Origin of the sequence: Paenibacillus tritici, assembly GCF_013204885.1 — a bacterium.
Lineage (GTDB): Bacteria > Bacillota > Bacilli > Paenibacillales > Paenibacillaceae > Paenibacillus_AQ > Paenibacillus_AQ tritici.
In genome coordinates this window covers 57,672-115,342 of record NZ_JABMKX010000016.1, presented here as the reverse complement: position 1 = coordinate 115,342, position 57,671 = coordinate 57,672, and the positions used below count along the sequence as shown (strand labels likewise).

Genomic DNA, 57,671 nt, shown 5'->3' with positions numbered 1-57,671 from the left:
GTGAATTATTTGGCTGTACGCAAAATCGGGGCATTAATCGTATTTGAACGGGCCACGGGGCTTAATGAATATACGGAATCCGGAATAGCGATGCGGTCAGATGTCAGTTCAGAGCTGCTGATCAATATTTTCATCCCCAATACCCCGCTGCATGACGGAGCGCTCATCATGCAGGGGAATCAGATCGCTGCGGCTGCCTGTTACTTGCCTTTGTCAGAGAATCCGTTCATCAGCAAGGAACTGGGAACAAGGCACCGGGCTGCCATCGGCATCAGTGAAGTGGCGGATTCAGTATCTGTCGTCGTCTCCGAGGAGACCGGCCTGATCTCCCTTGCCATTAATGGACAAATTGTCCGGGATATCAAGGAAGAGTCGCTGATCTCGAAGCTGCACCAAGAGCTGAGCTCAACGCTCAAAGAAAAGAGTTCCGCTTTCTGGAAATGGAGGGGGAACAAGAATAATGGATAAATGGATGAAGAATAACAACTTCAACAAAATCCTTGCCCTTGCCCTGGGGATTATCCTGTGGACCATTGTGCATGTAGATACAGCACCGACGTATCAGACTACCGTAAACACCGAATCGAAGACGATTGAGAATGTCAAAGTGGAGATTGAAGGCTTCGACAGTGATAACTATGTATTAACCAAGGATGTAGATAGCGTCAGGATGGAGGTAAGAGGGAAAAGGTCAGATCTTACCTACAAGTTCTCCGACGCATACCGGGTATGGCTGGATCTTAAGGATGTGAAGCCCGGCGATAATACGCTTCCGCTGATGTATTCGACGCCGAGCGGTGTAACCCTGGACGATATGGTCCCGAATCAGGTGAATGTGCATATCGAGCTGCGGACGACCAAATCTTTTCCCGTCTCGCTGAATATTACAGGGGAGCCGGCGTCAGGCTATGAAGTAGGGACTCCGGTGATCGACCCGGCCTCTGTGGAGGTTACTCTTCCGGCAAGTGATCTTGGACGGGTAGCGAAGGTGCAGGGGAAGATTGAGCTGGATGGGGAGAATGAGGCTTTTAGCGAGAAGAAGCTGAGGCTCTACGCGCTGGATAACAAGGGGAACGAGCTTGAGGATGCGGTGATTGAACCGTCCACAGCAGCGGTAGAAGTACCTATTACCCTTCCGTCCAAAACCCTGCCGCTGGACATCAGCTTTACCGGCAGTCTGCCCGGTTCATTAGTTCTGTCCAGGGTGACGCCCGAACAGGATATGGTAACGGTATACGGCAGCGCAGAGACGCTGAAGAACTTGTCCTCTTATGAGGCCGTACTTGATTTAAGCACGGTTAAGAATGCAGGCACAGAGCAAATGAAGCTGGAGCTGAAGCCGCCCGAGGGAACCGGCAAGATTGAACCTGCTGTAATGAATGTATCCGTCTCTGCAGCGGAGATTACCCAGCGGACGCTCTCTGCTATGCCTATTAAGCTGGAGGGCGTTAGCAACGGGCTGACAGCCCTTATATTAGACCCTGTAAGCACCTCTATTGATCTGACGATCTCAGGTGCACCTACACTGCTGGACCAGCTTGACCAGGACAGTATCAGCGTGGTTGCAGATGTCGGGGGGCTTACGGCAGGTATTCACGATGTCACGCTACAGGTATCGCTCCCACGGTTCATCACGCTGCAGAACACCCCTTCGCAGCTTATAGCGAAGATCGAGCTATTGGCTCCTGCAACGCCGGAGGCTACTGTGGGGGCTGACAGCAGTACGCCCGCTCCTAGTCCGGAGCCGAGCGCTGAGCCTGTTACCGGTGAGGAGACGATTGTAGAGCCTACACCAGCCCATACCAGCGACATCGTGGAGGAGACCCCGTCTCCCACGCCTACTCCGCCGGAGAATGAAGTTACCCCGCCAGCGGGCGGCAATAATGCCGGCAGTACGGGCGGAACGTAGCTTGCCCGGGCACGGATTAACAAATCGTTCATACTATAATTTATTAAGCTGAAGCAGCGTATTCAAAAGGAGAAAAAAAGATGGGTAAGTATTTCGGAACAGATGGCGTACGCGGGGTGGCTAACCGTGAATTAACAGCAGAATTGGCCTACAGTATTGGACGCTGCGGCGGATATGTGCTGGCGGGAAATGTGGAAAAGCCTAAAGTCGTAATCGGTATGGACACTCGGATCTCTGGTCCGATGCTGGAATCGGCACTGATTGCCGGGTTATTGTCTATTGGTGCGGATGTAATCCGACTGGGTGTAGTATCTACACCGGCTGTTGCTTATATTACAAGATTGCTTCAGGCGGATGCCGGAGTCATGATCTCTGCTTCGCATAATCCGGTGGAGGATAACGGGATTAAGTTCTTTGGCGGAGACGGCTTCAAGCTGACTGACGAGACGGAGCTGCGGATTGAAGAGCTGATGGATGCGGAGCAGGATGAACTGCCGCGTCCCGTAGGGTCAGGTCTTGGCACGCTCCGGACAGATGATGAAGCGAAGTATCTGTACCTGGACTATCTGAAGACCACCATCGACCAGAGCTTCAAGGGCATGAAGGTTGTACTGGACTGTGCACATGGCGCAGCGTATGAGCTGGCACCTCGGCTGTTCAGAGAACTGGGCGCAGAAGTCATCTGCATCGGGGCTGAGCCGGACGGGCTGAATATTAATGACGGATTCGGCTCAACACATCCGGAGACCTTGCGTGCAGAAGTGCTACGGCATGGTGCGGATCTGGGACTTGCTTTTGATGGGGATGCCGACCGCCTGATTGCGATTGATGAGAAGGGCGACGAGGTGGACGGCGACTTCATTCTCTGCATTTGCGGAGATGCCATGAACCGTGCAGGGAAGCTGAAGGACGGTACTATTGTATCGACTGTAATGAGCAATATCGGATTCTACAAGGCTACAGAGAAGCTGTCACTGAATACGGCGAAGACTGCTGTCGGTGACCGTTATGTCATGGAAGAAATGCGCCGCGGCGGCTATAATCTGGGCGGGGAGCAGTCCGGTCATGTAATTTTCCTGGATTATAATACAACAGGCGACGGGATTCTGACGGCTATTCAACTGGTGAATACCATGAAATCTTCGGGCAAGAAGCTTAGTACGCTGAAGTCCATGATGACCAAATATCCGCAGGTGCTGGTGAATGTGCGCGTGCAGGACAAAACCAATTACCCGAACAATCCGGCGATTGAGGCCGCGATCATAGAAGTAGAAGGCAAGCTGGGCGACAATGGGCGTGTTCTGGTGCGTCCTTCGGGAACCGAGCCGCTGATCCGTGTGATGGCGGAAGGGCCGGATAAGGCCGAGCTTGATCTTTTTGTAGGACAGATTGTGGAAGTGGTTCAGCGCGAGCTGGTGTAATCACTCCTTCTCCATATCGCTTGCACAGACAGCCGGTGATCCGTTATATAGGAGGGTTCACCGGCTGAATGATTAGAGTGGGCGCGGCTTTGTAAGCTGTTGTGAAATGGTTAAGAAAGGTTTTCTTCACTGTGCCGTTGCCAAAATGGTATCAGGTGCATATAATAGACTAAGTGTCATTCCAGAAGGAAAGCGGGGATAGTAAGGTTCATGCAATACAAGCGCCAGAGCTTGATCTTGCGCGGGCGAGAAGGGAAGAACGGAGTCTGCCGAATAGGGCAGGACGGTCTGAACGGATCACGGCAGATGTAAGCTGACGAGGTGGAGGTGTTCGAAATGTTCGGCGGGGACCTCCCGGTGATGCACCAGAGCCGTAAATGGAAGCGGAAAATGCGAGGGCGACCTTGCACACAACGCTTCTGTGGGTGCCAAAAATGGAGAAGTACAAATCATGGGCAAGCGTACATGCAGGAAACGCAGATGGTTCTGCTGCGGCAGAAGAGAAGACTGTGCATTTTATTACTGTAAGTGACAGGTTATTTTGTTGCGTATCATGGACAACATCATATTTGCTTTTCTTCAAAACATGCCGCACGGCACGTTTCTTTCCTCATGCGCCCCTAATTACGATAAATTGGACGGAGGAAAATATAATGTGTGGTATTGTGGGATATATTGGGAATCAGAATTCGCAGGGGATCTTGGTAGAGGGTTTGAAAAAGCTGGAGTATCGCGGGTATGATTCCGCAGGTATTGCTGTGTTCACCACGGAAGGTCTGCAGATTGTGAAGGCACAGGGACGTATGGCGAATCTTGAATCCCGTCTGGACGCGACTCCGCTGACAGGCAGCGCTGGCATTGGCCATACCCGCTGGGCTACACACGGCAAGCCATCCGATGAGAACTCTCATCCGCACACAGATAACACTCACAAATTCTCGGTTGTTCATAACGGGATTGTTGAGAACTATCTGGACCTGAAGGAAGAGCTGATTGCCGGAGGAGCCATCTTTACTTCCGAAACAGATACAGAAGTAATCTCCCACCTGATTGCCCGTGAATATAATGGGGATATCGTTAAGGCTGTACAAAAAGCGATCACTTACATGCGCGGAGCGTTCGCCCTGGGTGTGCTGACTGAATATGAACCGGATAAACTGGTAGCTGTACGTCAAGCCAGTCCGCTGATTATCGGTCTTGGAGAAGGCGAGAACTTTATCGGGTCAGATATTCCTGCACTGCTGGAATATACCCGCAACGTATATATTTTGAACGACGGCGAAATGGCTGTATTGACACGGGATGCTGTCGAATTAATGACGATTGAAGGCAACTTTATTTCTCGGGAAATGATTACTGTCGATTGGGATGCGGTTACCGCAGAAAAAGGCGGTTATGAGCACTTCATGCTGAAGGAAATTCACGAGCAGCCAAAGGCTTACCGCGATACCATGCGCGGACGTATGAATGCTGAAGGCAACAAGGTCATTCTGCCGGAGCTTAACCTGACGGAAGAACAGATCAAGAACATCCGCAATATCCAGATCGTTGCTTGTGGTACTGCATATAATGCCGGTCTTGTTGGACGTAACCTGATTGAGTCCCTGGTGCGGATTCCGGTAGAGAATGACATTGCTTCCGAATACCGCTACCGTGCGCCAATCGTGACTCCAGAAACACTGGTTATCGTAGTCAGCCAATCCGGTGAAACTGCGGACACATTGGCCGCTCTCCGTGAAGGTCAGGCCAACGGAGCACATGTGCTGGCGATCACTAACGTAGTAGGCAGCTCTATTGCCCGGGAAGCGAACAGTGTACTGGTAACGCTGGCCGGACCGGAAATCGCCGTAGCCTCTACCAAAGCGTACACCTCCCAGCTGATTGCGTTCACTTTACTGGGTCTGTATCTGGCTGAAGTACGCAGCACCCAGTCTGAGCCTGAGGTTGCCAAGATTCTGGCGGCTATGCAGTCTCTGCCGGAGCAGGTAGAAGTGATTCTGGCGCAAAAAGATGTCCTCAAAGCCTATGCCGAGCAAATTGCTGTGCACAAGCATCTCTTCTTCATCGGCCGCGGCGTAGATTACGCAGTAGCTCAGGAAGGCTCGCTGAAGCTCAAAGAAATCTCCTACATTCACTCCGAAGCCTATGCTGCGGGTGAACTGAAGCATGGTACACTAGCGCTGATCGAAGAAGGCGTTCCTGTCATTGCCCTGGCTACCCAGGAATCCGTGCTGGAGAAGACCGTCAGCAACATCAAAGAAGTGAAAGCCCGCGGCGCCCATGTCCTGGCCGTCACACATGAAGAACACAAAGACGACCTGCTCCGCTCCGTTGACCAGGTATTCGTGATTCCTCAGACCCTGCCGCTGCTGACCGCAGCCCTGTCTGTAGTATCCCTGCAGTTGCTGGCTTACTACGCGTCTCTGGCCTTGGGTCATGATGTGGATAAACCAAGAAACCTGGCTAAGAGCGTTACTGTGGAGTAAGGGTGGAATCAGTAAAGGAAGTCTTGATTGATTACATTAAAGTATTGTTCTGATTTAAAAAAATTCATTATAGTATTGTTTTGAAAAAGTATTCAACGATTAAATTAATCAACATAAGCCGTCCTAATAATTTAGGGCGGCTTTTTTGCTGGGAAATTACTCGAAAAAATGAATATCAGAGGATGGACGCTTCACTAAGCTAATGGGAAGGATATGTTAATCAATTAGCGAATACTTCAAATAAGTATAAGTAAAGAATCTGCATGAACCATAAAAAATTCAAAAAAGTGAAGGAGCAGCATAGCCTTATGAAACTAGGACATATAATGATTTTCGTTAATGACATGACAAAGACGAAATGGTTTTATTCTGAATTGCTGGGTTTGCAAACTCTGTTAGAGCAAGAAAATAAGCTTATATTTGCCCTTGACGGCTGTCAGCTTATAGCTTTTAAGTGTGAAAAGACCAAAGAAATTGGGGATTATTCAAACGAAGCTAGAACAGTTTTGGTGTTTGAGGTCGTATCTGTTGAGCAAACTTATAAAGAAATGAAGGAAAAGGGTATTCAATTTTTGCATGAGAAACCTACTGAGGGGCGATATGCTGCTTTCGTTGATCCATTTGGTAACGTACATGAAATCGCTGAATCGTTCGACACTTAGTAAGTATGAGAGAAATTTAATCCAAAGGAGTATAAGTTTATGAGCTATGATATTCATATTACGAGAGCAGATCATTGGACAGAGAGCACGGAAAGTCCCATTTCACTTGATGAGTTAAAGGTTTTATTTTCGGCTAAAAATGATTTTGAGTATTCTAATACATTTTCAATATCTGGTCCAATTCAAATATCAATAAACGGTGATTTTTTTATATGGAAAGTTGATGATGTAATGGATAAGATGAAGGAGATTGCTAAGGAACTTAATGCGAAAGTACAAGGGGATGAAGGAGAATTATACTAAATCATTCTGATATTATCTTAAGCTAATTGATTATAAGGAAGCACCTTAACCTGCTATTCTTGGTGGGGCAAATAGACGAAGCGCGTAATAAGGAGGATATATGATGATGAAAAAATGGACGATTTCTTTGCTTTCATCAGCACTTTTTTTGCTGCCTTTAACAACAGAATCTGGTTATGCATCAGAGGCTTCTACATCTACTACGATTAACAATGGCCAAATAAACAATGGTCGAGTACTAGTTCCATTACGCGCAGTCTCCGAGAATCTTGGTGCAAGTCTGGAATGGTTTCAAACGGACAAAGTTGTTAAAATCAAAAATGGGGATTCAACCCTATGGCTTGCCGCAAATTTCAAACGTGTCATTATTGAAGCTGCTCCATCGAGTGAAACTCCGGACACACCGTCCCGGGAATATGTGGATTTGGATACTGCCACACAGGTCATCCAAGGAACAACGTATGTCCCTCTACGTTTTGTTAGTCAGTCGTTAGGAGCAACTGTAGTATGGAACCAACTGTCTAAACAAGCAAAAGTGACGTTAGGCAACAAGGGACTTGTTGTCAATATGAAGACCCCGTCTATTCAAATTCCGGAGAAAAGCAAAATTACTGACTCACGCTTGAAACTACTATCGGATAAATTAAACCAAGCATCCAATATATCTTCCATTAAAAATGTAAATTCAACCCTCCAACCCTATTTCACGGATAGGTTAATTAAGTCTATTGTTCAGAACAAAGGTTTGAACACAGCAGGTACTTATGAAATGCCTGTCACTTCACCTGTTTATACTAGCAAGAATTCGGCCACACTTTCGCAATCTGTAATACTGGCGAATGGTCTTACAGGAGAAGATCAATATGCTGAAGATCGGACGGTCACTCTTATATTCACTAACGGCACTTGGAAGGTGGATAGCGTGAATAAGGCGGCTAGAGTTCTAATATCAGGATTCTCTGATTATCACCCTCAGTAAAGAAAATGGTATAGTAGGGTTAGAATTTCTATTTCTTAAGCTGATGGGCAGGTGTGGAATTTGGAAGGGAATAATGGAAAAGGAAAAACTCACCTTAGGGAATTTATGACTTGGGCTGGGGAAAAAGGCTGGGACATAATGAGTAAATCCGGTTCTCAGCTACATTTAAATAGTGGCATTACTTCAAGATATAAAGGACTTCCAGATGAATATTCCGAATTTCTAAATGTAGTTGAAAAATGCGTTGCACCGGATGAGCAAACCTGGTTTATTTGTGAGGCGGAGTTCAACAATAGCACGGAGGCCGCATTCCAATGGAATGAATTTGAAATGCTTAGTCTGGAGGCCGCAGAGGGTGATTCTATTTGGCGCTCAGAGATAACGGCCTGGTGGGATCATCACTTGCCGATTGTAATGTCTGTGGAGGATGGATATTCCTTCTATGCCATTGACTTAACAACCGACGGTGGGGCTATTGTCCGTGGATGTGAGCCTGAATTTGAAGAGGTTGAAAAAGTAGCCGATTCGTTTGGAGAATTTCTGGCACGGTTAATGTCAAATTGAGATTAACGTAGCTAGGAGAGGTTGCTGCTCTTATGAAGATGCCACCTCCAGTCCAGAAAAGAGGAATGTACAGTGAAACGGGCAGATCCGGTTAAAATATATAATACTTCTGTGGAAGCCACGCTTGAAGTGATTGGAGGAAAGTGGAAACCTGCTATTCTTTTTCATTTAACCTTTGGGAAGAAACGGAATAATGAATTCAAAACGCTGATACCAAAAATCACTCAAAAGGTATTAACGGAACAACTTCGGGAGCTTGAAGTGGCAGGGATCGTTCTACGTACTTCCTATAATCAGGTTCCTCCAAAGGTTGAATATGAGTTAACGGAGTATGGGAGTAGTCTAAAAGAGATTCTTCACCTGATGTGTAGATGGGGCGAAACTTATATTGAGCGAACCTACGGGGAGAATGCAGTTGTTCTGGATAACCCGCCAAGTGAATCTGAACCTGAAAACTAACAAGCTGACCTTATGGAAGGTCAGCTTGTTAGTTTTCCATCGTCTGTTAAGGAATGACTTTGCGTTTCCGGAAATCATCAAAGATATCTTTAAACATCACTTCCGTGTCCACGTATTCATGAAAGCCTAATCGGCGGGCCTTTGATCCGTCGGAGAAGAAATCGTAGTTCCAGGAAAACACAAAATCTCCAAACTGCCAAGACGAGACAGCTTTATAGGAATGTGGTGCAAGACCATGCTTTTTAACCATGGTGTCCCATAGCTCCTCCTTATCAGCCATGATCATATCCAGTGACATGGGCAATGGAGGTGCTGTCTCCAACTCGAAGTAACGGGCAATTTTGGGCCAAAGTTCATTCCAGCGAAACAAATCTCCGTTTGTAATGTTAAATGCCTGATTCGCACAGTTCTCTTCTGTCGCTGCCCATACGGTTGCTTTGGCGAGTAGTCCAGCATCCGTCATCTCCAGGAGGCTATCATAAGCCCCCGGCTTTCCCGGGAACCGTAGAGGAAGCCCAAGTTCCTTCGACATAGACGCGTATATGCCAATGACCATGGCCAGGTTCATCGGGTTCCCGAGCGCGAATCCGCACACGACTGAAGGACGAAGGGCTGACCAAGTCCAGGATTTCCCTAATTGTCTTTGTTCTAAAAAATCTTGCTGGGCAATATTGAATTCTGGAGGCATATGATTCGCGTCAGTCTCACGTGCAGGTGTCTTGAAAGGACCGAGATGTGCACCGTATACCTTGTATCCCTGCATCAGACTGACATGCTTCAATCCCGGCGCTATCGGTTCCATAACTTCTACAACGTTCACTAACATAGCCAGGTTGGGTGGAACGAGTTCGGCCCAAGTTGGCCGGTCTTGATACGCAGCATAGAAGATGTGGGTTACCTCAGTTAGCCCTTTCAATTGTTCACGGGTTTCATTTATATTGAGTAAATCGGCCGCCACATAACGTACACGATCGGTAGATTCTCCACCTCGACGTGAAACGCCAATAACGTCCCAGTCGGGTAAAGTAATAAGGTGATGGATTAGGTTGCGACCGATCACACCATTTGCGCCAATGACCAGAGCGATTTTACGTCTTTCAGTAGATTCATTCATCATCGTGTCTCAACTCCTTAAGTGCAGTGATTTGTTCAACGTTAGTTTGTAACAAATATCAACACTTGAGAAGTACGCACTTTGAAGTAACTAAAGTACTTCATTGTAATCTAACCAGTCCCGCTGGTGTCAAAAGAAAGGTATGTGATGGAGTACCCTGTACCTAATTTTCCTTATTCGATTCAAAGTGCTTGACTATGACGTTAGGTCATAGTGCATAATTCTCACTATCAACTACTTGGAGTGAGAGATATGAATATAAAAACATTGCGTTCAGACCGAATTTATCAAAAAGTTGCCCAAGCTTCGCCCGAGGAAAAGCTTGAATTATTCAGAAACGAAATGATGGCTCCCTTTATGAAACAATGGAAAATTCAACAAATGCCTTTTAGAGCTGAAGAAGCGAATGGTTTTGACGTTGTTACGTTCAATAGTATAATGCACCGCTCCCCTGATCAGATTACCGGGCAGATTTCATCAGAGATCGAGTTGATTTCATCGGATTCTTTTTGGTTAGAGTGTGAGCATGCTGTGAAGAAAAGCCTCCATCTATTTATAGAACATGAAATAAATCTCCCTGTATCCGAATATTTGTTTACCATTCAACTAGGAAATCCGGAAAGCCGTGCCTTATTAATAAATGAAGGATATAGCGGCTTCGGGGGCATCCCCGGGTTTATCTGGGGTACACTCTTGCCAAATGAATACACGCTTCCTCGAATGAAGGCTTCGCTGGCGCACGAATGCAATCATAACGTGCGGTATCAATTTATTCAATGGGATCACACCGTTAATTTGGGCGAGCTTATTGTAAGTGAAGGATTAGCTGAGAACTTTGCTACGCTCATGTTTGGAGAAGAGTTGCTTGGCCCTTGGGTAACGAAAACAAATGCAGAAACACTTAACAGGCGCATTAAGCCCGTGCTAAGAGAGCAATTGCAATTAACGGGGTTTGATCAATTTGCCCCGTATCTTTATGGTGATGAGATCGCAGAACTTCAGAGCTTCAAACCGGTCAATATGCCTTACAGCGCCGGCTACGCTTGCGGATATTATTTAATCCAGTATTACCTAAGAAAAACAGGAAGAACGATCTTTGAGGCAACAATCACGCCTGCTGCTCAAATACTAGACGAAGTAAAGGGATTTTGGGATGAAGAAACCATTATTAGCGGTTAAAGATATTGTTCAGATAACAGGCATTACAGCTCGTACCTTGCACTATTACGATAGAATCGATCTATTTAAACCGACACATCTGACGGAAAAAGGGTATCGCCTATATGATCGAAGCAGTTTGGAAAAACTTCAAACCATTTTATTCTTAAAGGAATTGGATTTTTCCTTGAAAGAAATTGCGGACATTTTAAAGCTGACCAGGCAAGAACAGAAACAAATATTAAAGAAGCAGAGACAAACTTTATTATTGAGAAAACAAAGACTGGACAACATCATGACTGCTCTTGATGAATACGTTTCGGGGAATGATATTAGTAATTTACACATTTTTAACCATTCTTCCGTTTTGCCATTGAAAGAACAGTATGCCAATGAGGCAAGGTTCATTTATGGCGAAACAGAGGCGTACAAAGTGTATATTGAGACGATGGAAAAACTATCTGTCGATGAAAAAGAGAAACGTTTTTCCGATACTGAGGAAATATATAAAAAAATTGCGTCTTGTATCCATCAGGATCCTTCCTCCGATGAAGTGCAGCGATTAATCGAAGAGTGGAAAGGAAATCTAATGCAATTCATGACCTGCGATGCAGAGTTACTGGCTTGCATTGCCCATACCTACAAATTCGATGCACGCTTCAAAAGCTACTTTAATCAATATGGCAATGAGGATTTAGCAGATTTTCTTTACAGCGCAATTATGCAAAATATCAACCGGTAATCATCTGCAGAAGCCATTCTACCGGCAGTTGAATATTGCGCAAGTGATCATTCAACCACCGCTTGATAGGATTGCGTTTGCGAAAATGCTATGCTGTTTTTGACAGTGCGCACTGTACATTTTGTACGACTTGGAGGTATACCAATGCTCGACTTGCGTAAGATTGGAGCTTATATTTCGAAGCTTCGCAAAGACCAGGATCTGACCCAATTGGAACTTGCCGATCAACTGAATGTAAGTCATCAGGCGGTATCGAAATGGGAGCGCGGCGAATCGCTACCGGATATCGGAACGCTTCCGCGGTTTGCGAGGTTATTCGGCAAGACGGTTGATGACATTTTAAATGCAGGAGACCACGCAGAACATCGGGAGCACCAGCACCTGGGAACGATCGTTGAGGAGATCTCCGAGAACAGACCGGACCAAGTGGCAGAGAGGGTCAATACCGGTGAGGTGGAGGTGGAAGATCTGCTAGAAGTAGCACCGTTACTAAAAGCAAGCTCTCTGCATAAGGTTACAGAACGATTAGACAGCAGCGTGCTTAAGTTGGACTTCATCATGCGGCTGGCTCCGTTCCTTGGAGCGGGTACATTGGATGAACTGGTTAGTCAGGCTGAAGAAGACGAAATGGAGTGGGACATCATTACAGGACTCGCTCCGTTCGTCAGCGGCGACACCTTAAACCGACTGGTAGATAAATGGAATGAGGGTTCCTTGGAGTTCCACAATCTTGTTGAAATTGCCCCGTTTCTTGGAAGAGAACATATAGATCGGTTGGTACAACTAGCAGAAGAGGGCAGCTTAAGCTGGGATACCGTTCAAGGGTTGGCTCCCTTTATTAGCAGAGATACGTTAAGCCGCCTGGTAGACCGGGTTACAGAAGGCACACTCGATGCGGACCGGATCATAAGTCTCGCACCCTTTCTGGACAGGGGAAGTCTTGAGAAGCTGATTAATGGAGTGGCAGCTAACGGGAAAAGATAGTTCAACAACTACAGCGGCAGAATAAGACTTTACTTATCAAGTCTTGTTCTGCCGCTGCTTTTTTTTACGGGCAAATATTTGTCAGGACGGAATGTCCATAGCCGTCTGAATGTTTTTGAGATTGAGCTGGACCAATTACATCGGCAGGCCAGATTTCATTATGGAAAAGACCTGCGCCTACGTTTTGACTCGATTTTAGGTTATGGTAACCTGTAACTAAAGTAGTTAGTACATATTCAAAAAATTGGTTGAGATGCGAGGTGCCTTGAATGATAAGAGAAGTAGAGATGCTGGCCCAGTCCATTGCAGAATTGAAGGAGTTTTACGTGGATTCACTCGGGTTAACATTAATTACAGAAAATTCGACTTCATTTAGTGTGAAGGTTGGGGAGTCCAGCCTATCCTTTACAGAGTCTGGACAGAGCGCCCAACCTTTTTATCATTTTGCCTTTAATATACCGGAGAACCAAATCGGCGAGGCGGTGCGGTGGATCACCCCGAAAGCCGCTATAATCCCGGATCAAGACAAGCAAGTCGTATACTTCGAAGCATGGAATTGGTTCATGTCAGATCAGGAAGCGTACCCGCATACACTGACTGTACAGACCGATGTCTGCGAAGTGACGCTTGATCCTTGGAATGAAATGAAGGTCAGCGCCAAAAGGTGATTTTATCACTAGGTAAGCGCACCGATTCATGGCCTTCTTGCTTGGCTTTGCCGATGGACAGGATCATGACAGGGACATAACGTTCGTCGTCCAGATCAAAGGCGCTAACTACCTTATCACGCTCAAAACCTGCCATAGGATTGGTGTCATACCCGTGTGCACGGGCTACCAGCATCAGTTGCATCGCAAATAAACTGGCATCGACTTTGGCGATCTCTATCTTCATATCCCGGGGGAGTAGCGGGAACATACCAAGAATTTGGGAGACCTGCTTATCCCGCACCTCCTGCGGCATTTTCCCCTGCTCGACAGCCATATTATAAATCTCTTCTACATACTGTTCACTCTGCGTATCACCCAGAATAATAAGCATAGCGGCTGAGGAATCATTTTGTTGCGTATTGAATTGTACGAGAGGACGGAGTTTGTCTTTCCCTTCAGGGGTATGAACCACGATAACACGCCATGGCTGGATATTGGCAGAAGAAGGCGCTAAGCTTGCTTCATTAATGATGTCTTGCATTTCTTTTGTAGTAATCTTGACCTGCTCATCATAATGGCGGACGGAACGGCGGCCCGTAATAATACTCACAAAATCGTTGTTTTGGATATGCTCCAGCATGTAATCTCTCCTTTTGAGGTAACCCGTTTTTTTGACATTGTTGGTGCCAGTGGTTATCCTATTGTCATTATGAACTATAAACCGTGGTTTACAGCAAATCTAATTATTACGGTGTTCAGAAGGGAATGGGTTATGAAAGCGAGTGAAGTGTCCAGGCTGATGGGGCTGCCAGTATCCACCTTGCGATTCTATGAACGCAAACAGCTGATTCCGGAGCAGTATATATCAAGGGATGACAATAATTATCGCGTATATCATGAAGATGTGATTGCTTTTCTGGAGGATATAAAAACCCTGCTCAGTGTAAATTTCACTATTCAGGAAATAATTCTGCTTATCAACGAGAACGAGAATTCCTATGTAGAAAAGAATGCTTTGGTGAAGGGAAAAATTCAATATATCCAGGAGTTAGAAGAGAAGTTGAAGGCATCCAAAACATTCTTAGCGGATGTGTTAGAGGGCAATGCAAGATTTCAGACTCCGTGCAAATCTGTGGATACAATTAAATAGGAGTTGACGTATGGTACTTGTAATTAAGGTGATTCGAGTTCTGTTATTCGGAATTGTAGTTCTATTATTGGCCTCATCCATGCCAGTTTTTGCTGGAGTAACGTTGCTTTGTATTGTTGGAATTTCCATGCTTCTTAAAAGGATTGGTAGAAAATAAGAGTGTTAAGCAAAGACAACCGCTCAGGAAAGATCGACGGTTGTCTTTGCTCTGATATAAATTTGGAAGAATTCAAACAAAACAGTGGCCCTATTCCCGTCCCATAGACTCAAAATGTATAAGCATGACCCCCGACATCCGCCCACGCCAGCGTGCCGTCCGGCATCCATCCCAGCAGAGTACCTGCAGCCACGAACTCGAAGGATCGCTTTTGCTTGTCGTAGACCTGAATGGCGCCAGTCCCGGATGTATATGCCGCGAACCTGCCGTCCGGCGACCAATGGAGCCCCGATAACAGGGAGTAATCCTTCTCCCGGCGCTCATGCTCCCAGATATCTTTTGTCACCTGATCCGTAATTCGTTCATCCTGCATAACCGAAGAGGTCCCGCTTCCGATATCGTAACGGATTGTCCCGAGCGGGTTATCCTCTCCGCTGTCTGCGGGAAGCAGCAGGATCGAATCATCCTCCCAGGTCAGCGGATATACGAACAGGAAGCCGTCACTGTGGGAGAGGTAAACCGCGTTCTCCCGCGACAACAGCGTATTTCCCTTCTCATCCAGAACCAGCAAGTCCGCTCCAGAACCGATGTAATCGTCATGGGCGGTTAATACAGCGATGCGGGTACCGTCCGGCGATGAGGACATTCCGTAGACAGGCTTGTTGAACGTATGGAGCTGCTTACGGGTGAAGTCCTTCAGGTCTACCCGGTACAGCGTCTTATTGCCCGAGACCATATAAGTGAAGCCCGAATAGAAACGGTCGGCGTACATCTCATGGTAACCGTAGTCATTACCGTAGGCATCCTTTTCCTGGGGAAAAGCCGGAATCTCCAGCGCCTCGCCCTTCAGGGCGTGCACCAGATGGTGCTTCTCCTGCCCATAGAACAGGTAGGAGGGAGCCACCGATTCCCGGGTCTGGACCGGCTTGATCCAGCCCGTGTTCCAGGCAGGAACTACGCGCCTGGTACCAGAAGTGACGCCCTGGAACAGCAGGCTGCCTTCACCGTCCCCAGCTCTGATTACTACCGTGTTACGGTAGGGCAGTTCCGTGCTGGCATACTTGCGCCCGTCTGCAGTAACGGCTTCATCCAGGTTGAATGACCCGGACCAGACGCTGTCCTCATCCAAATGCAGGCGGATTTGGACAAAGCGTGGAGACTCCCATTCCAGCGTGTAACGGAATTCGGTCTCGGGATCACTGGTCTGTAGACTATTTTTCAGTGCTTGCTCCAATGATCGCTGGTCAATATCAAAGTTGGATTTCACCTGCACCAATTGTCCGCCGCCGATAATTCGCAATTGCTCAATGTAGAGAAGTGGCTCCTCTGTGTTTGAAGGTGCTGAGGGGGAAGGTGTGGCTGACATAGCCGTGGGTGATACTTCGGTCTGTGAGGATGGGGACTGGGAAGAGCCGTTCACACCGGCCTTGTCTGCCCCCTGACACCCTGAGAGGAGAGCCGCCGCCAGCACAATTGCTGCCATATAGCGCATACATAAACCTCCTGTTGTGTTCAATTGTCCTATTGTTTTCAGAGAATAGATAGATTTTCCATATTGTTATGGACGCGGATGCTGCACAGAAGTTGCAGATGCGGGTTTGACTTCAAAACGTTGCTTGGCTACCATGGAAGCAAAGGTCTGGCTGTTATGCCGACAAATAGAGGTGATTCTAAATGATAAAAGCAGTAGAGATGCAGACCCCTGCCCTAGAAGAAATGAAAAACTTTTATGTGAATACTCTTGGGTTGACGCTAGTTCAGGAACAATCAACATCTTTCAGTGTACAAGTGGGAGTGTCCAGCCTAACCTTCAAAAAGTCTGATCCAAACGGACAACCAAAGTATCATTTTGCATTCAATATTCCTGAGAATAAGATAGATGAGGCGTTGCGCTGGATCACTCCGAAGGTCCAGATTATTCTGAGCCAAGGACATGAGATTGTGCACTTCGAGTCTTGGAATGCAGACTCCATCTATTTCTATGATCCGGCAGGTAATATTGTAGAGCTGATTGCCCGGCACAATCTGGACAATTCCGCCAATGAGGCATTTTCCCCAGCGAGTCTGTTATGTGTAAGTGAGATCGGACTGCCTGTACCCGATGTAGAGGAGGCGCTGCTCAAGCTATCCCGGGTAGGGATTGTTCCTTGGCAGGATTCTAGTAGCCAGTTCGCCGCTGCAGGTGACGAGTGTGGACTGATTATTGCTGTGAAGCAAGGCCGGATCTGGTTCATGTCTGATCAGGAGGAAGCCTATCCGCATCCGCTAACTATTAAGACGGACGTCTGTGAGATTACGCTGGATTATACAGAAGGGATGCAGGTCAAGGAGCTTCGTTAAGGCTAACTGTATAGAATGAGTAAAACGGTTCTTTCTTTTGACTTCCCGGCTCCGAATGTCTACCCTGAAGTTACATAATAAGGAAAGCGAGTGAACTTATGAATAGAAGCGCTGACAGAATGAATGTTGTCATTCGGGACACGGAAGGGGTTAAGCTGTCACGCCAATTCACTTCCGTGTAGGCACACAGATACGGAGGGATAATTTTGAAGAATATGCAATCAGGCTTTGAGTACAATGGGGATTATTATGAAGCAATCGGGGATTTCATGCGGGAGCAGTATTTAACATTCGGTTTCGCCCAGGGAACGATGCAGGAAGTAGACTTTTTAATAGAGTTAATGAATTTGAAGCAGGGTACTCACATCCTGGATATAGGCTGTGGTCCGGGTCGGCATAGTCTTGAATTGGCCCGGCGCGGAATTAGAACAGTGGGCGTGGATATTTCTGCGGAATTTATCAGACACGCTAATCGGGAAGCTGTGAAGGAAGAGTTACAGGCAGCATTTCTGGTGGCGGATGCCCGCGAGTTAACGTTTGATCAGGAATTCGATGGCGCAATTTGTCTGTATGAAGGAGCTTTTGGACTGGCGGGCAGTGAAGAGAATCACCGGAAGGTCCTTAGAGGGGTGCAGAAGGCGCTGAAGCCGGGTTCCTTATTCGTGCTTACGGCAATTAATGTACTTAACTTAGCCCGGCGTATACAGGATGAGTCGTTATTTGATCCGTATTCCTGCACCGTAATCGATAAAGAAGAGGTTCACAGCCCCGAGGGTGAATCCAAAGAGGTGTTGATCTATACCACAGCTTTTACCTTCCGGGAATTACAGATGCTTCTGGTTAGTGAAGGTTTCGAAGTGGAGGCTGCGTATGACTGTAGCCCAGGACAATTCGGGAAACACTCCTTACAGCTCGGGAGCATGGAGATTATGATGGTTGCACGCCGTAAGTAAATAGTAGTGTGGTGAATGAGCAGCGGTAGCCGGGACTCTTAAGGGAGCAGGGCACCGCTTTATTTTTATCAGCACCCGTTTGATTTAGTTTACTGGACCTCAAAAAAGCTTCAAAAAAGAAACTGAGTTGAGAAGATTATGCAACTTTTGGAAGAGCGGTTCAGTCTATTATGGTGAGGTGACAAAACAACAAGTGGAGGATATTCCATGAACTACACAGGGAAAGTCGTGATTATCGGCCTGCTGTTTGGTGTTTTATTAGCAGGATGCAGCCAGAATGAAGATTCGCCTTCAAATTCTTCACCCACTCCTGCAACTGAACAAAATCAGAATGTAAATTCCACCAATAATGAAGGTGAAGGAATGGCAGAAGCAGAGCCCCTATCTTATACAGCAGAACAAAAAAATGAAATTAGTGAAGCTGCTAAGAAAGCCGGATTAGATGAAGTCTACATCCCTACAGTAGGTTTAGGTAGCGATGATTACATGGATCGTGTTGAAGCTAAAGAAAATCAAGTCCGTATTGTATTTATTCGTGGTTCAATCACTCAATCCAAAGAAGAACTTAAACCCACTAACGAGATTGCTTCGACTAAAAAAGTTGAGCTTTCTAAAGATGTATCTGGGGAGTGGATTACTGAAGAGAACGGAGCAACGTATTTATATTTTGAAATAGACGGGCTGCATTTCAGTATGCAGTCAGCTAAAGACATTTCTCAGGGTGATTATGAGAGAGCAGCTGCTTCGCTTAAACCATTACTCTGAACAAAGAAGATGTGGACGGATTGGTTACTGACCATCGCAAATCATCCAAATTTGTACTGAGTTTAAGTGAGCTTTGTATAGCAAATGAACCTTTTCCCCGCTCCATTTGTTTATAAATTGCCAGACTCTGAGCAGTGAAGCTTAACAAACAAAGCGGAGGGGATTACAGGTGTCTATGATATTAGCTATGCATATTGCTACACATCTGCTTACGGGCAGTTTCATTGTATCGATGGTGCTCATGCGCTATGAGATTTCTTTCAGGGAAAAGATTGTTCTGCTCGGACTGAACTCGTTCCTGGGAATTGTGCCGGATCTGTTGGGGAACAGGTATGTATCTCCTTGGTCGCATTCCATTATAGTCATGGGGCTGGTTATGGTTCCGATTGTGTTCCTGTTCAGGCTGCTGCTGAAAAAATATTCGTATACCCATTTGTACCTATGTCTTGCGGGGAGTGTGCTGGGTCATATTCTGGTGGATTATTTGGGACATGGGGTGCATTTGGTCTATCCGCTGTCCAGCGAAGCTTATACCCTTCCTTTGATCTATCTCGGTGATCCTACGGTTTGGGTGCCTCTGTTACTAGGTGTAATGGGTTTTGTGCTTCCGGTGTCGTTGGGCAGGAGACGGGTGCTTAATACGGGCTGTGCTGTGTTTATTGTCCTGTATCTCAGTCTTAAGCTTGCCATGCTAATGCAACTGGAACAAGGGCTTCCGCGTAAATTCACTCTCACTCCACAGGCAGCCGTTCAGGTGTATCCGCTCGGGGATTATCAGGTTCACAAGCTGAGTGATTTTTGGAAAATGAGGTTTGATGTCATCGACTCCCAGCGAAGGGTGCTTGGGGTGTTGCCTGTCTTGGGCGGAGAAGTCCAGTTGGACGTGAATATGCTCTTTGCCGCGAAGGGTGATATTGTCCGAAGTAATACGGGAAAAGACGGACTGGAGTACGTATACCGGATGCTCCCTGCTGAGGATGAGGTTTTTTTTGAAGTGATGGAGGAGAGCAGCGAAGGGCGCGCCGGAGAGATTGTTGCACGCGACCAGGAGGAGAATCCCCGTTATTTTATCTATAAGGATGGAGAGTGGCAGGAAAACGCGAAGAAGTAGACTGTTGCAGAGAAGGGGACAGCACGTGGAGGATATCAATGCACTTATTCAAAAGCTAGACTGGGACACACCTGAAGCCGAACAAGCGGAGGCTATTCAGAAGCTTCAGAACATCCAGGATGAGGAGCTTCATCTATTGTTGCAGCCGCTAGGCAAAGAGTATTGGGGCGGAGCGGCGGAGGTTATTGTTAAGCTGGGCTATCCCCGCGTGAAGCCTATCTTGCCCGGACTGCTGGAGTGGATTCAGGACATGAATTGGCCGGGATCACGCCGGATTGCTCCTTTGTTGAGAGAGATCGGTGATCCGGTGATCCCCTATATTCAAGATGTTTTCAGGAATCAGAGTCAAGATGAGGAATGGATGTACTGGATCTTCGAAATGATCATCGATTACTGGAACAAGGAGCAGATCGTTCAGATTCAGGAGGAGCTAATCCGGCTAACTGCAGGAGGAACGATAGGTCTGAAGGCACTGCGGATTCTATGGGTCCACCAGATCTATCCGGGAGAAGCCGTTCTACTACTGTTAGAGGACAAGAAACAGAGGGCCCTTGCAGAGATCGCTCAGCTGGAGAATACGTATCCCGGCATCGATTGTGAAGCGCTGAAAAGAGGATTCAGTGAAGGGATCTTCAAACCGGGATTATGCAAATCTTATTTGGAGCAGCATCGGGAAGAATTCAGCTTCTGTAACCGGAAATCCAGTCTTCATGACTTCGTAAGTGAAATCGAGGAGCTTGTAAGTAAGGTGTCAGGCACCGAGTAACACCACGCGCTGAAGGATCAGTCCGGTAATGCTCCGGCCTGTGAATGATCTTAATGCAATCTTAATGTCTTGGCGTAATTCTTAACGCTATATTAATGCCGGACATGATATGTTGAAGATCACGGAATAGTCTTCTGTGGTCTTTTTGTTGTGTCAGGGGAACAGGTGCAGATGGGGTACAACCAAGATCCTACAAATAACAAGCGAGTGGTGAAACCAAAGTGATTTCATTCTTAAAACGATTTTTAATTGGCAGGCCCTTAAAGTCCAGTGAATTGGGAGAGCAAAAGTTAAATAAAAAGAAGGCGCTGGCTATACTGTCTTCAGATGCGCTGTCATCCGTGGCCTACGGGCCGGAGCAAATCCTGATTGTTCTGGTTACGATTGGGGCAGCCGCCTTCTGGTATTCGATCCCGATTGCGCTGGGTGTGTTGATCCTGCTGACCGCGCTCATTCTGTCCTACCGGCAGATTATTTTTGCTTATTCCCACGGCGGGGGCGCCTATGTGGTGTCCAAAGAGAACCTGGGCAAGTATCCGGGGTTAATTGCCGGCGGTTCGCTGCTGGTTGACTATATTTTAACGGTGGCTGTAAGTATATCGGCGGGTACAGATGCCATCACCTCAGCGTTTCCCAGCCTGCATGAGCATAAAGTGGTGATTGCCATTGTGTTTGTGCTTCTGATCACGATTTTGAACTTAAGAGGGGTCACGGAATCTGCCTCCGTCCTCGCTTATCCGGTCTATTTATTCGTCCTGGCCTTATTCATCCTGATTGGTACAGGTCTGTACAACATCTTGTCAGGTAACGTTCCGGCGGAACTGCATACCTCACTGGGTACTCCGGTAGCGGGGATTAGCCTGTTTCTATTATTGCGCGCCTTTTCTTCCGGGAGCTCTGCGTTAACGGGTGTAGAAGCGATCTCCAATGCCATACCGAATTTCAAAAGCCCGGAAGCTTCCAACGCCTCCAAAACCTTAATCGCTATGGGAGTGTTACTGGCTGTGATGTTCTCAGGCATTGTGGTGTTAGCCTATTATTACGGGATTGCTCCCCGCGCTGACGTCACTGTTGTCTCGCAAATTGCCGAGCAAACCTTTGGCCGGAATGCGATGTACTATTTTATCCAGGGAACGACGGCATTAATCCTGATCCTGGCTGCCAATACCGGTTATTCCGCCTTTCCATTGCTGGCCGTGAACCTTGCCAAGGATAAGTTCATTCCGCGAATGTTCACCATGCGGGGGGACCGGCTGGGTTACTCCAACGGTATTATCATATTGGGCGTGCTGTCCATGCTTCTGATTTATGTCTTTGAGGGGAAGACGGAGCAGCTGATTCCTTTATATGCTGTAGGTGTGTTCATTCCCTTCACGTTATCGCAAAGCGGGATGATGGTGAAATGGCTCCGGGAAAAGCCTGCGGGCTGGGTGCCAAAGTTCATCATCAATACAGTTGGCGCTCTGATCAGCTTCGTTGTAACGATGATGTTCTTCATGACCAAGTTTACGCAGGTATGGCCGGTGTTTGTCTTTCTGCCGATTCTGCTCCTGGTGTTCCACCGGATTCATAAGCATTATGAGGCCATTGCGGATCAGCTTAGAATTACTACCTGTGAGGAGACGATTAAGATTGAAGGCAATGTGATTATCGTGCCGGTAGCCGGGATCACGCATGTCGTGATGAACTCCCTGGAGTATGCCAAGTCGCTGTCTCCGCAGCAGATTATAGCCGTCTACGTGCCCTTCGAGCGGGAAGATGAAGCGGTGTTCGAGGAGAAATGGAGAAAGTGGCAGCCGGACGTAAGGTTGGTCACCCTATATACTCCTTATAGAAGCATCATACAACCCTTGACCAAATTTATTGATAAGGTGAATTGGAAGGCCGCAGAGCTGAACCATAGGGTAACGGTAATTATTCCACAGTTCATTCCGAAGAAAGGCTGGCATAATATCCTTCATAATCAATCGAGTCTGCTGATACGCGCCCGTCTGTTGTTCCGCAGCGATGTCATTGTCACTACGGTGCCTTATCATTTGAAGAAGTGATGGATTATAAAAAAGCCTGCACCCCCATACCGGGCGTGCAGGCTTCTTGCTGTTATTACGGTTCGTCGACTCAGCCCAGCTTAAGCAGCCTGCTTCGCAGGCAGCATACGGCGGACCAGCTTCGCCAGCTCCATCACAATGACAGAGCCCAAGGCGAGTCCGGTTGCGGTCAGCCAGTGGCTTATCCCGAAGGAAGCTGGGATCGAGAAAATATCTCTGACTCCCGGCAGCACTGCGATGCCATAAAAGGCAAAGCAGATCATGACCGCGCCGATTACATATTTGTTGCTGAAGAAGCCGGCTTCCACAGAGGTCTGACTGTTGGAGCGGGCGGCGAAGGTCTGCAGGGTGCGCGCCAGAATCAGCGTGGTGAAGGCCATCGCAATCCCCATTTCATCCGAATGCTGCAGCCCGATATACTGGGAGATGATGACGGCAATCCCGATCAGCAGACCACGGGTAATGACCGCCTGCATCATCCCGCCAGCGAAAATGCCTTCGCTGATGTCCCGCGGCTTGCGGCTCATTACATCCGGCTCGGCTTTTTCCATGCCCAGCGCAATCGCCGGGAGGGAGTCATTCGCCAGGTTAATGAACAACAGCTGAATGGCCGTGAACGGATTGATCCAGTCGAAGATCAGGGCGAACAGGATGGCGATGATCGCCCCCAGATTGCCGGCGAACAGATAGGCTATGGCCTTCTTGATATTATCGAACACTGTCCGGCCGACAGCAACCGCATTAACGATGGATACGAAGTTATCATCGGTCAGGATCATGGCCGCCGAATCCTTGGCCACATCGGTTCCGCTGCCCATGGCTACACCGATATCGGCCTGCTTCAGGGCCGGTGCATCATTGACGCCGTCGCCGGTCATGGCGGTGATTTTGCCTTTACGCTGCCAGGCACGGACGATTCTGATCTTGTTCTCAGGGGAGACACGGGCATAGACACCGATCTGCTCCAGCCTGCTGTCCAGCTCCTCCTCGGACATGGCATCCAGCTCCTGGCCGGTGACTGCAATCTCATGCTCTGCCATCAGTCCGATATCGCGGCCGATAGCCTGGGCTGTAGTCTTGTGGTCCCCGGTAATCATAATCGTGCGGATACCGGCTTTGTTGGACTCGGCAATGGAGCCGTATACAGCCTCGCGCGGCGGGTCGATCATCGCCGACAGGCCGACCAGTACCAGATTCTGTTCATCTGCAAGGCCCACCTCAGTAACTGTATTCGGCACCGTCTTATAAGCGTAAGCCAGCACCCGCAAGGCCCGGCTGGAGAACTGTTCGTTGGCTTCAGTGAAGCGCTCCAGCACCTCCGGTGTCAGCGGAACCTCCTGGCCGCTCAGCAGTACATGGGTACATCTGCTGAACAGGACATCGGGGCCGCCTTTGGTCAGCATGGCTTTCTGCCCCTCGAAGGTATGCAGCGTTGTCATCAGCTTGCGCTCGGAATCGAACGGCAGCTCGGCTTCGCGCGGGAAGTTGTCACGGATCTCACGGTAATCCCGGTCCTTGCTGTTACTGAAGGCAATCAGAGCGACCTCGGTGGGATCGCCCAGCTCCTTGCCTTCCTCGTTGATGTTGGAGTCGTTGCAGAGCACTGCAATATGCAGCAGTCTGCGTGCTTCTTCCGACCATTCATCCGCCTTCAGGCTGAACTGCTCCTGCGGTCCTCCGGGCAGGAAATAATCGACAACCGTCATTTTATTCTGGGTCAGGGTCCCGGTCTTGTCGGTACAGATTACGCTGGTTGAGCCCAGGGCTTCCACTGCGGGAAGCTTGCGGATAATGGCATGCTGCCGGGCCATCTTGTTCGTGCCCACGGAGAGAACAATCGTTACGATGGAGGACAAGGCCTCCGGGATCGCGGCGACGGCTACAGCCACGGCGAACATCAGGGCATTCAGAATCGCTTCGGTGGTATCAACCGCGTCATTCGAGAGCCAGACGCGCGCGGCCTGAATAGAGAAGATGAGGACGGACAGCAGCAGGACAGCGATGCCCAGCTTCTTCCCGAAGCTCTCCAGCTTGCGCTGAAGGGGCGTCTGCTTCGCTTCCGCACTCTCAATCAGACCGGCAATCTTCCCAAGCTCGGTGCCGAGCGCCGTTCCTGTGATGACCAGCGTTCCCCGGCCATAGACGACCAGCGAGCCGCTGAAGGCCATGTTGCGCCGGTCCCCAAGCGGAGCCTCCTCTGCGATCGGCTCGATATGCTTGTCCACGGCTTCGGATTCGCCGGTCAGCATGCCTTCGTCGATCCGCAGACTCCCGGATTCGATAATCCGTCCATCCGCAGGCACGTAATCGCCTGCCTCCAGGAAGACAATGTCGCCCCGGACAAGCTCCCTTGCCGGAATAGACCGCAGCGCCCCGTCCCGGATAACCTTGGCTTCGGGGGCGGACATCTTGCGCAGCGCGTCCAGTGAGCTCTCCGCCTTGCGCGTCTGAACCACGCTGATGATTGCATTCAGAATCAGCACTACAAAGATGATGATGGACTCCATAAGATGCCCCATCACAATCTGAACCGTTGCCGCGATGAGCAGGACAACTACCATAGGATCTTTGAAATTCTCCAGAAACAGCTTCCAGAGCGGGTCTTTCGGTTTGCCTTTCAACTCATTATAGCCTTCCTTGGCGAGCCGGTTGTCTACTTCAGCAGACGTAAGCCCGCTCGTGGAACTGTGGACCTCTTCCAGGGTGTCTGACACACTGTGGCGGTAATACTCCATTAGATACAAGCTCCTCTCCAGTGTTTCTTTGTCTGTATGGTTCAAATCTACGTTAGGAATGATGACAAGTTTCAGCATTCTCAGCTCCGGCTGCTAATTAGTTATACCCTAATGGGTGATTTGTATATAAAATAAAATGAGATAATCCTTTATCTGGAGCTGGATTTGGGATGCATTGATCCATAATGTTGCACATTGTGCAGCTTTGATTTCTCGGCACTAAGTATGACTGAGAAATGTTGCATCAAATGCAGGAATTGTCCCGATTGAGCCATATGAAGGGGGAGAAATACTGCCTTTTCTGCAACAAGTTTGGATTTGGAGCCATGTAATGAAGGAAATATTGCACTATGATCAGGATTTCGGAGAAGCGAGAATGAAGAGGAAGAAATAAAGGTCAAAGATTACAAAGACGCTAAGGCCCGATGCCCTTGGCGTCTTTTTTGTGCCTTATTAGAGCAAAACCCATAAATAGTGGTATTTTTCCCAATGAGGGGTTCCTTATGCCGGAGAGAGACTAGCACTATAATATGAAGGCGGTTACATAAAACCGAGGATGAATATAAAAGGGGAGGCAAAGTATGAAAAGTATGAAGCGTGTTTTAGCGGGGCTCTCAACAGTGCTCGTGATGTCATCTGCTCTGGCAGGATGCGGCGGCGGGAATTCGAATTCCAGCTCGTCCGGTACAGAAGCAACGACAGCTCCAGCAGCTACAACTGCCGCAGAGGCTACCAAAGCTCCAGCAGCCGGATCTGGTGAGAAGGTAACCATCAATCTCTGGAGCTTCACCGACGAAATTCCGAACATGACCAAGAAGTATATGGAAGCGCATCCTGATGCGAATGTGGAATTCAAAACTACGGTAATTGCAACGACAGACGGCGCTTATCAGCCTGCACTTGACCAGGCGCTGGCAGGCGGCGGGAAGGATGCCCCGGATATTTATGCAGCGGAGTCCGCATTCGTACTTAAATACACGCAAGGCGATGCATCGACCTATGCTGCCAATTATGCAGACCTTGGACTTGATGATCAAATGGTAAAAGATGCTGGCATCGCCCAGTATTCTGTAGATATCGGCAGTACAACTGACGGTCACCTGAAAGGTCTCGGTTACCAGGCTACAGGCGGTGCCTTCATCTATCGCCGCTCCATTGCGAAGGATGTCTTCGGAACCGATGATCCGGCCAAGATCAAAACAGAGGTTGGACCCGGCTGGGATAAATTCTTCGATGCAGCGAAGAAGCTGAAGGCTAAAGGATATGGTATCGTATCCGGCGACGGCGACATCTGGCACCCGATTGAGAACAGCTCGGACAAGGGCTGGATTGTAGACGGCAAGCTGCACATTGATCCGAAGCGTGAAGAATTCCTGGATCTCTCCAAAAAGCTGAAAGACAACGGCTATCATAACGATACAACCGACTGGACAGAAGCATGGTATGCAGATATGTCCGGTGCAGGCGCTCAACCGATCTTCGGATTCTTCGGTCCGGCCTGGCTCATCAACTACGTGATGAACGGCCAAGTGAAGGATACAAACGGCGACTGGGCTGTTACGGAACCGACTACAGGCTTCTTCTGGGGCGGCACCTGGCTCTTGGCCAATGCCGAAGTAACCAAGGATGATGCGAAGAAACAAGCGGTTGCAGATTTCGTGAAGTGGGTTACACTCGACAGCTCGGAAACGGGACTCCAGTATTACTGGGCTAACGGTACGATGAAAACGGGCGAACAAGGCACGAAGGATAGCGTAGCTTCCTCTGTGGTGATGTCCAAATCCAATGGTGAAGTTCCATTGCTGGGCGGACAGAACATGTTCGACGTCTTCGTTCCGGCCAACGCGAATGCTTCAGGTAAGAACCTGACCCAATTTGACGAAACGATCAACAAAGCCTGGCGCGAACAGGTACGCGAGTACACTGCAGGCAATAAGACCAAAGAAAAAGCAATCGAAACCTTCAAGTCGCAAGTCAAAGACCAGCTGGGTATTGAAAGCGAATAAGCATAAGAAGAATTCGGAGGGGCGGGGGGATTTTTCCCGCCCCTATAATCAACTAAAGAGGTGAGAGCATGCGCCGCAAGGATGTCAGCTATGCGAAATTCGGTTATATCTTTACATTTCCCTTTATTCTTGCCTTTCTAATCTTCTCACTGTATCCCATTCTGTATACGGCAGTGATTGGATTCACGGATATGAAGGGGCTCATTCCCAAGCCTATACATATCCTCGATAACCCGTTTCAGAACTTCAAGGATCTTCTCTTCGATAATGTGTCCTTCCGCAAGTCCCTGATCAACACCGGACTGCTCTGGATTACGAACTTCGTTCCACAGATGCTGCTTGCGCTCTTGCTGACCGCATGGTTCACCAACCGGCGTCTTAACATAAAAGGGCAAGGATTGTTCAAGGTTCTGCTCTATATGCCGAATATCATTACCGCGAGTACCATCGCCGTATTGTTCAGTACTTTGTTCGCCTATCCGATGGGACCGGTCAACAGCTTGTTTCAGATGCTGGGATGGACCGACGGCCCGGTCTTCTTCCTGCAGGATAAGACGACAGCGCGCGGCATCGTGTCTTTCATCCAGTTCTGGATGTGGTACGGGAACACCATGATCGTCCTGATCGCAGGGGTTATGGGAATTAATCCGGCGCTGTTCGAATCGGCTGCGATTGACGGGGCGAACGGGTTCCAGACCTTCTTCCGGATCACGCTGCCGAGTCTGCGTACCATATTGCTGTTCACCCTGATCACCTCGATGGTAGGCGGTCTGACCATGTTCGATATTCCGCAATTATTCCTTGCGGGCGGACCGGATGACTCTACGCTTACTACGTCCATGTTCATCTACGGGCAGGCGTTCAAGGGCAGTTACATGTATAACCGTGCTGCAGCCGCGAGTATGATTATGTTCCTGATATCTGCCGTACTGTCCGGCTTGCTGTTCTACGTCATGCGTGACCGCGATGCAGCCAAAATGAAAAAAATCCAAAAACAAACACACAGAAATGCTGCCAAGACGGCTGCTAGGGAGGTGTAAGCCATGCAGAAGAATCGGGAAAGCGGGAAAGTCACCCAATCCATTAACAAGACGATTATCTATGTGGTTTGCATCGCTTTGGCGGTACTCAGCATTCTGCCGTTCTGGATCATGTTCGTCAACGCTACGCGCTCTACACCGGAGATTCAGAGCGGGCTCTCGCTGCTCCCTTCGAGCCACATGATGAGCAATCTGAAGGTGCTGCTCGACAAGAGCTTTGATCCGCTGCAAGGCTTCATGAACTCCTTCATCATTGCCAGCTCGGCCACCCTGTGTACGGTCTACTTCTCATCCCTGGCCGCTTACGGACTGGTAACCTACAGCTGGAAGCTGCGGGGCGCGTTCTTCACCTTCATTATGTGCGTGATGATGATTCCTTCCCAGGCCAGTGCCATCGGCTTCTATCAGTTCATGTATAAGCTGCACTGGACCAATAACTTCCTTCCGCTGATCTTGCCTGCGATTGCAGCGCCTGCGGTGGTGTTCTTCATGCGTCAATACCTGCTCGCTACATTATCCATTGAGATCGTAGAGGCAGCCCGTGTAGACGGGTCCGGCGAGTTCCGCACCTTCAACCGGATTATTATGCCGCTGATGATGCCGGCGATTGCGACTCAAGCGATTTTCGCTTTTGTGGCCAACTGGAACAACCTGTTCATGCCGCTGATCCTGCTTACACAGAAGGAGAAGTATACGATGCCTATCATGGTAAGCTTGCTGCGCGGGGACATTTACAAGACGGAATTCGGCTCGATCTATATGGGGCTGGCGCTGACAGCGTTGCCGCTGTTCGTGGTCTACTTCCTGCTGTCCCGGTATATTATCGCGGGTGTAGCACTGGGCGGAGTCAAAGAGTAACAGAGTAAACGGATCGGATTCAGGATAGCTGTGAAGACCAAACATACTGCAGAGACGGGTCCATTCCGGTGGATCATTCTACTGCAGTTTTTTTGTGCTACATAGGACGGATTAATGCTACAATTCTTGTTATATAATCTAAGATAATGGAGGCAGGGATGAATTACAGCATAAGAGCCGCAAGCGCTAGGGACCTGGATGGTCTATGTTCAATCAGAAATCATGAGGGCTTATTCCGCAAGTATCTGGATCAGGATCACCAAAGGGAAGGATGCTTCATAGTCGCTGAGATGGACGGGAGGATTGCAGGGTTCGTGGTTCTGAAGCTGAGCGGGAACCGGATTCCCAAACTGAGTGATCTCTATGTTAAAGAAGCCTGCCGGGGAAAGGGTGTAGGCTCGGCTCTGATTCGTTATCAGGAGAATATGGCCCGGACGCTGGGCTATTCGGAACTCTTTGTCAGTGTTGATCCGCAGGAGAATCCACGGATGATACAGCTGATCACCAGACTCGGGTATGCAGCGGTTACAGAGCCTTACCTGAAAACAGCTATATTTTATAATGAAGACGGTACAGCGTATGAAACCACATATACAAGAGTGGATTTGAAAAAGCGGTTGAATAATTACTTTATAGGAGGAATAGAATGAGAATCGGATTATTAATTATTGATCTGCAGGAGACTCATCTGGGCAAGGTGGAGCAGCAGGTGATTGACAAAGCCTGTGAGTATATTAATTATGTCGCCGGGCTGCTGCGCGGCAAGGGCCATGCTGTCATTCATATTCAGGACATTGAAGGCATGGAGCCTTCAGAGGAAGCGAAGTTCAACATCATTCCCGGAATTGAGGTTCAGGAGACGGATTTCAGAGTGAAGAAGGAGTACTCGAATGCATTCTGGAAGACGGATCTGGAACAGATTGTGCGGGAGCAGAAGATCGACCTGCTGATACTCTCCGGTTATGCTGCGGAGCATTGCGTACTGTTCACCTATAACGGGGCTGCGGAAAGAGGGTTCAAGGCTGTTCTGCTGCAAAATGGCATTCTTAGCTCACACAGTGATGTGATCCCGGCAACCTACAGAGACCGGAGTCTGATCTCTTATCCGGTGTTAGAAGCGTTAGTCCAGTCTTAACAAAAAAACACTTCAAGAGCCCTTGGGCACCTGAAGTGTTTTTTAAGTGAATGTTACTTGCCTTCAATACGGGCTAATTCTTCATGCACGAGAGGGGCCACCTTGGTGCCCAGCAGCTCAATGGCACGCAGTACCTCGCGGTGCGGCATGGTGCCGACATTCACATGCAGGAAGAAGCGGGTCACGCCAAGGTTCTTGCGCAGCAGTATGATCTTCTCGGCCACGAATTCAGCGTCACCGACATAGAGGGCGCCGCGCAGACTCCGGGCATCGTCAAAGGCTGCACGGTTATACGTTCCGCCCCAGCCCCGTTCGCGTCCGATGACATTCATCTGGGCTTGGGTGGATGGATAGAACAAGGCAGCCGCCTGTTCGGTAGTCTCTCCTACGAAGCCGTGGGAGTGCGTGGCAATCTGCAGCTTGTCGGGATTATGCCCTGCGCGTACAGCGGCTTCCTTGTACAATTTGACGAGCGGAGCGAACCGCTCCGGCATACCGCCGATGATGGCGAAGGCGATGGGCAGGCCGAGTGTTCCGGCCCGCACAGCAGACTCGGGATTGCCGCCGCTGGCGACCCAGACGGGAAGCGGCTGTTGCACCGCACGGGGATAGACCGGAAGATTATGAATCGCCGGACGATGTCCGCCGCGCCAGGTAACCTTCTCGGAAGCCCGGATCGCCAGCAGCAGCTCCAGATTCTCCTCGAATAATTCATCATAATCCTCCAGGCTGTAACCGAACAGCGGGAACGATTCAATGAAGGAACCGCGTCCGGCCATAATCTCTGCCCGGCCGTTCGAGAGGCCGTCCAGCGTAGCGAAAGCCTGATACACCCGAACCGGGTCATCCGAAGACAATACGCTGACTGCACTGGTCAGTCTGATCCGCTTGGTTGTAGCTGCCGCTGCGGCCAGCACGACAGCCGGAGCGCTGCCTGCATAGTCGGCCCGGTGATGTTCACCAATGCCATATACGTCCAGGCCCACCTGGTCGGCGAGCACAATTTCTTCTACAGCTTCCCGCAGCCGTTCGGCATGGCTGATAGTCTGCCCTGTCACCGGATCGGGTGTAGTCTCCAAAAACGTGCTGATTCCAATTTCCATTCGTTGTTTATCCTCGGCCATATCTGTCCGCCCCTTTCTTCATGTAATCATTCTACTATGCTTTATAATGTTTCTCAACTTTAGTAAGTGAATTGGGGATTTTTATTATTGTATAAAGAAGACTCCTTAATTAGCAGATCGACCCATGTACGCAGAAAACCGAATACACTTGGCAGGTAGGAGGGTACGGGGGTGCGGGGGTGCGAGGGTGCGTAGGCCGAATGTAATCGGAAAACCGAACACAATTGGACTGGACGCGCCGCCGTAGCCCGAATGTAATCGAAAACCGAACACAACTGGACTGGAAGCGCCGCGTAGGCCGAATGTAATCGAAAAACCGAACACAATTGGACTAGGTGCGCTGCGTAGGCCGAATGTAATCGAAAAACCGAACACAATTGGACTGGGTGCGCTGCGTAGGCCAAATGTAAACGAAAAACCGAACACAATTGGACTGGGAGCGCCGCGTAGGCCGAATGTAAACGGAAAACCGAACACAATTGGACTGCGGTTATCTTGTCCCTTGGGCCTGCGCCCAACGCTGGTCCTCACGGCAAAAAGACCGGGATGCCCCCGGTCTCTCTGGTTGCTGTCTTCAGGATTTATCCTTCTTGACGGCAAGCTGTACAATCATAATAACAAGAACGAGCAGTGCAATGAGCTGATCTGTACTCATGGTAGTCCGAACCTCCAATCCCAAACGCAAGGATGGCTCTTACGGACCTGCATCTCCTCTCCCAAGAAGCTGCTTCGTTCCCCTTAATCCAGCCTATGTATCCCTTCAGGCGCTTAGTACTTAAGTATATAAATAATGCCCTGCTAACCCCCCAGCAATTTTTTCTTGTACTTCAGAAGGGGCTGCTTTAGTATATATGAATTGGCTTATACTATATTTATTTTAAGGAGTGCATCGGGGAATGCTGCAGATCGAACGGGGGGCTGGATGGTGATTGTTACCGCCTGCCTGATTTTTGTTATTACTTTGATTTTTGTGATCTGGCAGCCGCGGAATTTATCCATTGGCTGGTCCGCTTGCGGCGGGGCGATCTTGGCGCTTGCCGCAGGTGTGGTCAGCTTCGGGGATGTCCGTGATGTGACGTTAATTGTATGGAATGCCACGCTGGCATTTGTAGCTATTATTCTGATTTCCTTAATCCTTGATAAAATTGGATTCTTCGAATGGGCGGCCCTGCATATGGCATCGGCGGCGCGCGGCAACGGAACGCTGATGTTCGTCTATGTGATCCTGCTGGGTGCAGTTGTGGCGACATTGTTCGCCAATGACGGGGCAGCGCTGATTCTGACGCCGATTGTGCTGGCGATGGTCCGGGCACTGAATTTTGACGAGCGCAAAGTGTTTCCCTTCATTATCGCCAGCGGCTTCATCGCCGACACCACCTCGCTGCCGCTGATCGTCAGCAACCTGGTTAATATTGTCTCCGCCGATTTCTTCGGCATCACCTTCATGCAGTATGCAGGGCATATGTGGCTGCCCACCTTATTCTCACTGGGAGCCAGTATTCTGGTCTTATACCTGTACTTCCGCCGCAGCATACCCAAAGAGTATGACACCGCCGGAATGAAGCTTCCGGAGGAAGCGATTAAGGATCAACGGATGTTCCGGTTATCCTGGGGCGTACTGGCGCTTTTGGTCTCCGGCTATTTCGTTAGTGAATTCCTGAACATTCCGGTATCTGTGGTAGCAGGAGTGATTGCGGTTTGTTTCCTGCTGATGGCCCGCAGAAGTCCTTACGTGAAGACTATGGAAGTGGTCAAGGGTGCGCCTTGGGCGATTGTCTTTTTCTCCATTGGCATGTATGTAGTGGTATATGGTCTGCGTAATGCGGGACTGACGGATGTGCTTGCCGAGATGATCAGCGGAATTGCGGAGCACGGGTTGTTCGCTGCCACGATGGGAATGGGCTTCCTTGCCGCGCTCCTCTCCTCAGTGATGAATAATCTGCCGACGGTGCTGATCGGGGCGCTGGCGATTGATACCGCACATGCCGCAGGTCTTGTGAAGGAAGCTCTGATCTATGCCAATGTCATTGGCTCGGATCTGGGTCCGAAGATTACACCGATCGGTTCACTGGCTACGCTGCTGTGGCTGCATGTGCTGTCGGGCAAGGGTGTGAAGATCTCCTGGGGCACTTATTTCAAAATAGGCGTGATCCTGACGATTCCGACGCTATTCATCACCTTGCTGGGCTTGTATCTGGAGCTGAAGCTGCTCTAACTTAAGCACTAGAAATAGGATAAGCAGAACAAGCGGTGCAGACGGTGAGTCTGCACCGCTTTTTTTGTCCTGGACTGGACTAGACCATTGGAGCTGTAAAAAATGCAACAATTCCCGCCGGATATGGACTCTAAGCCACGATTGTTGTACAAAAGGCAGGATTCTTCCTCCTCCACACTGCTTAGCAGGGGGGATTCCTGCCATTCATGCAACAATTGTCTTGAGCCTCAGGATAATCAGATGATGAGGTTGCAGAATGTGCAACATTATGCCATTACGCCGAAGTTCGCAGACAGTACCTCCGGCGGAGTATGAGCGAACCAGTCGGAGATAGACAAGGGATTCAGGTGGAATGCACAGCATTTCAAGAAAATATATGCGGAAATGTGATAATATTTGACTACCGGACAAATTTCCGTACGACAATCAGAGAGCAGGGTTAGAACCAATGACATTAGAGGAACAAGAACGCTACCGCTTCAGTGAAGCGCCAATATGGGAACTGCAGCGTGCCTATTATGAACAGCTCGGTTTGCAGGCTTGGGCCAATGACCAGGTTCCGCAGTACATTACTAGCAATCCGATGATTGGAACCGCTTATGCGGAGATGATCTTCGGATTTCTTCAGGACCGGGCAGAGAAGGGATATACTGCAGAACCGGTGATTGTTCTGGAGCTGGGGGCAGGAGTGGGACGTCTGGCGTTCCATGTGCTGCAGCAGTTATGTGAGCTGATCCAGTATGCGGGGGTGCTGCTGCCGCCGTTCCGTTACGTAATGAGCGATTTGCCCTGGAAGAACATTGAGGGCTGGCAGGAGCATGAAGGTCTGAAGCCTTTTGTGGAGCAGGGGATTCTTGATTTCGCCCGCTTTGATGCGGTGCAGGATACAGAGCTGTCCCTGACGCAGAGCGGAATCGTGATTAAGCCCGGCGGACTGCAGCAGCCGCTGATGGTGATCGCCAACTACTTCTTCGATAGTATTCAGCAGGAACTGCTCTATATTGATGAAGGCAAGATTTATGAATGTGAGGTTTCGTTGAAATATCCCGAGCAGTCCGGCTCGATGAGCACGTCAGAAGTACTGCGGGATCTGGTGCCGGAATATCATTACAAGCGGGCCGAAGGCTATGAGGACCCTTCATACAAGTACCATGAAGTGATTTCGTTCTATCTGGACAAGCTGGAGGATTCGCATGTGCTGTTTCCTGCTGCGGCCTTGTCCTGCATGGAGCGTCTGGGGGCACTCTCCCGTGGAAGCTTCCTGCTGCTGACTGCCGATAAGGGAGACCACCGGCTGGAGAACTGGGAATTCGCCGAGCCGCCGAAGCTGATTCACCACGGCAGCATCTCGCTCACGGCGAATTATCATGCGCTGGTGCATTATTTTGAACGGAAGGGCGCACTGGCCCAGTTCACGCAGCATCATTATAAGAATCTGAATGTGGGCTGTATCCTGATGCTGGAGGAGCCGATGCTGCATCCGCATACCCGGCTGGCCTACCGGCGGTTCGTGGAGCGGTTCGGGCCGGATGACTTCTTCAGCCTGAAGGTGTGGATTGACAAGAATTACGATACGATCGGGATGCAGCAGATTCTGGCCTTCTGGCGGCTGGGCGGCTATGACGCCGAGCTGTTCATCCAGAGTGCGGAGCGCATCTCCGCGCTGCTGCCGGATGCCAGCGATGAAGAGCTGCTGGACCTTCAGCGGGGGATTAATCTGATGTGGAAGGGCTTCTACCCGATGCCGCAAAAGTATGATCTGGCGCTGGACTGCGGTCTGCTGCTGTTCGAGATGGAGCAGTACGGGGAATCCCGCCGCTTCCTGGAGCATTCGCTTGCGTCAAGTGAGGAGGAGCCGGTAATTACCGTGCTGTACTGCCTGGCGATCTGCAGCTACGAGCAGGAGGATGACGAAGCGGCGCTGGATTACACGCGCAGATCGCTGCTGATTGAGCCGGAGCATGAGGAAGCGCTGGAGCTTTTGGCGGCGCTGAGCCAGGGGCCGGAAGAAGCGTAACCGGCAGGCTATAAGGACAGCCGGCCGCTATTGGACTTTACAGTTTGTGTGAGATTTGATATTCTGTATCCAACAATTTGCAAACGCGATGACGAGAAGAGTATATTCAGTTCTTCCCTCACAGAGAGCTCCGGCTGGTGTGAAGGAGCAGGGAAGGCTGAGTAGAAACAAGCCTCTGAGCGGTGTATCGGAACCGGCAGCAGCCGGGGATGGTGCGACAGGTGCTCCTGTTACAGAGCTAGAGTATAAGCCCTGCCTTGCCGGCGGCGCCGTACTTGATGAGATTAATATGGCGACATATTAATGAACCTGGGGTGGTACCGCGAGAATCTCGTCCCCAAGACTACAGTCTTGGAGGTGAGGTTCTTTTTTGTGGTCCCGTAAGGGCAGGTATCACCCATATACAGGAGGAGATCGAATGACTGACGTTAATGTTAATGAGAATGAATCGGCCGTGCCGGAGAATTATATGGACAGGCTCATCAGGGAAGATATAGAGGAAGGGGTCTTCAGCAGGGAGATCTGCACAAGGTTTCCCCCGGAGCCCAATGGCTATCTGCATATCGGAAGTGCTTTTGCTATCCACGCGAACTATGAGATTGCACGTAAGAACGGCGGCAGATTCCACCTGCGCTTCGATGATACCAACCCGCTGAAGGAGGATATGGAATACGTGAAGTCCATCACCCAAGACATCGAATGGCTGGGCTGCAGCCCGGGAGAGCATGTCTATTACGGTTCTGATTATTCAGAGGAAATCTGCCGCAGCGCGGAAGTGCTCATTCAGAAGGGGAAGGCATATGTCTGTGACCTGACGGCGGAGGAGGTAACGGCCTGCCGGGGGACATTAACCGAGCCGGGGACAGATAGTCCTTACCGGGACCGCTCGCCGGAAGAGAATCTGCGGCTGTTCAGAGCGATGCGTAACGGCGAATATCCTAACGGTGCCAAAGTGCTGCGGGCCCGGATCGACATGGCCTCGCCGAACATCAATCTGCGCGACCCGGTGCTGTACCGGATCATTCATGCAGAGCATTACCGTACGGGCAATGCCTGGTGCATCTACCCGATGTATGATTTCGCCCACCCGATTCAGGATGCGCTAGAAGGGGTGACCCATTCGTTATGCTCCATTGAATTCAAGGATCACCGGCCGCTGTATGAATGGGTGCTGAATGAGCTGGATATCCCGGAGGCGCCGAGGCAAAGGGAATTCGGCCGGGTGAATCTTACAGGAGTGGTCACAAGCAAACGTTATCTCCGGGCACTGGTAGACGGGAACTACGTGGACGGCTGGGATGATCCGCGTCTGCCGACGCTTCGTGGTCTGCGCAGACGCGGGTTTACACCGGACAGCATCAAGGATTTCGTACATGAGATCGGAATGGTCCGTAATACGGCGATGGTCGATTACTCACTGCTGGAGCACTGCGTCAGACAGGATCTTAAGGCCAAGGTGCCCGCCATCATGGCTGTGCTGAATCCGCTGAAGGTTGTGCTCACGAATGTTGAAGCCGGGACCTCCGAATGGCTTAAGATGGATAACAATAGCGAAAATGCTGAGCTGGGGACAAGAGATGTTCCGTTCTCCGGCACCCTCTATATCGAGCGGGAGGACTTCATGGAAGTACCTGTCAAGGGCTTCCGCAGACTGGTCTTAGGCGGTGAGGTACGGCTGAAGGGCGCATATATTATCCGCTGCAATGAGGTCATTAAGGACGCGGCGACGGGAGAGATCCTGGAGCTGCGGTGCACCTATGACCCGGATACCAAGAGCGGCGGTCCTCTAAGCGGCCGGAAGGTCAAAGGAACGGTTCAATGGGTCTCTGCCGCCCATGCGCTCAAGTGTGAGGTATACCTGTATGAGCAGCTGCTTGCCGATAACAACGGTCCGAAGGAGGAGGGGGAGACCTGGGAGCAATATATCAATCCCCATTCTGTGACTCTGCTTAAGGATTGCCTGTTGGAGCCTTTCGAAAATACACCGCAGCCCGGGGACAAATTCCAATTTCTGCGCCACGGGTATTTTTGTATCGACAGCAAGCGCAGCAGTGAGCAGAAGCTGGTGTTCAACCGGATCGTTCCACTCAAGGATACCTGGAAAAGCAAAGCGGGAAATAAACTGCAGGATGTTGCGAAGTGAAGGTCAACACGGATACGATCCAGAAGTGTGGTACTAGCTCGCCCTACGCCCGGTATAGGTGTTACTTTTATTTAAATGTTTTAATGGGATACCGCTAAACGATTGGAACAACGGTCCATCCGCGGAGCGTCCACTCAAGTGTCCACCCATGTGCTCCTGTAAATCATAAGTCTCAGAATGGGTAATAACATATGGGCTGGAGCATCACTTTCCAGGGGCGTGCACATAATATAAGATGCAGCGGCCGGGCGGATAGCATAGCTGTCTGTAATCATCGTGACATTTCGTATGAAAAAAACCAATGAAAATACATTTACATTTCTCATACAGCGGATTATAATAAACTCAGATCAAATGTTGCACCAGGGAAACTTTCGTGTGTATAGACAACTTTTTCCGGGCAATAGGAGGGACAGAAATGATGGAGCAGAATACAGCAGTAGAATCATCCACAATACTAAAAAGCCATACCAATAAACTTTCGGCACAGTCGGTGCTTGATGGAGATGTCAAAGGACTGAAGCGGCTGCTTCCGTTCCTGGGCCCGGCTTTTATCGCTTCCGTAGCGTACCTGGACCCCGGCAATTTCGCCACTAATATTACAGCAGGCTCGAAATACGGGTATCTCTTGCTATGGGTTATCTTTGCTTCGAATCTGATGGCCGTTCTTATTCAATCCTTATCCGCCAAGCTTGGTATTGCTACCGGTAAGAATCTGCCGGAGGTCGCGCGGGAGAAATTCCCGAAGGGCGTGTCGGTCTTCTTATGGATACAGAGTGAGCTGGTCATTATCGCTACCGATCTGGCGGAATTTATCGGGGCAGCCCTCGGACTGTACTTGCTGTTCGGTATACCGATGCTGCCGGCTGCACTGATTACCGCAGTAGGGTCGTTCGCGATTCTGGAGCTTCAGCGGCGCGGTTACCGTACCCTTGAGGCCGGGATAGCCGGCATGGTAATGATTGTTGTGCTGGCCTTTGCGTTCCAGGTCATTATGGCGAAGCCGGATGCGGGCAGCATTGTTACAGGGATGTTTACCCCCAGATTTGAAGGTGTGGACAGCATCCTGCTGGCGGCCGGGATTCTCGGCGCAACGGTTATGCCCCATGCGATCTATCTGCATTCCTCGCTGACCCAGAGCCGGGTTGTGGGGGCAGATGAGCGGGAGAAGAAACAGATTTTCCGGCTGGAGTTCATTGATATCCTGATTGCAATGCTGATTGCCGGTGCGGTGAATATGGCCATGGTGATCGTGGCAGCGGCGCTGTTCTTCAAGAACGGTCTTGTTGTTGAGGATCTGGATATCGCCTTCGAGCAGTTCCGCAATCTGGCAGGACCCGTTACGGCAATCTCCTTCGGCCTCGGCCTCCTGATCGCAGGTCTGTCAAGCTCGTCGGTCGGTACGATGGCCGGTGATGTGGTGATGCAAGGCTTCATTAATAAAAAAATCAATCTCTACCTCCGGCGGGCGATTACGATTATCCCACCGCTGACGATTATCGCCTTCGGCATTAATGCGACCACCGCACTCGTGATGAGCCAGGTCGTTCTCTCCTTCGGGATTGCCTTTGCCCTGATCCCGCTCGTGATCTTCACCAGCGACCGCAAGATCATGAAGGGCCTGGTGAATCACCGGATTACCACCATCCTGGGCTGGATCATCTCCGCTCTGGTGGTATCGCTGAATTTGTTCTTAATTGTAGAGATGTTTGTGTGAGCTGTGAGCAGTGGTTCTCCCGATGGGAGGATCGCTGCTTTTTTGCTGCAAGGACAGAAGAATTCCCCTGTTTTTAAACAGTATATCCCATTCATAGCCCAGCCTATCCTTTGCTATAATTAATGTGTTTAAGATATTTCGGAACACAGGTCGCAGTGCCAGGGGAGGAAGCCGCCATAACCGGAAGCTGGAGAGGATTGCGTTCCATCCGCAGCAAGCTGATTGCTACCGTACTCATCGTAATTGCCCTGCCGACACTGATCGTGCTGTATGACTATTTCACAACATCGGTCAGAGTGGTGGAGCAGGAGGTCTATGCCGCCAATCAGAGCCTGGTGGAGCAGGCGGCGATGACGATTAATGATACAGCCAAACGGATGATTCAGGCGACGTATCTGCTGGAGGCCGATATGGCCCAGTCCTTCGGCTCGAATACCTTCAATTGGGATTACGGGAATGCCGAGGCGATGGGAGCTATTTTTCAAATTCAGAAGAAGATGGGGTACCTGAAGGATATCCTGCTGGGTAACAGCGCCTTCATCGGACTGGTCGATGCTGAAGGCAGTGTGGTGACGACCCTTAACAATTTCAACCGCGGGGCAACCGGAACGATCATCCGCGAACCCTGGTTCACTGCGGGGATGGAGCTGAAGGGCTATCCCTATTGGGAGAGAGTCTACCGGCTGCCAGCTAATCTGGGGTATACCGAGAATGCGCCCGATAAGGAGTTCATCCTGCTGTCGCGTTCCTTCGCCTTCGAATCGTCCATCCGTAACTGGGGACTGGTTATCGTGGCCATACCCGTAAGCCAGTTCTACGGCATTCCCTCCAAAGGGCTGCCTGACAATACGCAGCTGCTTGTTCTGGATAAAGGGGGAACCCTGTACGACATCTACGGCAAGGAGCAGTATTCGCTGACGCCGGAGCAGGCGGAAGACTCCAGGCATAGCGGTTCTGTGATGAGGAAGCTGACGCTGGGTAAGGAGACCTATCTAATGAACGCAGCGTCCGTGCCGCAGGTAGGCCTGTCCATTGTCTCCCTGCAGCGGATGGGGGATTTCTCGGCTCAGCTCGATAACTCCCGGACGAAGTCCATCGCACTGTTCCTGTTGTTCTTCGGCGTGGGGATCATTATCGTGATCTACATTCTGCTGCGGCTGACCAAGCCGCTCTATGCCCTGGTGCGCTCGATGAGCAGGGTGGGCAGCGGCAACTTCAGTACCAAGGTGGAGGTGCGCGGCAAGGATGAGATCGCCCTGCTCGGCAGCCATTTCAATAAAATGGTCGCGCAGCTCGAAGAGCTGATCCATCATGTGGCGGAGGAGCAGCGGCAGAAGGAGGAGGCGCATTTCCAGGCGCTCCAGGCCCAGATTAACCCCCACTTCCTGTTCAATACGCTCAATTCCATCAAGCTGATGGCTATGCTCTCGGGTACCAACCGCAATGTCAGCGATATGATTACGGCGCTCGGGAAGCTGATGGAGTTCTCCATGAAGCAGAATACGCTGTTCGTCACGCTGAGGCAGGAGCTGGAGTATCTGGAGCTGTACATGTCTCTGCAAAAAATCCGGTATCACGATGATGTTACGGTCGCTGTTCAGGTCCCGGAAGCCCTGTTGGATTGCACGGTGCTGAAATTCACGCTCCAGCCGCTGGTGGAGAACAGCATTATCCATGGGTCGAAGCTGCCGCTGCATATCCGCATCGAGGCGGAATGCCCCGGTCAATACATCCTTATTCACATCAGGGATAACGGAAAAGGGGTCTCGGAGGAAACCCTGCGGATGATTGCCAATCAACTGCAGCAGGATCATGTGAAGACCAGCGGCATCGGGCTGCTGAATGTGGACAGAAGAATCAAAATCCATTTCGGGCAGCAATGCGGCATTCTCCTGTCCCGGCCGGAGGCGGGCGGACTACAGGTGACGGTGCGGATTCCTTATCGGAAGGAGCTGGAAGGATGACAACACGCATATTGATTGTGGATGATGAAATTCTGGTCCGGGTGGCGCTCAAGACGCTGATTCCCTGGGAGGCGCACGGTTTCGAGATCATCGGGGAAGCCGCGAACGGGGTGGAGGCCCTGGAGCTGCTGAACCGCGGGACCTGCCAGATCATTTTGTCCGATATCCGGATGCCGGAGATGAACGGTCTGGATCTCATGAATCATGTCCGGGTGAAGTGGCCGGCGATTAAGTTTATTATTTTATCCAACCATAATGACTTTGAATATGTGCAGAAGGCGCTGCGGCTGGGGGCTGCCGACTATACGCTGAAGCTGGCTTATACGCCGGAGGAGCTGCTTGACAAGTGCAAGCGGCTTCAGCAGTTCTTCCACAATGAAGAGCAGGAGCGTACAGAGAAGGATAAGCTGGATTATAAAATAAAAGCTCTGGAGCGGAAATCCGCCGAGCTGACGCTGCTTGATTTACTGGTGAAGCAGAGATCGAAGCTAGAGGTGGACCATTTGCAGCGAGACGGGAACCTGCCGCCTTTTGTCACGGAGGGCTGCCGGGTGATTGTGGCGGGTGTCGATCATTACCGGCAGGTCCTGGAGGAGAACCGCTTTCAAAGTGAGCAGCTGCTGTTCTATACCGTCAGTAATATTTTTGCGGAAATATTGAAGAAATATGACAAGTGCCAGCTCGTAGACATGCATAACCGCAAGCTGGTGATTCTGGCCGGCGCTTATTCGGAGGGGATGCTGGAGGAGCTTATGGGGGCGGGCAGCACCTTTGCCAAGGTGAAGGTGAGCTTCGGCGTGTCCGGGGACTACTGCAGCCCTTATCAGTTAAATGAAGGCTTCCGGCAGGCGGATCAGGCACTGGCCCGGCGTTTTTTTCATGAAGACTGCCCGATCCTGTACCCGCTGGCTGAGGCGGATGAGGTTCAGCCCAAGGTGAGTATTCTGAAGAGCGGGCACTGGAGCAGCTTGCTGGACACGGGGGAGCAGGCGGTTATTCTGGAGGAAGTGCGGCGCTGGATTGCCCGGCTGCAGGAGGAGGAAGGGATGGGAACCGCCTGGGTCAGAGAGCAGTGGCTTCAGTGGCTGCATCTGGTCTTCCAGCATATGGGACCGTCCGATCATATTCTGTACGTCATGCCTGAGCATCAGGGGAAGTATCCCTTCGATGTGATCCGCAACGCGGAGACGCTGCGGGAGATCGGCCACTGGTTCCTGGGTTGGCTGCCCGAAGCTATCGCGCTGACAGGGCAGAATAGCCAGCCGGTATACCGCGATGAGGTGAAGCAGATGATCACCATCATGGAGGAGGAGTATGCTTCGTCCTTGAAAGTGGCCGATCTGGCCAGACGGACGGGGTTCGCCGAGAATTATCTGAGCGTGATGTTCAAGAAGGAGACCGGGGTGAAGATTGTGGATTATCTGACCCAGATCCGGATGCAGAAGGCGCGGGAGCTGCTGCGCAATCCCACGTACAAAATATATGAAATAGCCGAGATGGTCGGCTACGCCGATTCCAATCATTTCAGTAAGTATTTCAAAAAAATAGAGGGATTATTTCCGCTGGAATACCGCAAAACGATGACCGGCCGCAAGCAGGGCAGCTTGGAAAATCCCTCTAAGACCAAAGAATAAGCCGTTCGTTATTGAGCAGCGCTCTGATATAACTAAGTTGTGTTACTGTTCAATTAGCGAAAGGGGAAATCATAATGAAGCGTAGATTAACCTTAAGTCTGTCCTCTGTCCTGCTGACAAGTGTCCTGTTAAGCGGCTGCGGAGGCAATAACGGGAATACGGCCGGGGGCCCGGACAAGGCGCCGCAGCAGAGCGCCAAGGCCTCTGGAGAATCGAAAACGGTTACACTGAAGTGGTGGGGCGGCGTACCTGAAGAGAATGGTCCCAAGGCGGTAGCGGACCGCTGGAACGCTGAGAACACGGATATCAAGGTTGAATATGTCCGGTTCGTCAATGATGATCCGGGCAATGTGAAGCTGGAGACGGCTCTGCTGTCGAACACGGATGCTCCTGATTTGTTTGTCAATTACGCCGATGCCCATCTGGAACGCCGCATCAAGGCCGGGATGGTAGAGCCGCTGGAAGCCCTGATTAAGTCCAGCGGATTTGACCTGGAGGGGATCATCGGCTCAGAGAACATTACGAAGGTGGACGGCACCATCTATAACCTTCCAGGCTCCAGGGATGTGAAGTTCGTTGCCTTCAACAAGGCTTCGCTGGATGCCATCGGAGAGAGCATCCCGGAGCCGGGCTGGACCTGGGATGACTATGCGGCTCTGGCCGGCAAGCTGACGAAGGAGGGGCAGTACGGGGCGTTCTTCACGCCCACCTGGGAGCCGATTGCCTTCGATGTGCTGAATTCAGCCCAGCCGAAGGATGCCTATTATGCCGCAGACGGCACCTCTAACTTCGGGCATGAAGCTTTTCGCAAAGGACTTGAGCTGCAGAAGAAGCTGATTGAAGGCAAGAAGGTGATGCCGTATGCGGAAGGGGTGGCCAATAAGGCTCAGCCGCAGGATGAACTGCTGAACGGACGAACGGCTTCTACCTATACCTCCGCTTACTTTGTCCGTTACATCAAGGATGACACCGCCTACCCGAACCGCGAGTACCAGATTGCCTTCGCGCCGATGCCGCAGTGGACGGCAGGGGGCAACATCAACAACACCAAGCTGAACGACATGACCTCGATCAATGCCAAGAGTCCGAACAAAGAGGCAGCCATGAAGTTCTTAAGCTGGTTCCTGACCGAAGGGAATACCGAGATGCTTCCCGGCGGGCGTATTCCTTCCAGCAAGAAGGCCGATGTCGCGCAGGTGGCGGAAGCGGTTATGGGCGACAGGGCCCAGTATTTCGATAAGGACTCCTTCGTGAAGCTGCTGAACACAGAATATACGAACACCGAGATCACCCAGACAGCGGGTCTGACCGAAATGCGTAAAGCCTTCATGGAAGAAGCCGAGAAGTACTTCATGGATGCGCAGGATCTGGACACTACGGTAGAGACGATCAAACAACGGGCCGACGAAGCGATTGCTGCTGCGAAGTAGTTCTGGCTGCAGCAGCTCCTGAGACAGATGAATACGATACATGGCCGTTCCCGGAATTTCCGGGAGCGGTTTTTTGTGCAAACCTAAGAATTTCCCGCTGAATCAGCAGCAGTGAACACCACAGAATATCACGGTTTAAGCACAGTTTAAGACATTCAGGGAGCAGCGTACCGCCTCTATAATACGGATATAAGGAGTTGAGTATATGAGAGACAAAACGAGGGAGAATGTGGCCGGTTACCTGTTTATCCTTCCGAATCTGCTGGGCTTCGCCGCCTTCATCCTCTTCCCTATGGTGTTCAGCTTCGTCCTTATCTTCACGGACTGGGACTATCTGAAGGGGATGAGTGGCTTCAGCTTTGCCGGCCTCGGCAACATCGTCAAGCTTGGGGAAGACCCTATAGTCTGGAGATCCCTGCTGCATAACGTGGTCTTCTCCTTGACCAGTGTACCGGTGGCGCTGGGGCTTGGCCTGCTGCTGGCCGTGATATTGAACAGGTTCGTATACTTGAAGACTGCGATCCGTACCATGATTTTTCTGCCTTATATGAGCAGCATTGTAGCTATTTCTGTGGTCTGGAGAGTCCTCTACAATCCTTCCCAGGGACCGGTTAACTCGGTGCTGAAGGCGCTGGGTGTAGACCATCCGCCGGGCTGGCTGTCCAGTCCGGACTGGTCGCTGGCGGGCATCATCCTCATGACCATCTGGACGTATATCGGCTATGCGATGATTCTGTATATGGCCGGTATTCAGGGGATTTCCAAGGATTTGTACGAAGCGTCAGAGATTGATGGAGCCAGCGGGCTGAAAAGCTTTCTGCACATTACTGTGCCGATGCTGAAGCCGACTACTTTTTTGACGGCGGTTACGCTGATTATTTCATCCTTCCAGGTATTTGCCTCTGTGCAGGTGATGACGAACGGCGGTCCGATGCGGTCCTCCAGCGTGCTTGCGCTGTATATCTATGAGCAGGCCTTTGAGCTGCGGAATATGAGCTACGGGGCTACGGTGTCCTGGCTGCTGTTCCTCTTCATATTCGTCGTGACGCTGGTGCAGTGGCGTTCTCAGCGAAGCTGGCAGGATCAATTCTAGGGAGGAAGGGTGAGGTAGTTGTACAAGCGCAGTGCTTACAAGTTGGCCGCCAAAATATCAATGACAGCGGTATTCCTTCTGATCGGAATACTGATGCTGCTGCCGTTCCTCTGGATGCTCTCGGCATCCTTCAAGAACACCTCGGAGCTGTTCCGCTATCCGATCGAATGGATTCCGGATACGCTGAATACCGCGAATTATGAGAAGGTCTGGAACGGGGCCGTCTCGTTCAGCGTGTATTACAAGAACTCGGTCAAGATTACCTTCTTCCAGGTGCTCGGCTCGCTGATTACCAGCTCCATGGCCGGTTATGCCTTCGCCAAGCTGCGGTTCCGCGGCAAGGAGACTATCTTCCTGCTCTATCTGGCAACCATGATTATTCCCGCCCAGGTGTTCTTTGTCCCGCGGTTTATCCTGTTCGACAGCCTGGGCCTGGTCAATACCCATCTGGCGATTATTCTGCCGGGGATGTTCACCGTGCTGGGTACCTTCATCATGCGGCAATTCTTCAGTACGCTGCCCGGTGAGCTGCTGGAGGCGGCCAAGGTAGACGGAGTCGGATACTGGCGAATGTTCTGGCAGATCTGCCTTCCGCTGACCAAGCCGGCGCTGGTCACCCTGCTGATCCTGACGTTCACCTGGCACTGGAATGAATATGAGAATCCGCTGATCCTGCTGCGGGACCGCGATTTGTTCACCATCCCGCTTGGCCTGACTACCTTCACGGATGAGAACGGTACGGATTATCCGCTCATTATGGCGGCTTCCGTGTCGGCCTTGGCACCGCTGGTGCTTGTGGTTACCATTTTTCAGCGCTGGTTCGTTGAGGGGATTGCCAGTACGGGGCTTAAGGGTTGAAGCATAGAAGAGTTGGAGAGCTGGAGAGCTGGAGAGCCGGAGAGCTGGAGAGCCTGGAGAGCCGGAGAGTTGGAGAGCTGGAGAGCTGGAGAGCCTGGAGAGCTGGAGAGCTGGAAAGCTAGGAGACGAAGAGCTAGTGAGCTGAAAAGCTGTAATTATAAACACGGAGGGGATGACGTTATGATTCACACTAAGGAGCAGTATGAGTTCGTAGTAATCGGCGGAGGGATGGCCGGATTCTGTGCAGCCGTTGCCGCCGCCCGGCACGGGGCACGGACCTGCCTGATCCAGGACCGGCCGGTGTTCGGGGGCAACAGTTCGTCAGAGATTCGGGTGACGCTGCACGGGGCAGCGGCCTTTCATACGTATGCGAAGGAGACCGGGATTATCTCCGAGCTGTTTATTGAAGAACGGGCGCGCAATCATGAGGAGATTACCGAGAACGGCTGGACGAACAGTGTCTGGGATATGACGATGTACGATATGGCCGTGAGTACACCGAATCTGTCCTTTCATCTGAATACCTCGGTCCATGAGGTAGTGATGAAGGAGGACAGGGCGATTCAATCTATCCTGGCGCGGGTCGCCAATGCAGAGACGAATATAGAGATCGCGGCTGATCTATTCATTGATTGTACCGGCGATGGCGTGATTGCCGATCTCGCAGGCTGTGAGTGGAGAATGGGCACAGAAGGGCGGGAGGAGTTCAATGAGCCTCATGCGCCCGGGCTGGCGAGCGGGGACACGATGGGGAACTCGATTCATTTCAAGGCCAAGGATATGGGGCGGCCGGTTCCTTTTACCGCTCCGGCTTGGGCGACTTCATATGAGGATGCGGCTTATTTCTATGACCAGGGGCGGATACCCTACGATGTCCGCAGCGGATACTGGTGGATCGAGATCGGAGTGCCCTGGCATACGATTACAGAGGCCGAGGATATCCGGCATGAGCTGACCAAGCATACGCTGGGCATCTGGGACTGGATCAAGAACCGCGATCCCAAGACTAAGGAGCTTGCAGCGAACTACGCGCTGGACTGGATCGGGCAGGTGCCGGGCAAGCGGGAGAGCCGGCGGATTATGGGCGAATATTTCATGACCGAGCATGATCCGGTGAACCGCAAGGTGTTCGAGGACGAGATCGCCTACGGCGGCTGGTTCCTGGATCTGCACACTCCGGGCGGCCTGCTGGCCGCCACCAGTGAACATGCCAGCTCAGAGGGCTATAACCAGACTTCAGAATATGCAATCAAAAGCTACTGCGGCCCGTATGGCATCCCCTTCCGGATCATGCTGGCCCGGGATGTGGATAATCTGATGATGGCCGGCCGCAATGTCAGCGTGACGCATGCCGCGCTGGGGACTGTGCGCGTCATGGCCACATGCGCACTGATGGGCCAGGCTGCGGGGACAGCGGCGGCCATTGCCTTGAGGAAAGGAATAGGCATCAAGGCGGTTACCACTGATGCGATGCAGGAATTGCAGCAGACGCTGCTGCGCGACGGCTGCTTCCTGCCGAATGTGGAGAACCGCGATGCGGGTGATCTGGCCCGGCAGGCTGCGGTCACCGCCAGCAGCGAGGTGCTGGTCTACGGCGCAGGGCCGGAGACCGGGACTGCCCTACCGAAGCTGAGCGAATGGAATGACCGCAAGGATTGGAGCGGGGAGGATGAACGGCTGCTCAGAAGACGCGGCCAGTGGATCGCAGTGTCCTCTCCGCAGCTCGACAGCCTGGCGGTCTGCCTGAGCAACCTCACGGATCAGCCGCAGGAGGTGGACGCGGTGCTGCTCCAGGTGGACCATATCTGGGACTACCGCTCGGAGCCGGAGGAGGGTCGGCTGGCCTCCTGTACACTGACCGTTCCCCAGGGGGGGAAGGCACTGGATCGAATGGGCCAGCCCGGCCGGAGCCGCAGAGGGATTGAAGCCGGGCAGGTATGTCCGGCTGGATCTGGCCGCGAATCCCCAGGTCATCTGGCATGCGGCGGGCACGATTATCCCCGGCCACATCAGCGCCTTCGAGATGGGCGGCGGCAGAATGCGGCGCTTCGAGAAAGGTATGACGATGAGCTACCGTATCACTCCCCCGCAGCAGCCGTTCGGCGCAGGCAATATTGTCAGCGGGGTCAACCGGCCTTACCGGTACACCAACCTCTGGCGCTCCGACCCCGTGCAGCCGTTACCGCAGTGGATTCAGCTAACTTGGGAGAGCGAACAAGAAATAGGTACAGTAGAGATTACCTTTGCCGGGCATTTGTTCCGGGAGTATCATGCCTACGGCCCGTTTTACCGTGATCCGCAGTGTGCCAAGGATTACCGTATCCAGTCCTGGACGGGCGGAGCGTGGAACGATGTCATTCATGCCGTGAATAATTACCAGCGCCATGTACGCCACAAGCTGCCCGGCTCCATTCGGACCCAGAAACTGCGGATTGTGATTGAAGCTACCAACGGCGACCCTTCTGCGGCTGTATATGAAGTTCGCTGCTATGAATAGAAGAGCCTAATCCCTGAACCACTTAGAGGGCTGTCCCGACATTGGCCATGAAAAAAGGCTGATGGGGATAGCCCTCTATTTCTTAGGGTGGCGGTAGGTTAGATGGTAGAGGGTAGATGGTAGATGGTAGATGGTAGGTTGGGCGGTAGGTTGGATGGAGAGTGAGCGAACGTTGCGTGGGGTGTGGGCGCTGTTCTTAAACTAACTAATCATTTCTGTGTAGTAGCTGAATCCGCCGAAAGTAGGCGGAGCGTGCAACTCAGAGGGATAAATCCCTCTGAGTCCGCCGGAAGCGGGCGGAGCGAGCAAATCAGAGGGATAAATCCCTCTGAATCCGCCGGAAGCGGGCGGCAGGCGTGAATGAAGAGCAAAAGTGCACCTGAATGCGCTGAAAGTGGGCGGCGAGCGAGAAGGAGGAGCAATAGTGCACCTGAATGTGCCAAAAGCGGGCGGCGAGCGAGAAGGAGGAGCAATAGTGCACCTGAATGCGCTGGAAGTGGGCGGCAGGCGAGAAGGAGGAGCAAAAGTGCACCTGAATGTGCCGAAACTGGGCGGCAGGCGTAAATGAAGAGCAAAAGTGCACCCCCACCTGAGGCTGAATCAGGATCAGGTGGGGGTAGGTTAGATATAGGTGTAGATGTAGGTTTAGGTGTATATTTTCGTTACTCCCCCTCTCAATCAGCGGAGCGGACGGAAGGATTGTGGAAAAGCGGAGCGTTCGCCTTTGTGTCCGGATTTTCACCGCTAAGGTAAAAAATAAAAAAATCTGGACACAACAGCGATTGGAACAACGTTCCGTTTGCGTAGCGTGCTCACCGAGCGTCGATGTAACGCAGCCCCTACACTCAATAAACAAACAGGGCGCCTCCCCAGCCAATTATGGCCGTTGAAGACACCCCTGAATTTCAAACGAAACAACTAATTCCTATTGCTTCACAATATCCTGCACCGCTTTATCCAGCTTCTCCAGCAGCTGATCATGGCTCAGCTGGCCGCCCAGGTATTCCTGCATCGCGGCGCCGAAGCCCTGAGTGACTCCGTCAGGGAACATATCCCAGTTCCAGCCGAGAGCGGTGGCGGATTTCTCCTGCACGGCAACGGCAACCTGCCCGATGTCGGCCGCGTCAGTGGTAATGTTGGTTTCAGCCGGGATGAACTTGAACTCCTTGGTCAGATACTTCTGGCCGGTTTCCGAACTTACCAGCCAGTTCAGGAAGGCTTTGGCTTCTTCCGGATGGGCGGATTTGCTGTTCACGATATAGTTGTTAGGCACGCCTACCAGAATGGTGCCTTCTTCACCGCTGATCGGAAGCGGGAGAAGGCCCAGGTTCAGTGCAGGGTCGATTTTGTCGATATCGCCTTGCGTCCAGTTGCCCTGCAGCATCATTGCGGCCTTCCCGGAGGCGAATTCAGCCACCTGGGTAGCATAATCGGTAGTCATCTTATTGTCCTGGGCATTGTCGAAGATGACATCCACGAGATCAAGCCACTGCTTGAACACTGCGTTGCCTTTGATCGTCTGTTTTCCCGCCTTCACATCGTCGATGAACTGCTTCGGATCAGGCTGGTGCGCCATCCCTACGTTGACCAGGTGAATCCCCATCGACCACCATTCATTGGTGGCTTCAAACGGTGTAATACCAGCGGTCTTTAGCTTGGCTACGGCGTCCTTTAGCTGCGGGAGGGTCTTAGGTTCTTCCGTAATACCGGCTTTGGCGAACAGATCCTTGTTGTAGATCAGCCCGTAGCCTTCTACGTTCATAGGCATACCATAGAGCTTGCCGTCCACCGTTGCCGGTGTTTTGGCTGTGGGGATCAGATCCTTGGCCCAAGGCTCATTGCTCAGATCGGTGGCACGGTCCATATAAGGGGCGAGGGCAATATAACCTCCGTTATTGAAAATTTCAGGCTCAGACCCGGACGCAATCTCCGCTTTAAGCAGCGCGCCGTAATCTTCACCGCCGCCATGCGTTTCCACTTCGACCTTCACTCCGGTCTCTTTCTCATATTCTTCGGCGAGTGCATTCAGCTGCTCGGCAATTTCCACCTTGAACTGGAACATCTTGATCGTAACATCCTTGGCAGGCGCTTTGCCTGCATCCGGTGTTGTCGTTTCGGTTGACGCGTTAGGAGCCTTATCTGCGTTACCATTGCCTGCGGAATTCGTATTGCCGCTGTTCCCGCAACCTGCGATAATGAGGGTGCAAACGGTTGCCATAATGAACGCGAACTTTCTTGTCATAGAATAACCTCCCTGGTCTGTGGTTCCTGCAACTAGATCGTAAGGCAAATGAGAGTGGACTTACACTTCATATTTTGCTCGAAAAGGTGGATATTGTTGCAAGGGGCGACCCTTGCAACATCCTGTAGTGGCGGTCTTTCCATATTATGAAACGGGATCATCCCTTAATAGAGCCTGACGTTACACCTTCAACAATATAACGCTGGAGCGACAGGAAGAACAAGAGGATCGGCGTGATTGCCATAACGAGACCCGCGAGGGCCAGGTCCCACTTCTTGGTATATTGTCCGAAGAACTTGGTTACAGCTACCGGAAGGGTAGTCAGGTCCTTGTTTCCCCCGATAACGAGTACGGGCAGCAGGTAGTCATTCCAGATCCACAGGGTATTCAGGATGATGACCGTTACAATAATCGGCATCAGCAGCGGGAATACGATCCGGAAGAAGACGCCGTACGGATTGGAGCCGTCCACCCGCGCCGCTTCCTCCAGCTCCAGAGGCACGGTCTTGATGAATCCGTGGAACAGGAAGACGGACAGCGGCATCCCGAAGCCGAGATAACAGGCCACAATACCGTACAATTCTCCGCGAAGCTCCAGAATACTGGTCACCCGGACCAATTGCAGCATCAGCGACTGGAACGGAATGATCATTGCCGAGACCAGCAGCAGGAACACGAAGGAGTTGAAGCGCGTAGGCTTACGCACAATCTGATAGGCGGCCATCGAGCTGAACAGGACAATGAAGATGACGCTCAGGATCGTGATTTGCAGAGAATTCAGGAAAGCCTGCGGGAAGTCGATCGCCTTCCAGACCTTGGAATAATTATCCCAGTGGAACACCTGCGGCCAGGAAGCGGCGTCGGTCAGGATGTCCTTCAGCCCCTTCACGGAATTGCTCAAGACGAGGTAAAAAGGCGACAGGAACACAATAGCCAGCAGAATGGCGGCAATTTCGAGAACGAAGTTTCTGGGACGGTATCTGCTGCTGTTCATTAGGCGGACACCTCTTTTCTTTTGGTAAGCCAGACCTGTGTGACCGTGATCAGGGAAACGGCGGCGAAGAAGAGCAGTGCTTTGGCTGTGCCGAGTCCATAACGGTTGTTGATCAGCGCCTCCGCATAAATGTTATAAGCCAGCGACTGGGTCGAGGTGCCCGGCCCGCCTTTGGTCAGCGACAGGTTAAGGTCGAACATCTTGAACGCATTGGAGGTCGTCAGGAACAGGCAGATCGTGATCGCCGGCATAATCAGCGGGACATAGACGCTCTTGAACAGCTGAGGGGCACGGGCGCCGTCAATTTTGGCCGCTTCGATCAGATCCTTCGGAATACCGGCCAGCGCCGCGATATAGATGACCATCATGTATCCGGCAGTCTGCCAGACGAACACGATGACCAGACCCCAGAATCCTGTGCCGGGAGTCCCCAGCCAAGGCAGCTGGAAGAACGAGATTCCGGTAAGCTCGCCGATCGTGGCGAAGCCCTTGGTGAAGATGAACTGCCAGATGTAGCCGAGCAGGATGCCGCCGATTACATTGGGCATGAAAAACACGGTGCGGAGCAGCTTCTTGGTCTTCAGCGTTGTCATCAGAATGAAGGCAAGCAGCAGCGCCAGAACATTGGCAGCCACAACCGAGACCACGGTGAAGCGGAGGGTGAAGACCAGGGACTCCCAGAACTTGTCGTCATTCGTAAAAATCCGTCTCCAGTTGGCCGCGCCTGTCCAGACTGCTTTGTCCAGATCGAGCCCGTTCCAGTCGGTGGAAGAATAGTAGAAGCCAAGGAAGAACGGGGTGACCACAATGGTCAGGAAGAAGAGCAGACAGGGGCCGAGAAATACGATTTGCTGTCCCGAGCCACGTTGCATGCGCAGAGTTTTTCTCATAGGGAATCTCCTTTGTGTAAGTTTACTACGGGTTCACAGCTTGATTATAAAAAGCCGGGGCCACCGCCAACACTCAATTTGATGCTCAGAAAAGTGGATTATATTGCAGGGAAGAGGGACTACCATGTTCAAAAACAGCATCCGGACACGGCTGATGGCCTTAGTGCTGCTCGCGTCAGTGATTCCGTCAGGCATCTCCGTTACCTTTTCCTATCTCTACACGAAGCAGTCGGTTACGGAGCAGTCTGTGAAGCAGAACACGAAGCTGCTGACCCTGGGAGAAGCGAATCTCAGCAGTTATTTCAGCGGCATGAACCAGCAGGCAATGTCCCTATACAGCGGGATTAATGTTCCCGGCTCCTTCTACACCACCCTGCTTACCGCCAAAAGCAATGAGCAGGTGCCCGCAGGCACAGTACTGCCGGATACCCGTGCGGTGATCTCCACCCAGCTGTACAACTTGTTCCTCTCGGACCGGAACACTTTTCAGATCCACCTGTATGTGAGGGCTGCCAGGCAGTCCAATCTTCTGCATGGAGGATGGTTCCGCCGGGAGAACGGGGAGAATGCCGGTGCAGAAGATCCTGAAGGCACGTACCGGCCGTACCTTGAAGTCACGCATATGGATCATCAATACGGCGTGAAGTCCGGCTTCCCCAATCTGAAGCCCGGCACTGTTCCCGTGTTTACCGCCCATTTCCCTATCTACCGCACCCCCAGTGACAGCGTGCTGGCAGATTTGTCGATCGACTATACTCTCGGTGAGCTGGAGGGGATCGTGGAGTCGATGTACAACTCGGACACGGAACGTCTGTATGTGTTGAATGCGGAGGGACAGGCCTTGTTCGCATCCGATCCGGGATGGGTAGGGAAGCAGGTAGAGACCGGCTGGAGCCGTCTTCCCGCAGACAGTGACAGCGGCCATTTCACTTGGAAGAAGGACAGCTTCCAGGGGATTGTGATGTACAAGCGGATTAAGGACCCGCTGTTCAGCGGGAGCATTATCAAGCTGGTGCCCTATGAAGATCTCTATGGGGATGCAAGGGTTATCACCCGGTTCAACATGGGCATTGGGCTGCTGTTCCTCCTGATCGGGGGCATCAGTGCCGTGCTGATCTCCATCGGCTTCACCCGGCCGATCAAGAAGCTGATCCACTTCACGCAGAAGGTGCAGATCGGCCAGCTGGATGCGCATATGGTGGCCGAGCGGGAGGATGAGTTCGGTCTCCTGACCCGTAAAATCACCGGCATGACCCGCACGATCAATGACCTGATCGTGAAGGAATACCGGCTGGAGCTGGCGAACAAGACGACAGAGCTGAAGGCACTCCAGGCCCAGGTGAATCCTCACTTTCTCTACAATGCGCTGCAATCTATTGCCAGCCTGTCCTTGCGCTATAATGCGCCGAAGGTGTATGATCTCATCTATTCCCTGGGCAGCATGATGCGTTATTCCATGAATACAGAGCGGACACAGGTGCCGCTGCGTGATGAAATCGAGCATGTGCAGAATTATGTGATTCTGCAGACAGAGCGGTTCGGCGAAGAGAATCTGCGGCTGGAGATCGAGGCGGAACCTGAGACTCTGGAGCTTATTCTGCCGAAGATGATCTTACAGCCGATTGTAGAGAATATCTTCAAGCACGCCTTCGCGGACGGAATCCGCGAAGGTGTGATCCGGATAGACTGCACGCTGGAAGGGCAGACGGGTCTGGTGCTTGCTGTCAAGGATAACGGCAAAGGCATTCTCCCGGAGCGGCTTGCGGAGATTACAGCCGGACTCACAAGCAGCGGCCAATCCGGGAATGAGGAGATCGGCCTGTATAATGTGCTGGCCCGCCTGCGGCTGCAATTCGGCAGCGGGGCGGAGATGCAGATCGTGAATAATGAAGAGGGCCAAGGGGTTACGGTAACCCTGAGGATTCCGCTGGACGGGCAGACATACGCGCGAAAGGGGCAGCAGAGATGAAGGTGCTGATTGTGGATGATGAGAAGCATGTGCGGGAGGCCATCCGTTATTTTGTTCCGTGGGACAGCTATAATATCTCCGCTATTTATGAGGCGACCAACGGACAGGAAGCGACTCTGGTGATGCGGGAACACCAGCCGGCCATCGTCTTCACAGATATGCGGATGCCGCTGATGGACGGGGCGGAGCTGCTGGAATGGCTGCACCGCCATTATCCGAATACGAAGACGATTGTGATCAGCGGGTATCAGGATTTCAATTACGTGAAGCCGGCCATTGTGTACGGCGGGACCGATTATCTGCTGAAGCCGCTGAACAGCAAGCAGCTGATTGCCTCGGCGGAGCATGCCTTCCGGCTGTGGATGGAGGAAGAGGCGGAGCGGAAGCGGCGGCAGCGGCAGAATATGCAGCTGAACGCGCTGCGTCCGCTCTACTGGGACAAGATGTTATCCGATCTTGTGGGCGGCCAGGCCTCCTTCCATGAGCTGAAGCTGCCGCTGTGCGAGGAGCTGGGAATGCCGATTGGGGCACACGACTGCCGGATTGCTGTAATCTCGCTGCAAGGCGCGGACTGCCGCCTGCTGCAGAGATTTCACGGCGATGTGGCGTTGACTGCCTTCGTGCTGGCCAACGTCTGCAATGAAGTGATGGCGGCGGACCAGAGCGGTTACGCCTTCCGCAGCTGGCAGGGCGGCGGTGAGCTTGTAGTTCTGCTGTGGAGTGCTGTAATGCAGGCGGAGACCGTACTTAACCGTATGAACGAAGCCATCCGCCAGGCCTTTGGCGTTCAGGTAGATATCGGACTTAGTCCGCTGAATCCTTTGCCGGAGGGGCTTCAGCATGCGTTCGAACAGGCAGGGCAGGCGCTGGAGGAGCGGAACCTCCTGCAGCGGGAAGGGCGTATCCATCCCTTCAGAGAGCGGGCAGACCGGAGTAGACCTGTAGAAGACTACGCCCTGGAGGAACGGCTGGACAAGCTTAGAATCGCAGTATTGTCTGGTGATCTGGAGCGGATAGAGCGGGTGGTGGAAGAGTGGGCCGGGCATCTGGCGGGGCTGCCGCTGCTTACGGAGAGCGGCCTCCTGCAGCAGCAGGCGGAGATACTTACGGTTCTGAAGCGCTGGCGGCCGGAGGAGGAGATTAGCCTGGAGCCCTGTTATGACGCAGAGGGGCTGTTCTCGGTGGAGAACTGGCAAGGCGGGCTGAAATCGCTGCTGCGCCGGTTGTTCAAGGGCAACCCTCAGACCCCGGACAGCAGACTTGTGCAGGAGATCCGGGAGTATCTGAACCAGAATTATGCGCAGGAGATGACACTTCAGCATATTGCGGAACGCTTTTTCATCAGCAGGGAGAATGTATCACGCAAGTTCAAGCAGATTACCGGAGAGAATCTGTCGGATTATCTGACCAGTCTCCGAGTGGATAAGGCGAAGACGCTGCTGCAGAATACGAATCTGCGGCTGTCGCAGATCGCGGAGCTGGTGGGCTATGAGGATGAGAAGTACTTCAGCCGTGTCTTCAAAAAAACCGCCGGAGTCTCCCCCAGAGAGTACCGCAAGCATGAAGAGGAAACCTGAGCCTAGAGCATCAGCTTCATACCTGCCTTTCAACATTTTCCGGCCTAATACCGATAATAGCTATAGGGGCAATTAATTCATAGCCTGCGGTTATATGGGAGGGCTGGATAGTATGAACAATTTACTGGGAAGAACGATTAAGAATGATCTGATCAATACCTACGGAGTTACCGTAATTCCCGCAAAAAGCAGATTGAATGCCGAACATTTGGAGCTCATCCGCAAACAAAAAATAGATGTGAGTGACATTATTTTTGCAGATGAGGCTGACCAGGCGCCCTCCTATCAGAAGATGGTAAACGGAGTAGTGAACAGTTCGAAGGAACTCTTTGAATCCTATAGAATCTCCCGCAAAATCCCGCTGGCGGATATCCGCAAGGATGTGATTCCTGTGATCCAGGACATCTCCCGCAACCCGGATATCTTTGCGCTGTTCCATTCGGTTCAGGGCAAAGATGATTATACATATCAGCACAATATCGGAGTTGGGGTCCTGGCTACCCTGATCGGCAGATGGCTGGAGATGAGCGAAGCCGAGCTGTCGGTGCTCTCCCTGGCTGCCACTCTGCATGACATCGGTAAGCTGAAGATTCCCTCAGAGCTGCTGAACAAGCCAGGCAAACTGACGGACGAGGAATTCAGCCAGGTTAAGAAGCATACGGTATACGGCTACGAAATCCTCAAAGAGACCACCGGGGCCAATTCGCGTATTGCCCTGGCGGCGCTGCAGCATCATGAGAGGAATGACGGTATGGGATACCCGCTGGGGCTGAAGGATGGGCAGATTGATCCTTACAGCAAGATTGTCGCCG

The 57,671-nt window shown here is 51.3% G+C and carries 48 protein-coding genes and 1 other annotated feature (2 of these 49 cut by a window edge); of the genes, 40 read left to right on the top strand and 8 right to left on the bottom strand.

All coding sequences use genetic code 11. From position 1 onward, the window contains the following. The 9 genes from cdaA to HQN87_RS25025 all read left to right on the top strand — a co-directional run. Positions 1–468, top strand: the 3' portion of a protein-coding gene (cdaA, locus tag HQN87_RS25065; RefSeq protein WP_173138915.1) for a diadenylate cyclase CdaA. 357 nt of this gene lie to the left of the window's left edge; only the last 468 of its 825 coding nucleotides appear in the window; the start codon falls outside the window, past its left edge; its stop codon occupies positions 466–468. Then, a complete protein-coding gene (locus tag HQN87_RS25060; RefSeq protein ID WP_173138913.1) occupies positions 461–1,909 on the top strand; it encodes a CdaR family protein in 1,449 nt (482 codons plus the stop codon). The genes cdaA and HQN87_RS25060 overlap by 8 nt, the downstream gene beginning before the upstream one ends. Before the next feature lie 80 nt (positions 1,910–1,989). Further along, on the top strand, positions 1,990–3,330 hold the full coding sequence (glmM, locus tag HQN87_RS25055; RefSeq protein WP_173138911.1) for a phosphoglucosamine mutase: 1,341 nt from the start codon (positions 1,990–1,992) through the stop codon (positions 3,328–3,330). A gap of 653 nt (positions 3,331–3,983) precedes the next feature. After that, entirely contained in the window at positions 3,984–5,816 is a 1,833-nt protein-coding gene (gene glmS, locus HQN87_RS25050; protein WP_173138909.1) for a glutamine--fructose-6-phosphate transaminase (isomerizing), read from the top strand. A gap of 308 nt (positions 5,817–6,124) precedes the next feature. Beyond that, positions 6,125–6,478 (top strand): VOC family protein, encoded by a 354-nt coding sequence (locus HQN87_RS25045; RefSeq protein ID WP_173138907.1) that lies wholly within the window; start codon positions 6,125–6,127, stop codon positions 6,476–6,478. 39 nt (positions 6,479–6,517) lie between these two features. Next, positions 6,518–6,781, top strand: a complete 264-nt coding sequence (locus HQN87_RS25040) for a hypothetical protein (protein WP_173138905.1) — start codon at positions 6,518–6,520, stop codon at positions 6,779–6,781. Between the two features lie 103 nt (positions 6,782–6,884). Further along, positions 6,885–7,760, top strand: a complete 876-nt coding sequence (locus HQN87_RS25035; RefSeq protein ID WP_173138903.1) for a stalk domain-containing protein — start codon at positions 6,885–6,887, stop codon at positions 7,758–7,760. A gap of 60 nt (positions 7,761–7,820) precedes the next feature. Further along, positions 7,821–8,324, top strand: a complete 504-nt coding sequence (locus HQN87_RS25030) for an SMI1/KNR4 family protein (RefSeq protein ID WP_254075658.1) — start codon at positions 7,821–7,823, stop codon at positions 8,322–8,324. Between the two features lie 72 nt (positions 8,325–8,396). After that, entirely contained in the window at positions 8,397–8,783 is a 387-nt protein-coding gene (locus HQN87_RS25025; protein ID WP_173138901.1) for a winged helix-turn-helix transcriptional regulator, read from the top strand. A gap of 46 nt (positions 8,784–8,829) precedes the next feature. Here HQN87_RS25025 and HQN87_RS25020 read toward each other — a convergent pair whose 3' ends face one another. After that, positions 8,830–9,897 (bottom strand): SDR family oxidoreductase, encoded by a 1,068-nt coding sequence (locus tag HQN87_RS25020; RefSeq protein ID WP_436836495.1) that lies wholly within the window; start codon positions 9,895–9,897, stop codon positions 8,830–8,832. A 252-nt stretch (positions 9,898–10,149) separates the two neighbouring features. On the opposite strand from HQN87_RS25020, the gene HQN87_RS25015 reads away from it, so the two are divergent. The 4 genes from HQN87_RS25015 (at position 10,150) to HQN87_RS25000 (ending at position 13,449) form a co-directional block, all read left to right on the top strand. Then, on the top strand, positions 10,150–11,076 hold the full coding sequence (locus HQN87_RS25015) for a DUF2268 domain-containing putative Zn-dependent protease (protein WP_173138897.1): 927 nt from the start codon (positions 10,150–10,152) through the stop codon (positions 11,074–11,076). Continuing rightward, the gene (locus HQN87_RS25010; protein ID WP_173138895.1) at positions 11,051–11,797 is read left to right on the top strand and encodes a MerR family transcriptional regulator; all 747 of its coding nucleotides are present in this window, start codon (positions 11,051–11,053) and stop codon (positions 11,795–11,797) included. Before HQN87_RS25015 ends, HQN87_RS25010 begins: the two co-directional genes overlap by 26 nt. Positions 11,798–11,941: 144 nt before the next feature. Continuing rightward, positions 11,942–12,781, top strand: a complete 840-nt coding sequence (locus HQN87_RS25005) for a helix-turn-helix transcriptional regulator (RefSeq protein WP_173138893.1) — start codon at positions 11,942–11,944, stop codon at positions 12,779–12,781. Between the two features lie 269 nt (positions 12,782–13,050). Beyond that, on the top strand, positions 13,051–13,449 hold the full coding sequence (locus HQN87_RS25000; protein WP_173138891.1) for a VOC family protein: 399 nt from the start codon (positions 13,051–13,053) through the stop codon (positions 13,447–13,449). Here the strand turns inward: HQN87_RS25000 and HQN87_RS24995 are convergent. Continuing rightward, the gene (locus HQN87_RS24995; RefSeq protein ID WP_173138889.1) at positions 13,433–14,071 is read right to left on the bottom strand and encodes a nitroreductase family protein; all 639 of its coding nucleotides are present in this window, start codon (positions 14,069–14,071) and stop codon (positions 13,433–13,435) included. The genes HQN87_RS25000 and HQN87_RS24995 overlap by 17 nt on opposite strands. Here HQN87_RS24995 and HQN87_RS24990 point away from each other — a divergent pair. Continuing rightward, entirely contained in the window at positions 14,060–14,581 is a 522-nt protein-coding gene (locus tag HQN87_RS24990; RefSeq protein ID WP_254075657.1) for a helix-turn-helix domain-containing protein, read from the top strand. The genes HQN87_RS24995 and HQN87_RS24990 overlap by 12 nt on opposite strands. A gap of 266 nt (positions 14,582–14,847) precedes the next feature. On the opposite strand, the gene HQN87_RS24985 is transcribed toward HQN87_RS24990, so the two are convergent. After that, a complete protein-coding gene (locus HQN87_RS24985; protein ID WP_173138888.1) occupies positions 14,848–16,230 on the bottom strand; it encodes a WD40 repeat domain-containing protein in 1,383 nt (460 codons plus the stop codon). Positions 16,231–16,412: 182 nt separating this feature from the next. Here HQN87_RS24985 and HQN87_RS24980 point away from each other — a divergent pair, with 182 nt between their 5' ends. From HQN87_RS24980 to HQN87_RS24955, 6 genes are all read left to right on the top strand, one after another. Then, the gene (locus HQN87_RS24980; RefSeq protein ID WP_173138886.1) at positions 16,413–17,078 is read left to right on the top strand and encodes a VOC family protein; all 666 of its coding nucleotides are present in this window, start codon (positions 16,413–16,415) and stop codon (positions 17,076–17,078) included. Between the two features lie 215 nt (positions 17,079–17,293). Beyond that, positions 17,294–18,031, top strand: a complete 738-nt coding sequence (locus tag HQN87_RS24975; protein WP_254075665.1) for an SAM-dependent methyltransferase — start codon at positions 17,294–17,296, stop codon at positions 18,029–18,031. Positions 18,032–18,238: 207 nt separating this feature from the next. Next, on the top strand, positions 18,239–18,796 hold the full coding sequence (locus tag HQN87_RS24970) for a hypothetical protein (protein WP_173138882.1): 558 nt from the start codon (positions 18,239–18,241) through the stop codon (positions 18,794–18,796). A gap of 175 nt (positions 18,797–18,971) precedes the next feature. Next, positions 18,972–19,907 (top strand): metal-dependent hydrolase, encoded by a 936-nt coding sequence (locus tag HQN87_RS24965; protein WP_436836494.1) that lies wholly within the window; start codon positions 18,972–18,974, stop codon positions 19,905–19,907. Between the two features lie 25 nt (positions 19,908–19,932). Continuing rightward, positions 19,933–20,673: a DUF5071 domain-containing protein gene (locus HQN87_RS32835; RefSeq protein WP_173138878.1), complete on the top strand. Its 741-nt coding sequence runs from the start codon at positions 19,933–19,935 to the stop codon at positions 20,671–20,673. A 221-nt stretch (positions 20,674–20,894) separates the two neighbouring features. Continuing rightward, complete coding sequence (locus HQN87_RS24955) at positions 20,895–22,721, top strand: APC family permease (protein WP_173138876.1); 1,827 nt, start codon at positions 20,895–20,897, stop codon at positions 22,719–22,721. 80 nt (positions 22,722–22,801) lie between these two features. Here the strand turns inward: HQN87_RS24955 and HQN87_RS24950 are convergent, their stop codons facing one another. Further along, a complete protein-coding gene (locus HQN87_RS24950) occupies positions 22,802–25,456 on the bottom strand; it encodes a cation-translocating P-type ATPase (RefSeq protein ID WP_173138971.1) in 2,655 nt (884 codons plus the stop codon). A gap of 581 nt (positions 25,457–26,037) precedes the next feature. Here HQN87_RS24950 and HQN87_RS24945 point away from each other — a divergent pair. From HQN87_RS24945 to HQN87_RS24925, 5 genes are all read left to right on the top strand, one after another. After that, positions 26,038–27,462: an ABC transporter substrate-binding protein gene (locus tag HQN87_RS24945; RefSeq protein ID WP_211721229.1), complete on the top strand. Its 1,425-nt coding sequence runs from the start codon at positions 26,038–26,040 to the stop codon at positions 27,460–27,462. 68 nt (positions 27,463–27,530) lie between these two features. Beyond that, positions 27,531–28,502 carry a carbohydrate ABC transporter permease gene (locus tag HQN87_RS24940; RefSeq protein ID WP_173138872.1) on the top strand — a complete coding sequence of 324 codons (972 nt, stop codon included), beginning with the start codon at positions 27,531–27,533 and terminating at the stop codon, positions 28,500–28,502. Between the two features lie 3 nt (positions 28,503–28,505). After that, positions 28,506–29,360: a carbohydrate ABC transporter permease gene (locus HQN87_RS24935; RefSeq protein ID WP_173138870.1), complete on the top strand. Its 855-nt coding sequence runs from the start codon at positions 28,506–28,508 to the stop codon at positions 29,358–29,360. 158 nt (positions 29,361–29,518) lie between these two features. Continuing rightward, the gene (locus tag HQN87_RS24930; RefSeq protein ID WP_173138868.1) at positions 29,519–30,010 is read left to right on the top strand and encodes a GNAT family N-acetyltransferase; all 492 of its coding nucleotides are present in this window, start codon (positions 29,519–29,521) and stop codon (positions 30,008–30,010) included. Continuing rightward, on the top strand, positions 30,007–30,495 hold the full coding sequence (locus HQN87_RS24925; RefSeq protein ID WP_173138866.1) for a cysteine hydrolase family protein: 489 nt from the start codon (positions 30,007–30,009) through the stop codon (positions 30,493–30,495). Before HQN87_RS24930 ends, HQN87_RS24925 begins: the two co-directional genes overlap by 4 nt. A gap of 53 nt (positions 30,496–30,548) precedes the next feature. On the opposite strand, the gene HQN87_RS24920 is transcribed toward HQN87_RS24925, so the two are convergent. Next, the gene (locus HQN87_RS24920; protein WP_254075656.1) at positions 30,549–31,619 is read right to left on the bottom strand and encodes an LLM class flavin-dependent oxidoreductase; all 1,071 of its coding nucleotides are present in this window, start codon (positions 31,617–31,619) and stop codon (positions 30,549–30,551) included. A 922-nt stretch (positions 31,620–32,541) separates the two neighbouring features. Here HQN87_RS24920 and HQN87_RS24915 point away from each other — a divergent pair. The 12 genes from HQN87_RS24915 to HQN87_RS32500 all read left to right on the top strand — a co-directional run bounded on the left by HQN87_RS24915 (position 32,542) and on the right by HQN87_RS32500 (position 49,187). Beyond that, entirely contained in the window at positions 32,542–33,834 is a 1,293-nt protein-coding gene (locus HQN87_RS24915) for an arsenic transporter (protein ID WP_216857441.1), read from the top strand. Between the two features lie 448 nt (positions 33,835–34,282). Continuing rightward, positions 34,283–35,851 carry a tetratricopeptide repeat protein gene (locus tag HQN87_RS24910; protein WP_173138864.1) on the top strand — a complete coding sequence of 523 codons (1,569 nt, stop codon included), beginning with the start codon at positions 34,283–34,285 and terminating at the stop codon, positions 35,849–35,851. A 79-nt stretch (positions 35,852–35,930) separates the two neighbouring features. Further along, positions 35,931–36,193 (top strand) — a binding site (T-box leader). A gap of 76 nt (positions 36,194–36,269) precedes the next feature. Continuing rightward, on the top strand, positions 36,270–37,994 hold the full coding sequence (locus tag HQN87_RS24905) for a glutamine--tRNA ligase/YqeY domain fusion protein (RefSeq protein ID WP_173138862.1): 1,725 nt from the start codon (positions 36,270–36,272) through the stop codon (positions 37,992–37,994). 418 nt (positions 37,995–38,412) lie between these two features. Then, positions 38,413–39,711, top strand: coding sequence for an Nramp family divalent metal transporter (locus tag HQN87_RS24900; protein ID WP_173138860.1), 1,299 nt, complete (start codon positions 38,413–38,415; stop codon positions 39,709–39,711). A gap of 155 nt (positions 39,712–39,866) precedes the next feature. Next, complete coding sequence (locus HQN87_RS33115; RefSeq protein WP_173138858.1) at positions 39,867–41,675, top strand: cache domain-containing sensor histidine kinase; 1,809 nt, start codon at positions 39,867–39,869, stop codon at positions 41,673–41,675. Continuing rightward, complete coding sequence (locus tag HQN87_RS24890; protein WP_173138856.1) at positions 41,672–43,309, top strand: response regulator; 1,638 nt, start codon at positions 41,672–41,674, stop codon at positions 43,307–43,309. Before HQN87_RS33115 ends, HQN87_RS24890 begins: the two co-directional genes overlap by 4 nt. 74 nt (positions 43,310–43,383) lie before the next feature. Continuing rightward, positions 43,384–44,739 (top strand): ABC transporter substrate-binding protein, encoded by a 1,356-nt coding sequence (locus tag HQN87_RS24885; protein WP_173138854.1) that lies wholly within the window; start codon positions 43,384–43,386, stop codon positions 44,737–44,739. Positions 44,740–44,944: 205 nt separating this feature from the next. After that, on the top strand, positions 44,945–45,832 hold the full coding sequence (locus HQN87_RS24880) for a carbohydrate ABC transporter permease (RefSeq protein WP_173138845.1): 888 nt from the start codon (positions 44,945–44,947) through the stop codon (positions 45,830–45,832). An 18-nt stretch (positions 45,833–45,850) separates the two neighbouring features. Next, on the top strand, positions 45,851–46,690 hold the full coding sequence (locus HQN87_RS24875; RefSeq protein ID WP_254075655.1) for a carbohydrate ABC transporter permease: 840 nt from the start codon (positions 45,851–45,853) through the stop codon (positions 46,688–46,690). Beyond that, positions 46,687–46,812, top strand: a complete 126-nt coding sequence (locus HQN87_RS32830) for a hypothetical protein (RefSeq protein WP_301953224.1) — start codon at positions 46,687–46,689, stop codon at positions 46,810–46,812. The genes HQN87_RS24875 and HQN87_RS32830 overlap by 4 nt, the downstream gene beginning before the upstream one ends. Positions 46,813–46,870: 58 nt before the next feature. Beyond that, positions 46,871–48,985: an FAD-dependent oxidoreductase gene (locus HQN87_RS24870; protein ID WP_254075654.1), complete on the top strand. Its 2,115-nt coding sequence runs from the start codon at positions 46,871–46,873 to the stop codon at positions 48,983–48,985. Continuing rightward, positions 48,945–49,187: a hypothetical protein gene (locus tag HQN87_RS32500; RefSeq protein ID WP_254075653.1), complete on the top strand. Its 243-nt coding sequence runs from the start codon at positions 48,945–48,947 to the stop codon at positions 49,185–49,187. Before HQN87_RS24870 ends, HQN87_RS32500 begins: the two co-directional genes overlap by 41 nt. 925 nt (positions 49,188–50,112) lie before the next feature. Here HQN87_RS32500 and HQN87_RS24865 read toward each other — a convergent pair. The 3 genes from HQN87_RS24865 to HQN87_RS24855 form a co-directional block, all read right to left on the bottom strand. Then, entirely contained in the window at positions 50,113–51,429 is a 1,317-nt protein-coding gene (locus tag HQN87_RS24865) for an ABC transporter substrate-binding protein (protein ID WP_173138841.1), read from the bottom strand. Between the two features lie 157 nt (positions 51,430–51,586). Further along, entirely contained in the window at positions 51,587–52,423 is an 837-nt protein-coding gene (locus HQN87_RS24860; RefSeq protein ID WP_173138839.1) for a carbohydrate ABC transporter permease, read from the bottom strand. Beyond that, a complete protein-coding gene (locus tag HQN87_RS24855) occupies positions 52,423–53,313 on the bottom strand; it encodes a carbohydrate ABC transporter permease (RefSeq protein WP_173138837.1) in 891 nt (296 codons plus the stop codon). Before HQN87_RS24855 ends, HQN87_RS24860 begins: the two co-directional genes overlap by 1 nt. Positions 53,314–53,437: 124 nt before the next feature. Between HQN87_RS24855 and HQN87_RS24850 the strand changes: the two genes are divergently transcribed. The 3 genes from HQN87_RS24850 to HQN87_RS24840 all read left to right on the top strand — a co-directional run. Further along, positions 53,438–55,282 (top strand): sensor histidine kinase, encoded by a 1,845-nt coding sequence (locus HQN87_RS24850; RefSeq protein WP_173138835.1) that lies wholly within the window; start codon positions 53,438–53,440, stop codon positions 55,280–55,282. After that, positions 55,279–56,859 (top strand): response regulator, encoded by a 1,581-nt coding sequence (locus tag HQN87_RS24845; protein WP_173138833.1) that lies wholly within the window; start codon positions 55,279–55,281, stop codon positions 56,857–56,859. The genes HQN87_RS24850 and HQN87_RS24845 overlap by 4 nt, the downstream gene beginning before the upstream one ends. Positions 56,860–56,971: 112 nt before the next feature. Next, positions 56,972–57,671, top strand: the 5' portion of a protein-coding gene (locus tag HQN87_RS24840) for an HD-GYP domain-containing protein (protein WP_173138831.1). The gene runs 305 nt beyond the window's last position; only the first 700 of its 1,005 coding nucleotides appear in the window; it begins with the start codon at positions 56,972–56,974; its stop codon lies off the right edge, out of view.

Coding starts and splice junctions, on each gene's coding strand:
- HQN87_RS25060 (WP_173138913.1), top strand. CDS start 461: ATGGATAAATGGATGAAGAATAACAACTTCAACAAAATCCTTGCCCTT.
- glmM (WP_173138911.1), top strand. CDS start 1,990: ATGGGTAAGTATTTCGGAACAGATGGCGTACGCGGGGTGGCTAACCGT.
- glmS (WP_173138909.1), top strand. CDS start 3,984: ATGTGTGGTATTGTGGGATATATTGGGAATCAGAATTCGCAGGGGATC.
- HQN87_RS25045 (WP_173138907.1), top strand. CDS start 6,125: ATGAAACTAGGACATATAATGATTTTCGTTAATGACATGACAAAGACG.
- HQN87_RS25040 (WP_173138905.1), top strand. CDS start 6,518: ATGAGCTATGATATTCATATTACGAGAGCAGATCATTGGACAGAGAGC.
- HQN87_RS25035 (WP_173138903.1), top strand. CDS start 6,885: ATGATGAAAAAATGGACGATTTCTTTGCTTTCATCAGCACTTTTTTTG.
- HQN87_RS25020 (WP_436836495.1), bottom strand. CDS start 9,897: ATGAATGAATCTACTGAAAGACGTAAAATCGCTCTGGTCATTGGCGCA.
- HQN87_RS25015 (WP_173138897.1), top strand. CDS start 10,150: ATGAATATAAAAACATTGCGTTCAGACCGAATTTATCAAAAAGTTGCC.
- HQN87_RS25010 (WP_173138895.1), top strand. CDS start 11,051: ATGAAGAAACCATTATTAGCGGTTAAAGATATTGTTCAGATAACAGGC.
- HQN87_RS25005 (WP_173138893.1), top strand. CDS start 11,942: ATGCTCGACTTGCGTAAGATTGGAGCTTATATTTCGAAGCTTCGCAAA.
- HQN87_RS25000 (WP_173138891.1), top strand. CDS start 13,051: ATGATAAGAGAAGTAGAGATGCTGGCCCAGTCCATTGCAGAATTGAAG.
- HQN87_RS24990 (WP_254075657.1), top strand. CDS start 14,060: ATGCTCCAGCATGTAATCTCTCCTTTTGAGGTAACCCGTTTTTTTGAC.
- HQN87_RS24995 (WP_173138889.1), bottom strand. CDS start 14,071: ATGCTGGAGCATATCCAAAACAACGATTTTGTGAGTATTATTACGGGC.
- HQN87_RS24985 (WP_173138888.1), bottom strand. CDS start 16,230: ATGCGCTATATGGCAGCAATTGTGCTGGCGGCGGCTCTCCTCTCAGGG.
- HQN87_RS24980 (WP_173138886.1), top strand. CDS start 16,413: ATGATAAAAGCAGTAGAGATGCAGACCCCTGCCCTAGAAGAAATGAAA.
- HQN87_RS24975 (WP_254075665.1), top strand. CDS start 17,294: ATGCAATCAGGCTTTGAGTACAATGGGGATTATTATGAAGCAATCGGG.
- HQN87_RS24970 (WP_173138882.1), top strand. CDS start 18,239: ATGAACTACACAGGGAAAGTCGTGATTATCGGCCTGCTGTTTGGTGTT.
- HQN87_RS24965 (WP_436836494.1), top strand. CDS start 18,972: ATGATATTAGCTATGCATATTGCTACACATCTGCTTACGGGCAGTTTC.
- HQN87_RS24950 (WP_173138971.1), bottom strand. CDS start 25,456: ATGGAGTATTACCGCCACAGTGTGTCAGACACCCTGGAAGAGGTCCAC.
- HQN87_RS24945 (WP_211721229.1), top strand. CDS start 26,038: ATGAAAAGTATGAAGCGTGTTTTAGCGGGGCTCTCAACAGTGCTCGTG.
- HQN87_RS24940 (WP_173138872.1), top strand. CDS start 27,531: ATGCGCCGCAAGGATGTCAGCTATGCGAAATTCGGTTATATCTTTACA.
- HQN87_RS24935 (WP_173138870.1), top strand. CDS start 28,506: ATGCAGAAGAATCGGGAAAGCGGGAAAGTCACCCAATCCATTAACAAG.
- HQN87_RS24930 (WP_173138868.1), top strand. CDS start 29,519: ATGAATTACAGCATAAGAGCCGCAAGCGCTAGGGACCTGGATGGTCTA.
- HQN87_RS24925 (WP_173138866.1), top strand. CDS start 30,007: ATGAGAATCGGATTATTAATTATTGATCTGCAGGAGACTCATCTGGGC.
- HQN87_RS24920 (WP_254075656.1), bottom strand. CDS start 31,619: ATGGCCGAGGATAAACAACGAATGGAAATTGGAATCAGCACGTTTTTG.
- HQN87_RS24915 (WP_216857441.1), top strand. CDS start 32,542: ATGGTGATTGTTACCGCCTGCCTGATTTTTGTTATTACTTTGATTTTT.
- HQN87_RS24910 (WP_173138864.1), top strand. CDS start 34,283: ATGACATTAGAGGAACAAGAACGCTACCGCTTCAGTGAAGCGCCAATA.
- HQN87_RS24905 (WP_173138862.1), top strand. CDS start 36,270: ATGACTGACGTTAATGTTAATGAGAATGAATCGGCCGTGCCGGAGAAT.
- HQN87_RS24900 (WP_173138860.1), top strand. CDS start 38,413: ATGATGGAGCAGAATACAGCAGTAGAATCATCCACAATACTAAAAAGC.
- HQN87_RS24890 (WP_173138856.1), top strand. CDS start 41,672: ATGACAACACGCATATTGATTGTGGATGATGAAATTCTGGTCCGGGTG.
- HQN87_RS24885 (WP_173138854.1), top strand. CDS start 43,384: ATGAAGCGTAGATTAACCTTAAGTCTGTCCTCTGTCCTGCTGACAAGT.
- HQN87_RS24880 (WP_173138845.1), top strand. CDS start 44,945: ATGAGAGACAAAACGAGGGAGAATGTGGCCGGTTACCTGTTTATCCTT.
- HQN87_RS24870 (WP_254075654.1), top strand. CDS start 46,871: ATGATTCACACTAAGGAGCAGTATGAGTTCGTAGTAATCGGCGGAGGG.
- HQN87_RS24865 (WP_173138841.1), bottom strand. CDS start 51,429: ATGACAAGAAAGTTCGCGTTCATTATGGCAACCGTTTGCACCCTCATT.
- HQN87_RS24860 (WP_173138839.1), bottom strand. CDS start 52,423: ATGAACAGCAGCAGATACCGTCCCAGAAACTTCGTTCTCGAAATTGCC.
- HQN87_RS24855 (WP_173138837.1), bottom strand. CDS start 53,313: ATGAGAAAAACTCTGCGCATGCAACGTGGCTCGGGACAGCAAATCGTA.
- HQN87_RS24850 (WP_173138835.1), top strand. CDS start 53,438: ATGTTCAAAAACAGCATCCGGACACGGCTGATGGCCTTAGTGCTGCTC.
- HQN87_RS24845 (WP_173138833.1), top strand. CDS start 55,279: ATGAAGGTGCTGATTGTGGATGATGAGAAGCATGTGCGGGAGGCCATC.